This window comes from Streptomyces sp. NPDC056486 (genome assembly GCF_042795295.1).
Classification (GTDB): Bacteria; Actinomycetota; Actinomycetes; order Streptomycetales; family Streptomycetaceae; genus Streptomyces.
In genome coordinates this window covers 173,137-220,137 of sequence record NZ_JBHTSF010000003.1, presented here as the reverse complement: position 1 = coordinate 220,137, position 47,001 = coordinate 173,137, and the positions used below count along the sequence as shown (strand labels likewise).

Annotated in this window: 35 protein-coding genes and 2 pseudogenes (1 of these 37 only partly in view); 25 read left to right on the top strand and 12 right to left on the bottom strand. The window is 71.0% G+C overall.

Features of this window, described 5'->3' with window-relative positions; genetic code table 11:
- Positions 1–40: 40 nt before the first annotated feature.
- Together ACFQ7F_RS03395 and ACFQ7F_RS03390 are read right to left on the bottom strand one after the other, a co-directional pair.
- Positions 41–1,486, bottom strand: a complete 1,446-nt coding sequence (locus ACFQ7F_RS03395) for a glyceraldehyde-3-phosphate dehydrogenase (RefSeq protein WP_383265323.1) — start codon at positions 1,484–1,486, stop codon at positions 41–43.
- Positions 1,487–1,579: 93 nt separating this feature from the next.
- Positions 1,580–2,548 carry an SMP-30/gluconolactonase/LRE family protein gene (locus ACFQ7F_RS03390; RefSeq protein WP_383265321.1) on the bottom strand — a complete coding sequence of 323 codons (969 nt, stop codon included), beginning with the start codon at positions 2,546–2,548 and terminating at the stop codon, positions 1,580–1,582.
- 314 nt (positions 2,549–2,862) lie between these two features.
- On the opposite strand from ACFQ7F_RS03390, the gene ACFQ7F_RS03385 reads away from it, so the two are divergent.
- The 9 genes and pseudogenes from ACFQ7F_RS03385 (at position 2,863) to ACFQ7F_RS03345 (ending at position 12,810) form a co-directional block, all read left to right on the top strand.
- Positions 2,863–4,227 (top strand): FAD-dependent oxidoreductase, encoded by a 1,365-nt coding sequence (locus ACFQ7F_RS03385; RefSeq protein ID WP_383265318.1) that lies wholly within the window; start codon positions 2,863–2,865, stop codon positions 4,225–4,227.
- An 83-nt stretch (positions 4,228–4,310) separates the two neighbouring features.
- Positions 4,311–5,183 (top strand): annotated as a pseudogene (locus tag ACFQ7F_RS03380) (LysR family transcriptional regulator); the annotation flags it as partial.
- 300 nt (positions 5,184–5,483) lie between these two features.
- Entirely contained in the window at positions 5,484–6,227 is a 744-nt protein-coding gene (locus ACFQ7F_RS03375; RefSeq protein ID WP_383265315.1) for a class I SAM-dependent methyltransferase, read from the top strand.
- 119 nt (positions 6,228–6,346) lie between these two features.
- Positions 6,347–7,450 (top strand): FecCD family ABC transporter permease, encoded by a 1,104-nt coding sequence (locus tag ACFQ7F_RS03370; protein ID WP_383265312.1) that lies wholly within the window; start codon positions 6,347–6,349, stop codon positions 7,448–7,450.
- Positions 7,451–8,266, top strand: coding sequence for an ABC transporter ATP-binding protein (locus ACFQ7F_RS03365; protein WP_383265309.1), 816 nt, complete (start codon positions 7,451–7,453; stop codon positions 8,264–8,266). It begins immediately after the preceding gene.
- Positions 8,263–9,270 carry an ABC transporter substrate-binding protein gene (locus ACFQ7F_RS03360; protein ID WP_383265306.1) on the top strand — a complete coding sequence of 336 codons (1,008 nt, stop codon included), beginning with the start codon at positions 8,263–8,265 and terminating at the stop codon, positions 9,268–9,270. The genes ACFQ7F_RS03365 and ACFQ7F_RS03360 overlap by 4 nt, the downstream gene beginning before the upstream one ends.
- Before the next feature lie 59 nt (positions 9,271–9,329).
- Positions 9,330–10,340, top strand: coding sequence for a pyridoxal-phosphate dependent enzyme (locus tag ACFQ7F_RS03355; RefSeq protein WP_383265352.1), 1,011 nt, complete (start codon positions 9,330–9,332; stop codon positions 10,338–10,340).
- A complete protein-coding gene (locus ACFQ7F_RS03350; RefSeq protein WP_383265304.1) occupies positions 10,337–11,563 on the top strand; it encodes an ATP-grasp domain-containing protein in 1,227 nt (408 codons plus the stop codon). The genes ACFQ7F_RS03355 and ACFQ7F_RS03350 overlap by 4 nt, the downstream gene beginning before the upstream one ends.
- Positions 11,564–11,565: 2 nt before the next feature.
- Positions 11,566–12,810, top strand: a complete 1,245-nt coding sequence (locus tag ACFQ7F_RS03345) for an MFS transporter (RefSeq protein ID WP_383265349.1) — start codon at positions 11,566–11,568, stop codon at positions 12,808–12,810.
- Here the strand turns inward: ACFQ7F_RS03345 and ACFQ7F_RS03340 are convergent.
- Positions 12,791–13,258 carry a DUF1348 family protein gene (locus ACFQ7F_RS03340; RefSeq protein WP_383265301.1) on the bottom strand — a complete coding sequence of 156 codons (468 nt, stop codon included), beginning with the start codon at positions 13,256–13,258 and terminating at the stop codon, positions 12,791–12,793. The two genes, ACFQ7F_RS03345 and ACFQ7F_RS03340, sit on opposite strands and share 20 nt — an antisense overlap.
- A 182-nt stretch (positions 13,259–13,440) precedes the next feature.
- Between ACFQ7F_RS03340 and ACFQ7F_RS03335 the strand changes: the two genes are divergently transcribed.
- Positions 13,441–13,998: a TetR/AcrR family transcriptional regulator gene (locus ACFQ7F_RS03335; protein WP_383265299.1), complete on the top strand. Its 558-nt coding sequence runs from the start codon at positions 13,441–13,443 to the stop codon at positions 13,996–13,998.
- A gap of 29 nt (positions 13,999–14,027) precedes the next feature.
- Positions 14,028–14,456 carry a nitroreductase/quinone reductase family protein gene (locus ACFQ7F_RS03330; protein WP_383265296.1) on the top strand — a complete coding sequence of 143 codons (429 nt, stop codon included), beginning with the start codon at positions 14,028–14,030 and terminating at the stop codon, positions 14,454–14,456.
- A 6-nt stretch (positions 14,457–14,462) separates the two neighbouring features.
- Here the strand turns inward: ACFQ7F_RS03330 and ACFQ7F_RS03325 are convergent, their stop codons facing one another.
- On the bottom strand, positions 14,463–15,842 hold the full coding sequence (locus ACFQ7F_RS03325; RefSeq protein ID WP_383265293.1) for an alpha-amylase family protein: 1,380 nt from the start codon (positions 15,840–15,842) through the stop codon (positions 14,463–14,465).
- Positions 15,843–16,172: 330 nt separating this feature from the next.
- Between ACFQ7F_RS03325 and ACFQ7F_RS03320 the strand changes: the two genes are divergently transcribed.
- From ACFQ7F_RS03320 to ACFQ7F_RS03310, 3 genes are all read left to right on the top strand, one after another.
- Entirely contained in the window at positions 16,173–17,099 is a 927-nt protein-coding gene (locus ACFQ7F_RS03320; RefSeq protein WP_383265290.1) for a diiron oxygenase, read from the top strand.
- Between the two features lie 33 nt (positions 17,100–17,132).
- Positions 17,133–18,689 (top strand): FAD-dependent oxidoreductase, encoded by a 1,557-nt coding sequence (locus ACFQ7F_RS03315; protein WP_383265288.1) that lies wholly within the window; start codon positions 17,133–17,135, stop codon positions 18,687–18,689.
- A gap of 309 nt (positions 18,690–18,998) precedes the next feature.
- Positions 18,999–22,061 (top strand): BTAD domain-containing putative transcriptional regulator, encoded by a 3,063-nt coding sequence (locus ACFQ7F_RS03310; protein ID WP_383265286.1) that lies wholly within the window; start codon positions 18,999–19,001, stop codon positions 22,059–22,061.
- 30 nt (positions 22,062–22,091) lie between these two features.
- Here ACFQ7F_RS03310 and ACFQ7F_RS03305 read toward each other — a convergent pair whose 3' ends face one another.
- The 3 genes from ACFQ7F_RS03305 to ACFQ7F_RS03295 all read right to left on the bottom strand — a co-directional run bounded on the left by ACFQ7F_RS03305 (position 22,092) and on the right by ACFQ7F_RS03295 (position 29,738).
- Complete coding sequence (locus ACFQ7F_RS03305; protein WP_383265283.1) at positions 22,092–22,838, bottom strand: thioesterase II family protein; 747 nt, start codon at positions 22,836–22,838, stop codon at positions 22,092–22,094.
- Positions 22,835–29,074 (bottom strand): type I polyketide synthase, encoded by a 6,240-nt coding sequence (locus tag ACFQ7F_RS03300; RefSeq protein ID WP_383265281.1) that lies wholly within the window; start codon positions 29,072–29,074, stop codon positions 22,835–22,837. The genes ACFQ7F_RS03305 and ACFQ7F_RS03300 overlap by 4 nt, the downstream gene beginning before the upstream one ends.
- A gap of 115 nt (positions 29,075–29,189) precedes the next feature.
- A complete protein-coding gene (locus ACFQ7F_RS03295; protein ID WP_383265278.1) occupies positions 29,190–29,738 on the bottom strand; it encodes an EF-hand domain-containing protein in 549 nt (182 codons plus the stop codon).
- A gap of 484 nt (positions 29,739–30,222) precedes the next feature.
- Between ACFQ7F_RS03295 and ACFQ7F_RS03290 the strand changes: the two genes are divergently transcribed.
- From ACFQ7F_RS03290 to ACFQ7F_RS03255, 8 genes are all read left to right on the top strand, one after another.
- Positions 30,223–30,888, top strand: a complete 666-nt coding sequence (locus ACFQ7F_RS03290; RefSeq protein ID WP_383265276.1) for a M15 family metallopeptidase — start codon at positions 30,223–30,225, stop codon at positions 30,886–30,888.
- A gap of 18 nt (positions 30,889–30,906) precedes the next feature.
- Positions 30,907–31,077: a putative leader peptide gene (locus ACFQ7F_RS03285; RefSeq protein WP_383265274.1), complete on the top strand. Its 171-nt coding sequence runs from the start codon at positions 30,907–30,909 to the stop codon at positions 31,075–31,077.
- A 138-nt stretch (positions 31,078–31,215) separates the two neighbouring features.
- Positions 31,216–32,391, top strand: a complete 1,176-nt coding sequence (locus ACFQ7F_RS03280; protein ID WP_383265271.1) for an acyl-CoA dehydrogenase family protein — start codon at positions 31,216–31,218, stop codon at positions 32,389–32,391.
- 82 nt (positions 32,392–32,473) lie between these two features.
- A complete protein-coding gene (locus ACFQ7F_RS03275) occupies positions 32,474–34,156 on the top strand; it encodes an ABC transporter substrate-binding protein (RefSeq protein ID WP_383265268.1) in 1,683 nt (560 codons plus the stop codon).
- Complete coding sequence (locus ACFQ7F_RS03270) at positions 34,153–35,109, top strand: ABC transporter permease (RefSeq protein ID WP_383265264.1); 957 nt, start codon at positions 34,153–34,155, stop codon at positions 35,107–35,109. Before ACFQ7F_RS03275 ends, ACFQ7F_RS03270 begins: the two co-directional genes overlap by 4 nt.
- Before the next feature lie 2 nt (positions 35,110–35,111).
- Positions 35,112–35,969, top strand: a complete 858-nt coding sequence (locus tag ACFQ7F_RS03265; RefSeq protein ID WP_383265260.1) for an ABC transporter permease — start codon at positions 35,112–35,114, stop codon at positions 35,967–35,969.
- Positions 35,969–37,609 (top strand): dipeptide ABC transporter ATP-binding protein, encoded by a 1,641-nt coding sequence (locus ACFQ7F_RS03260; RefSeq protein ID WP_383265257.1) that lies wholly within the window; start codon positions 35,969–35,971, stop codon positions 37,607–37,609. Before ACFQ7F_RS03265 ends, ACFQ7F_RS03260 begins: the two co-directional genes overlap by 1 nt.
- The gene (locus ACFQ7F_RS03255; protein ID WP_383265254.1) at positions 37,606–38,964 is read left to right on the top strand and encodes an LLM class flavin-dependent oxidoreductase; all 1,359 of its coding nucleotides are present in this window, start codon (positions 37,606–37,608) and stop codon (positions 38,962–38,964) included. Before ACFQ7F_RS03260 ends, ACFQ7F_RS03255 begins: the two co-directional genes overlap by 4 nt.
- A 117-nt stretch (positions 38,965–39,081) precedes the next feature.
- Here the strand turns inward: ACFQ7F_RS03255 and ACFQ7F_RS03250 are convergent, their stop codons facing one another.
- The 3 genes from ACFQ7F_RS03250 to ssuE form a co-directional block, all read right to left on the bottom strand.
- Positions 39,082–40,227 carry an LLM class flavin-dependent oxidoreductase gene (locus ACFQ7F_RS03250; RefSeq protein WP_383265251.1) on the bottom strand — a complete coding sequence of 382 codons (1,146 nt, stop codon included), beginning with the start codon at positions 40,225–40,227 and terminating at the stop codon, positions 39,082–39,084.
- A gap of 47 nt (positions 40,228–40,274) precedes the next feature.
- Entirely contained in the window at positions 40,275–41,456 is a 1,182-nt protein-coding gene (locus ACFQ7F_RS03245) for an SfnB family sulfur acquisition oxidoreductase (RefSeq protein ID WP_383265249.1), read from the bottom strand.
- Between the two features lie 81 nt (positions 41,457–41,537).
- Complete coding sequence (gene ssuE, locus ACFQ7F_RS03240) at positions 41,538–42,092, bottom strand: NADPH-dependent FMN reductase (RefSeq protein ID WP_383265246.1); 555 nt, start codon at positions 42,090–42,092, stop codon at positions 41,538–41,540.
- Between the two features lie 440 nt (positions 42,093–42,532).
- Between ssuE and ACFQ7F_RS03235 the strand changes: the two genes are divergently transcribed.
- Positions 42,533–43,441, top strand: coding sequence for a LysR family transcriptional regulator (locus tag ACFQ7F_RS03235; protein WP_383265244.1), 909 nt, complete (start codon positions 42,533–42,535; stop codon positions 43,439–43,441).
- A gap of 32 nt (positions 43,442–43,473) precedes the next feature.
- Here the strand turns inward: ACFQ7F_RS03235 and ACFQ7F_RS03230 are convergent, their stop codons facing one another.
- Positions 43,474–43,851 (bottom strand): STAS domain-containing protein, encoded by a 378-nt coding sequence (locus ACFQ7F_RS03230; RefSeq protein ID WP_383265241.1) that lies wholly within the window; start codon positions 43,849–43,851, stop codon positions 43,474–43,476.
- A 458-nt stretch (positions 43,852–44,309) separates the two neighbouring features.
- Between ACFQ7F_RS03230 and ACFQ7F_RS03225 the strand changes: the two are divergent.
- Positions 44,310–45,002: pseudogene (locus tag ACFQ7F_RS03225) on the top strand (ribonuclease BN); the annotation flags it as partial.
- 101 nt (positions 45,003–45,103) lie between these two features.
- Here ACFQ7F_RS03225 and ACFQ7F_RS03220 read toward each other — a convergent pair.
- On the bottom strand, positions 45,104–46,510 hold the full coding sequence (locus ACFQ7F_RS03220) for a DUF2252 domain-containing protein (RefSeq protein ID WP_383265239.1): 1,407 nt from the start codon (positions 46,508–46,510) through the stop codon (positions 45,104–45,106).
- A 124-nt stretch (positions 46,511–46,634) separates the two neighbouring features.
- Here ACFQ7F_RS03220 and ACFQ7F_RS03215 point away from each other — a divergent pair, with 124 nt between their 5' ends.
- On the top strand, positions 46,635–47,001 hold the 5' end (the start) of the coding sequence (locus ACFQ7F_RS03215; RefSeq protein ID WP_383265236.1) for a diacylglycerol/lipid kinase family protein. It continues 938 nt past the right edge of the window; 367 of the gene's 1,305 nt are visible here — the first part of the coding sequence; its start codon is at positions 46,635–46,637; its stop codon lies beyond the right edge, outside the window.

Genomic DNA, 47,001 nt, shown 5'->3' with positions numbered 1-47,001 from the left:
GCCGATCGGCATCGGACCGCCCCCGCCCTCCTTGCCGAGGTCAGACCACCGGCACCGGGTACGTCGGGTACTCCACCCCGGAGACGTGCTGGACGACGCGGATGACCTGGCACGAGTAGCCGAACTCGTTGTCGTACCAGAGGTAGAGGATCGCGTTGTCGCCGTCGACCCTGGTGGGACCCGCGTCGATGATCGAGGCGTGGCGCGAGCCGATGAAGTCGCTCGACACCGCGTCGGGGGCGGTGGTGAAGTCGATCTGCCGCTTGAGCGGCGAGGTCAGCGACACGTCGCGGAGGTGGTCGAGGACTTCCTCGCGGTTGGTCTCGCGGCCGAGCCGCAGGCTGAGGATCGCGATCGAGACGTCCGGCACCGGGACGCGGATCGAGCTGCCGGTGATGGTCGCATCGAGGTCGGGCAGCGCCTTGGCGACGGCGGAGGCGGCACCGGTCTCGGTGATGACCATGTTGAGCGGCGCCGAGCGGCCGCGGCGGTCGGCCTTGTGGAAGTTGTCCAGGAGGTTCTGGTCGTTGGTGAACGAGTGGACGGTCTCCACGTGCCCGCGTACAACGCCGTACTCGTCGGCCATCGCCTTGAGCGGCGGCACGATCGCGTTGGTGGTGCAGGAGGCGCAGGACAGGATCTGCTCGTCCGGCTTGATCATGTCGTGGTTGACGCCGTGCACGATGTTCGGGACGTCGCCCTTGCCCGGCGCGGTCAGGACGACCTTGTCGACACCGGGGCGCAGGTGCTTGGAGAGCCCCTCGCGGTCGCGCCACTTGCCGGTATTGTCGATGAGGATGGCGTCCTTGATGCCGTACGCCGTGTAGTCGACCTCGGAGGGGTCGTTGGCGTAGATCACCTTGATCACGTTGCCGTTGGCGATGATCGTGCTGTTCGCCTCGTCGACGGTGATCGTGCCCTGGAACTGGCCGTGGATGGAGTCACGGCGAAGGAGCGAGGCGCGCTTCACGATGTCCTGCTCGCCGCCCTGACGGACGACGACGGCGCGCAGGCGAAGGCCGTTGCCGGAGCCCGCCTTCTCGATGAGCAGGCGGGCGACGAGGCGGCCGATGCGGCCGAAGCCGTAGAGGACGACGTCGCGTCCCTCGCGGCACTCGATCTTGTTGTCGCCGGTGGCACCGGAGACGGCCTCGGCGGTGAACTCCGCCACCGACAGACCGCGGTCGTCGGACTTGTACGTCGCGGCGAGCATGCCGATGTCGATCTGCGAAGGGCCGAGATCGAGCGTCGTGAGGGCCTGCAGGAACGGCAGCGTCTCGGTGACGGAGAGCTCCGCGCCGGCTATCTGGCGGGCGAATCGGTGGGTCTTGAGGAGGCTGACCACCGACTTGTTCACCAAGGAGCGGCTGTGGAGCAGGACGGTGACGTCCCGCTCCCGGTGCAGCTTCCCGATGATGGGGATCATCGACTCCGCGATCTCCTCGCGGTTCTTCCAGTTGGTGAACGAGTCGTCATTGACAGTCACAGGTTTATCTTTCGAGCTAGGCGGCGCTCATATGCTAACCCGGTGCCACTTTGATCTTTCAATCGGTGCCGCCAGGCCCGCGTCAGGGAGGAATCAAAGACGAACGGCGACGGCGTTGAACGTCGTCCCGGGCTCCTGCGGGCTGCTGAATCGGGCGTTGACGAGGTAGAGACGATCGCCCCAGCGGGCCGCGGTGGTGGGGATGTCGAAGCGGGGGTCGGTGATCGTGCGGCGCAGGGTCGCAGTGCCCGCATCGGCGTCCAGGTGGAACACGCTGATGAGGTTCAGCCGGTTCTGTACGACGTACAGGGTGCGGCCGATGCGGAAGAGGCCGTCGCCGTTGGCCACGTCGTCCGCGCCGACCAGCCTGACCTCGGTGGCGTGTCCGGTCCCGCGATGCACGCGGTAGAGCTTGCCCGGTGAGCTGCTCACCACGATGAGCCCCCGGCCGTCGGGGGTGTCCACGATTCCGTTGGCGTTGTTCACGCCGGGCGTCTGGACCCAGTCCCCGCCGAGCGGCAGCGCGCGCACCTTGCCTCTGCGGCCGTTGCGGCCGCGCGGCACGCTGTACAGCGTGCTGTCGCGCGAGTCGGTGAACCAGGCGCGGTCGCCGAGCAGAAAGACGTCGTTGATGAAGTGGCCGGTGGCTTCCGTCAGTCGGTACTCGGTCACGAGCTTGCCGGTGCGGGTGTCGAGGACCCGCGCGACTCCGGTGTTCCCTGCGATGTACAGCAGACCGTCGTCGTCGACCTTCAGGCCGACCGCCACCAGTCCGGTGGCGCCCTCGTGGAAGATCTCGCCCCGGCCGGTGCGCAGGTCGGTGCGGTAGACGGCGCCGTTGGCGCGCGAGCCCATGTAGGCGTACGGCTTGTCCCCGATGGCGATTCCCTCGGGGAGGAAACCGTCGGGGAGCGGAAACTCGGTCGGCCAGGTGGCACCCTGCGAGGCGGTGGCGGCGTTGGCCGCGCCGGTGCCGGTCGCCACCGCGACGGCTGCGACGGCGGCGCCACCGAGGAGGGTGCGCCGGGACGGCTGGGAGTGATTTCCGTTACTACGGGTCATGGTTCCGGGCCTCCGTGAAGAGCGGCGGAAGGGGAGTCGACGGACTCGGTGACGCTGGGTGAGCTCTGCCTCAACTCGGTGACGAGCTCGGTGAGTTGACAACGCGGTGCCACCTGTCCGAGTTCCCTCGCGCCCCGCCCGCATCTCCACGCGACGGGGATCACGGCGATGTCTGACGCGACTCAAACCCTGCCTACGTGATCCCATAAGCTGGACTTATGAGGTCATAGGTCAAGGCCGGGTACTAACTTAGGATTGCCTTAGTTTAGGCTTCCCCACGAGCCCCATGTCTTCGCTCGAAGGGAAACCTGATCATGTCTCGCCCTCTGCGGGTAGCTGTTGTCGGAGCCGGTCCGGCCGGCATCTACGCCGCCGACGCGCTGCTGAAATCCGCAGTGGCGGTCGAGCCCGGTGTGTCGATCGACCTCTTCGAGCGGATGCCCGCGCCGTTCGGTCTCATCCGTTACGGCGTCGCCCCCGACCACCCCCGGATCAAGGGCATCGTCACGGCCCTGCACCAGGTCCTCGACAAGCCGCAGATCCGCTTCTTCGGCAACGTCGACTACCCCCGGGACATCGACCTCGACGACCTGCGCTCCTTCTACGACGCGGTGATCTTCTCCACCGGCGCGACGGCCGACCGGGCCCTCGACATCCCCGGCATCGACCTCGACGGTTCGTACGGCGCGGCGGACTTCGTCTCCTGGTACGACGGGCACCCGGACGTGCCGCGCACCTGGCCGCTGGATGCGGAGAAGGTCGCCGTCCTCGGCGTCGGCAACGTGGCGCTCGACGTGGCGCGCATCCTGGCCAAGACGGCGGAGGAGCTCCTGCCGACGGAGATACCGGCCAACGTCCACGAGGGGCTCAAGGCCAACAAGGCCCTTGAGGTCCACGTCTTCGGGCGCCGCGGCCCCGCGCAGGCCAAGTTCAGCCCGCTGGAGCTGCGGGAGCTCGACCACTCCCCGAACATCGAGGTCATCGTCGACCCCGAGGACATCGACTACGACGACGGCTCGATCGCGACCCGGCGCGGCAACAAGCAGGCCGACATGGTCGCCAAGACGCTTGAGAACTGGGCCATCCGCGATGTCGGTGACCGTCAGCACAAGCTGTTCCTGCACTTCTTCGAGTCGCCGACCGAGATCCTCGGCGAGGACGGCCAGGTCGTCGGCCTGCGCACCGAGCGCACCGCCCTCGACGGCACCGGCAACGTCAAGGGCACCGGCGAGTTCAAGGACTGGGACCTCGGCGCCGTCTACCGCGCCGTGGGCTACCTCTCCGACGAGCTGCCCAAGCTGCCCTGGGACGTCGCGTCGGGCACGGTGCCGGACAAGGGCGGACGGGTCATCGAGGAGACCGGCGAGCACCTGCAGTCGACGTACGTCACCGGCTGGATCCGCCGTGGACCCGTGGGCCTGATCGGTCACACCAAGGGCGACGCCAACGAGACGGTCGCCAGCCTCCTCGACGACCACGCGAACGCCCGTCTGCACACGCCCACCGCGCCCGAGCCGGAGGCCGTGAACGCCTACCTCGCCGAGCAGAACGTCCGCTTCACCACGTGGGAGGGCTGGTACCGCCTCGACGCCGCGGAGAAGGCCCTCGGCAAGACGGCGGAGCGCGAGCGCGTGAAGATCGTCGAGCGCGAGGACATGCTCAACGCGAGCGGCGCCTAACCCCGGCCGACGCCGGTCATCGTGACCGGCGTCCCAGCGGTCACGCGGAGTCCCAGCGGCCACGCAGACGTGAAGATGTGCGCATGGATGTTCGTCAGCTGGAGTACTTCCTCGCGATCGTGGATCACGGGGGTTTCAACCGGGCGGCGTCGGCCCTCTACCTCTCCCAGCCTTCGCTGTCCCAGGCGGTGCAGGCGCTGGAGCGGGATCTCGGAAGCAGCCTGTTCCACCGGATCGGCCGCCGGGCTCTGCTGACCGAGGCCGGTACGGCGTTGATCGAACCTGCTCGGGCGGCCGTACGCAGCCTGGAGACGGCCCGCGCCAGCGTCGCCGCGGTCCACGAACTCCGTGCGGGGCGCCTTGACATCGCCGCCATGCCGTCCCAGGCGGTGGAGCCGCTGACCACGATGATCAGTGCGTTCAGCGGCCGGTATCCCGGGGTGTCGGTGAACATCCGGGCCGCCTTCACCTCGCGCGACGTCGTCGACATGGTGCGTACCGGTGCCGCGGAGCTGGGGCTCCTCGCGACGTCGGGTCCGCTCACCGACAAAGAGGTGATCTCGCATGCCGCCGGGGAGCAGCGTTTCGTCCTTGTCACCCCTCCCGACGGGCCGTTCCCGGCCGGTCGGCCGGTCGCGTGCGAGGAACTGGCCGGGCAGCGGCTGATCGTCGGGCAGCGGGGCACCGGGATGCGCGCGTACGTCGACGGCCTTCACGAGCAGGGGATCGACTTCGCGATCGCGGCGGAGACCGAGCACCGGGTGGCGATCCTGCCGCTGGTGCTCGCGGGCGTGGGGCTCGCGGTGGTCACCGAGTCCTGGCGCACGATGGCCGAGCGCGCCGGCGCGCTGGTCCTCGACATCGAGCCGAGGACGACGCTGCAGGTGGCTCTGGTCAGCCGTCGAGCCGAGCAGGCTCCGGCGGCTCAGGCCTTCCTGACCTGCGCACTCGCTGCCGCCGATCGTCTTCCTGACGATCGCGTGGGGCGGTCGGAGGGCGGCAGTTCGTGGCGGAGGCCGTCGCCACCACTATTGCGAGCGGCGTCCCCGACGGCTACCCCCGGCGCCTCCGCTTCCCGGCCGCGCCCTACATATCGGTACACACCTGAACGCCCCTGTCTGAACCACGAGCCCGCCCCGCCCGGGAACCAGCAGCGATCCGCAACCGACCACTGGTGCGCAAGTCCCGTGCGCACGCGGCCCATGTAGCCGAGTGTGTGCGGGCCGGAACGCCCACTGGATCGAGGCCGCGGCAGCATGCACTGGTACGAGGACGACGGATTCTGGTCCGACTTCTCCGAGGCGATGTTCTCCGAGCGGCGGCGTGCGGAGACGGCTGACATCGTCGCGCACTCCCCGCTGCTCGGGTTCCCGGCGGGCAGCCGCGTTCTCGACCTGTGCTGCGGGCCCGGTCTGTACCTGGAGCCGCTCGTGCGCCGCGGCTACACGGTCACGGGCGTGGACCTCAGCGCGGAGCTCCTGAAGCGTGCCAGGGCCGGGTGCGAGGACGCCGGGCTCGACGTCCGCCTGATCCGGGCGGACATGCTCATCCACGTCGAGCCTGACGCGTACGACGTGGTGCTCAACGTCTTCACCTCCTTCGGGTACTTCGACGACCCGCGGGACAACTTCCAGGTGCTGCGCAACGCCCATGACTCACTGACGCCCGGCGGACAGCTGCTGATCGACGTCATGGGCAAAGAGGTGCTCGCGGGCTGGATCGGCCGTCCCCAGATCGTCGAACTCGACGGCGCCTACGTGGTGCAGCGCGACACCGTCCTGGACAGCTGGACGCGACTGCGGACCGACTGGACGCTCGTGCGCGACGGGGTCGTGCGCGAAGCCTCGATCTCCTCCTTCCTCTACAGCGCGGCCGAGTTGCGCGCGCTCTTCGAGGACGCCGGATTCACCGACGTGGAGTGCTTCGGCGGTTTCGAGGGCGAGCCCTACGACCACCGCTCCCGGCGCCTGATCGTGCGAGGGACCAAGCCGGGCCGGTGACCGGGACAGTTCGTGAATCTCCGGGAACTCCGCGGCGGTGCCGGCCGACTACTGGACCGTGCCGCACCGCGCAGGTGCGGTCGCACCGTTCCGAACTGCTCGATGGGCGAAGGGACTTCATGACCGAGGCCACAACCCGGACCGCCTCCCCGGAGGCAGCCCGCCACGAGCCGACGGCGGGAAAGGCAGGTCGCGGACGGCTCGTGACCACGTTGGCGGTCCTCTCCGTGACGCTGGTCGTCTCCGTCCTCGCCGGGATCGCCCTGGGGCCGACCGTCGTTCCGCTCGGTGACGTCGTGCGCTTCCTGACCGCCGCCCTCACCGGAGGCAGCATCGGCGCGGACGAGGTGAGCGGATACTCCATCGTCTGGCACGTGCGCACCCCACGAGTGCTGCTGGCCGCCGTGGTCGGGGCGGGGCTCGCGGTCGTGGGCGTCGCCATCCAGGCGCTGGTGCGCAACGCCCTCGCCGACCCGTTCGTCCTCGGCATCTCATCCGGCGCCTCGGTCGGGGCCACCGCGGTCGTGGTGTTCGGGGTCTTCGCCGGGCTCGGTGTCTACGCCCTGTCCGCCGCCGCGTTCCTCGGGGCGCTCGGTGCCACCGTCCTCGTGTATCTGGCCGCGCGCGGGCCGCTCGGCCTGACGCCGTTGCGTCTCGTGCTCACCGGCGTCGCGCTCGCGTACGGGTTCCAGGCGCTGATGAGCGTGCTCGTCTTCCTCTCCCCGAACGGCCAGGCCGCGCGCACGGTGCTGTTCTGGCTGCTCGGCAGTCTCGGCTCGGCGTCCTGGGAGTCGCTGCCGCTGGCGGCCGGTGCCGTCCTGGTGACGGTCGTGGTGCTGTTGCGCCAGAGCCGGTCCCTGGACGTGCTGTCGCTGGGGGACGAGACCGCGGCGAGCCTGGGCGTGGACGCGGAGTCGCTGCGGCGCGGGCTGTTCCTCCTCACGGCGGCGGTCACCGGCCTGATCGTCGCGGTCAGCGGCGCGATCGGCTTCGTCGGACTCGTCCTGCCGCATGTCGTGCGCATCGTCGTCGGCTCGACGCACCGCCGGGTCCTTGCCGTCGCACCGCTCGCCGGGGCCTGCTTCATGGTCTGGGTCGATCTCGTCGCCCGTACCGCGTTCGCCCCCGAGGAACTGCCGCTCGGGGTCATCACCGCACTCATCGGCGTACCGGTGTTCATCGTGCTGATGCGCCGCCGCGGCTATCTGTTCGGAGGGCGGTAGATGACCCTCGTACTGCGGGATCTCTCGGTCGAGGCGGCCGGGCGTGCTCTGGTGGACCGGCTGAACATCGAGGTGGAGGCGGGGCGGATCGTCGGGCTCGTCGGCCCGAACGGCAGCGGCAAGTCCACCGCCCTGCGCTGCGTCTACCGGGCGCTGAGACCGACATCGGGCGCCGTGCTCCTGGACGGCTCCGACCTGACGTCGCTCAAGCTGCGCGACAGCGCCCGGTCGATCGCCGCGCTCACCCAGGAGAGCCACACCGAACTCGACTTCACCGTCGAGGAGGTCGTGGCCCTCGGGCGCGCCCCGCACGCACGCGGCAACCAGCCCCTCACCGCACGCGAACGCGACCTGTGCGGAGAGGCGATGGACCGCCTCGACGTCACCCATCTCGCGGATCGCAGCGTGCTCACCCTCTCCGGCGGCGAGCGGCAGCGCGTGCTCGTGGCGCGGGCCCTCGTCCAGGAACCCCGCGTCCTGGTACTCGACGAGCCGACCAACCACCTGGACATCCGCCACCAGGTGGAGCTCCTCTCCTTCTTGCGCGGCTCCGGCCTCACCGTGCTCACGGCCCTGCACGACCTCAATCTGGCGGCCGCCGCCTGCGACAGCATCGCCGTCCTCAGCTCCGGCTCCCTGGTCACGACGGGGACCCCGGAGGAAGTCCTGAACCCCGAGCTGATCCGCAAGGTGTTCGGCGTCGACGCCACCGTCGTGCACCACCCGCGCACCGGGACGCCCCAACTCGTCTACGACCTCGCCCCCACCGGCACCCCGGCACCCGCCGACGCCCTGGCAGAAGGACCGCACTCATGATCCGACCACCGCAGCCCCGCGCCCTGGCAGCCGCCGTGCTCCTGACGACCGGGCTCCTGACCACCGGCTGCGGCGCCGAGGTCGAGCCGACGGCCAAGAACAAGGCGAAGACGGTCACCGTCTCCAACTGCGGCAAGGACGTCACGTACACACGTCCCGAGCGTCCGGTGGCCTACGACGTCAGCGGCGCCGAGAAGATGTTCTCCCTCGGCCTCGCCGACCGGATGCGCGGCTACGTCATGAACAAGCTCGGCGACCCCTCCATCAAGGGCTCGCCCTGGCGCGACGACTACGCCGACGTGGAGCGCCTCGGCACCGAACGCATCACCCGGGAGATCGTGGTCGACGCCAAGGCCGACTTCGTCTTCGCCGGATGGAACTCCGGCTTCAGTGAGGAGCGCGGCATCACGCCCGCCCTCCTGAAGAAGGTCGGATCCGCCAGCTATCTGCACACCGAGACGTGCTGGGACTACGGCGACAAGAGCGTCGACGTCACGCCCCTGGAGGCGCTCTACACGGACCTGGACAACCTGGGCCGGATCTTCGGCGTGGAGAAGCGGGCCGGGAAGGTCGTCTCCGACCTCAAGGGGCGCGTCACCGCCCTGAAGAAGACCTGGCCCGAGAAGGGCGACCCGGCCAAGGTCTTCGTCTACGACTCGGGAACCGACCAGCCCTTCACGGCCGGACGCCACGCGGCGCCGAACGACATCATCAGGGCCGCAGGCGGCACCAACGTCTTCGACGGCCTGGACAAGGGATGGACGACGGTGGGCTGGGAGCCCGTGATCAAAGCCAAGCCTGAGGTCATCGTCATCATCGACTACGCCGACCAGCCGGCGAAGGAGAAGATCGCCTACCTCAAGTCGCTCTCCAGCCTGAAGTCGGTCCCGGCCGTGAAGGAGAGCCGCTTCTTCGTCATGTCCTACGGCGACGCCGTCAGCGGCCCGCGCAACGTCAAGGGCGCGGAGCGCCTGGGCGGCTACCTCCGGTCGGTCGGACGGTGACCCCCCTGCGTACGGAAACAGCCCCCGCGGCCACCGTCCACGGACACATCACCGACGCGATGAAAGCCCCCGACCTGCTGCGGCTCACCGACAACGTCGTGCTCGCGCGCTTCGAGACGATGAAGGTGTATGCGGCGCTCGGCGCGGTCCGCACCCTCCTCGAACGCGGCACCGTACGGCCCGGCCAGACCCTCGTCGACAGCTCCAGCGGCATCTACGCCCTTGCCCTCGCCATGGCCTGCCACCGCTACGGCCTCGGGTGCCACATCGTCGCCTCCACGACCGTCGACGCGGCGATGCGCGCCCAGCTGGAGATCCTCGGCGCCACGGTGGACCAGATGCCGTCCTCCGACAGCCTGCGCCTGGACCAGGAGCGGCGGGTTCGGCGCGTGCGGCAACTGCTGGTGGAGCGGACCGACGTGCACTGGATGCGGCAGTACCACGACAACGTCCACTACACCGGCTACGAGGAGTTCGCGGACCTGGTGGAGGCCGCGTTGCCCGACGCCCCGCTCACCGTGGTCGGCGCCGTCGGCACCGGCGCCTCCACCGGCGGCCTTGTCCAGCCGCTGCGCCAACGCGGCCGTGATGTGCGGTTGTTGGGGCTGCAGCCCTTCGGCAGCGTCACGTTCGGCAGCGAGGACTTCAGCGACCCCGAGGCGATCATCGCCGGGATCGGCAGCTCGATCCCCTTCGACAATGTCCGCCACGACCTCTACGACACCCTTCACTGGGTCGACTTCCGGCACGCCATGGCGGGAGCCGTGGATCTGTTGCGCGCCCACGCGGTGTTCGCAGGTCTATCCACCGGAGCGGCCCACCTCGTCACGGCCTGGGAGGCGGCCCGCAACCCGGACCGCACGCACCTGGTGATCGGCGCCGACACGGGACACCGCTACACCGAACGGGTCTTCTCCCGTCACCAGGAGGCGCTCGACCCGCGCACCCTCAAGCCGCACCAGATCACGGACCTCGCCGACCTCGCCCTGCCGTGGTCGGCGATGGAGTGGAACCGCCGCAGTTACGACGTACGCACGAAGAAGCACGAGAAGGAGGGGAAGGCATCGTGACCATCGCCGCCCTGGAAGCACTCACCTTCGGCCTCGGGCGCCTGGTGGAGGCGGCCGGTGCCGCCGGACACCGGGTCTGCCTGCTCACCGGCAACCGAGCCGTCTACCGGCATGAACTGGACCGCCTGGAACCGGGGGCGCTCGACATCGTCGACGTCGACACCCGCGACGCGGCCGTGTCCGCCGAGGCCCTGGCCGCCGTGCCCGGCCTGAAGGGGCTCATCAACTCGACCGACACCTGGAGCGTGCCGGGCGCGGATCTCGCCGCCGAACTCGGACTGCCGGGACCCGACCCGGCCGCTGTCCGGCTCCTGCGGGACAAGTCCCGGGTGCGCAACCTCCTCCACGAACAGAACCTGAGCCGCGGCCCCGCCCTCACGATTCCGGCCGGCCCCGCGGCGGCCGACGAGGTGCTCCAGCAGATCGGTCTGCCGGTGGTCCTCAAGGACTCCGCGGGCACCTCCTCGCGCAACGTCTGGCTGATCCGCGACGAGCGGCAGCTGCACGCAGCTCTCCGCGAAGCCGCCCAACGCCCCCTCTCCGGGCGGCTGTTCGCGGAGCCCTTCTTCGCCGGGCCCGTCTACAGTGCGGAGACGCTCAGCTGGGCGGGTGAGACGAAACTCCTGGGTGTCCTCAGCCGTCAGATGTCTCACGAGCCGTCCGTCCGCGAGGAGGCCGCCGCCTTCCCCGTCGGACTGCCGGAGGCGGAATTCGCCCTGATCCAGGACTGGGTGGGGCGCGTCCTGAAGACGGCGGGTCACGACGCGGGCTTCGCGCACGTCGAGTTCGTCCTCACCGCCGAAGGGCCGGAACTCGTCGAGATCAACCGCCGCATCGGCGGCGCACTCGTCGGCGAGGCACTGTGCCGCGCCCTGCGCACCAACGTGTACGACGCGATGGTCGCCGTGGCGCTGGGAGTGCGCCCCGTCCTGCTCGACGCACCCGCTGCCACGGGCTCCGCCACGGGATTCGTCCTCGTCTACCCCGACCGCCCCGGCACCCTCACGGGATGGACCGGCGTGGACGGCCTCGCCGCCTTCCCCGGCTCGCCCGAGTGGTACCCAACCGCGGCCCCCGGTGACCGTCTGGAGCACATGAGCGATCAGCGAGGCTGCACCGGCATCGTCCTGGCCGAGGGCGCGACGGCGGAACTCGCCCTGCACCGCGCGCTGAGTGCGGCCGGAAGCATACGGCCGCTCGTTGCCGCCCACGCCCCGAAGTGACGCTGCCCGGGAAGCCGCGCGGGCGCCTGCGATCCGGCCTCGCGCGGCTCACCGGGCCGCAACGCTTCCTGCTCGCCGGATCGTTCCTGATCCCGCTCGGCAGCTTCGCCGTCCTGCCCTTCATGTCGGTGCTGCTCCACGAACGGCTCGGCATGGGCCTTGGCGCGGTCGGCGTCGTGCTCGCCGTCGCCTCGCTGGTGCAGTTCTCGGGCGGCGTGGTGGGCGGCGCGATCGCCGAGCGCATCGGGCTGCGGCGCACGATGCTGCTCGCTCTGGTGATCCGCACGGCGGGGTTCGCCTGCTTCCTGCCAGGTCTGAGTCACCCGGCTGCCGCCGTCTTCGCGCTCTTCCTGGTCTCCGCCGGCGCCGCGCTCTATCTACCCGCGAACAAGGCCTACTTGATACACGAGACACACGGGATGGACGCGGCCGATGAGGAGCAGCGACCCCTGCTGTTGTCCGCGAGCAGCTCCGCGCTGAACGCGGGCATCGCCCTGGGACCGCTGGCGGCGGCCCCCTTCGTCCTCAGCGCATCGGCCGGACTCTTCACCGCGGTCACCGCGCTGTTCGCGGGGATCACCGTGGGCCATGCGCTCCTGCCGAGGGAGAGCCCGGGCCACGGACAGGCCATCGGGGCCGGACAAGAACAAGCGGCACCGCGCCGCCGCGAAAGGGCGTTCGCCGGTCTTGCCGTACTGCCCTTCGCGACCACCGTGCTGAGCCTGTACGTCTTCATGTTCTTCCAGCACTACCTCGCGCTGTACGCGGTGCCGCGCACCTCGACGACGTACTACGGCCTGGTCCTCGCGCTCTACGCCCTTCTGCTCGTCGTCGCGCAGCCCCTCCTCTCGGACTGGATCGCGCGCCTGCCCTACGTCCGCGCCCTGTGGCTCGGCTTCGGCGCGATGGCCGCAGGCATGGCCACGCTCGCCGTCGGGAACCACGCCGCGATCCTGGGCGGATCCCTGCTCGTCTGCCTCGGTGAGATCGTCCTCTTCCTCAAGAACGACCTCGAAGCCTTGGCCCGGTCGCCCCGCGCACCCGCCGTCGTGTTCGGCCGCCAGCGGCTCGCGGCCGGAATCGGCGCCTTTGCCAGCGGAGTCGCCGGAGGCGAGGGCTACCAGCTGGCCGAACGCGCCGACAGCGCCGGACTGTTCTGGCTCGCGGTCGCCGGACAGTGCGTGCTGCTGCCGCTGTTCCTGAGGCGCCGCTCTCGCCGGCTCGCGGTCACAGGCCGAGGTCGCTGAGGCCGGGGTGGTCGTCCGGGCGGCGGCCGAGCGGCCAGTGGTACTTGCGGTCGGACTCCTGGATGGGGAGGTCGTTGATGCAGGCGTGCCGGACGCGCATCAGGCCGTCGTCGTCGAACTCCCAGTTCTCGTTTCCGTACGAGCGGTACCAGTGGCCGGAGTCGTCGTGCCATTCGTAGGCGAAGCGCACCGCGATGCGGTTGCCGTCGTACGCCCACAGTTCCTTGATGAGGCGGTAGTCGAGTTCGCGGTCCCACTTGCGGGACAGGAAAGCGGCGATGGCGTCGCGTCCTGTCACGAACTCCGCGCGGTTTCGCCAGCGGGAGTCCTTGCTGTAGGCGAGTGCCACCTTCTCGGGATCGCGGGTGTTCCAGCCGTCCTCGGCCAGGCGGACCTTCTCGGCCGCGGTCTCGCGGGTGAAGGGCGGAACGGGGGGTCGTGCGGACATGGCTCACTCCTGAACGCGGCGGCGATACGGAGTCACGACCGTGAGAACGACCGTTCTCCGCCGGGGTGCTCACGATAGGAGAACGTGCGTTCTCGCGCAAGGATGCGGGCTCACCCCGCCCGGTAGTAGGGTTAGAGAACGCCCGTTCTCTAACCCTGTCCCGCCTCTCGACCGGAGCTCTCGTGGATCGCCCCGCAGCGGAAGTCAGGCTCCTTGACGCCGCCGAGGAGCTCTTCTACGAGCGCGGCATCCAGGCCGTGGGCATGGACCAGGTGCGTGCGGCATCGGGCGTCTCGCTCAAGCGGCTGTACCAGCTCTACCCGTCGAAATCGGAACTGGTCCTGGCCTGTCTCGAGCGCCGCGACCTCCGCTGGCGGACCCGGCTCGCCGAGTACGCGGAGAGCCGGCCGGACGGGGTGGAGCGCGTCCTCGCCGTCTACGACTGGCTGTACGAGTGGTTCTGTGAGCCGGACTTCCGGGGCTGCGCCTTCATCAACTCGTTCGGTGAACTCGGGGCCGTCGACCCGGCGGTGGCCGACACCGTCCGCGCGCACAAGAGCGCCTTCCATGACTACATGGCCGGACTTGTGGCCGCCGCGGGCGAATCGGGGCAGACTGTCGGCGCGTTGGTCCTGCTCGCGGAGGGGGCCATGACCACGGCCGCGATATCAGGTTCACCCGAACCGGCGCGCCAAGCACGCCTGGGCGCCGCCCGGTTGCTGGCCGTGCGGCAACAGTGATCGCCGGTCGCTCGACAGGAAGAAGGCTGATGGCGAAGACGTATCGCATCGGTTTCGGCACGCGCCTCATCAACGGTGTGTTCCGGACGATGACCCGGTTCGGGATCGGCAAGAGCTACCGGTACATCCTGACCGTGCGCGGCAGGAAGTCGGGCCGTCTGTTCTCCACCCCGGTCGACGTGATGTCAGCCGGGGGCGAGCGCTGGGTCGTCGGCGCCTACGGGGTGAGCAACTGGGTGCGCAACGCCCGTGCGGCCGGGCAGATCGACCTCAGCAGGGGAGGCAAGTCCGAGACCGTGCGCGTGATCGAGCTCGGTCCCGAAGAGAGCGTCCCCGTCCTTCGTCAGTACTGGCGGGAAGTGCCCGTCACCCGCGCGTACTTCGACGTGACGGGCGACTCGACGGACGAGGAGTTCGCCGCGGAGTCGCCACGTCACCCGGTGTTCCGGCTGGCGTAAGCCGAGTCAGCCCGCCTCTGCCCCGGTGTGCAGTGCCAGGGCACCGCGTGCGGGAAGGGTCGTCTCGATCTTCCCGTCGTCGCCGACGGTGACCGTGTTGCCGTCACAGCTGTCCGGGGATGCCTTGGCGACATTGCAGTACGTGCCGCCGGGCAGTGACGTCGTGAACGTCTGGGTCAGCTCGCCGTCGCCGTTGTTGAGGGCGACGAACCCCTTGTCGCCGCGGCCGAAGGCGAGGGCGCTGCCGCCGTTGTCCCACCAGTCGGTCAGCTCGGCGGCGCCCACCTCGTTGCGGAACCCGACCAGGCCGGTGATCGCCTGCTGGGTGTGCGTGTTCGTCCAGCCGTCCGCGCCGCTCGGCGGGCCCGCGTCCTTCTCGGACCACTCGTAGCCGGAGTACACGTTCGGTGAGCCGTAGGGGGACGCCAGCATGAAGACGTTGGCCAGGGAGTAGGCCGCGCCGTCCTTGTAGGTGAGCGTCGAGCCATTGCGTTCGGTGTCCCAGTTGTCGACGAACGTACGGGCCGAACCGCTGCCCAGCTTGCCGTCCGCGACCGACTTCAACTGCGCGATGTCGCCGCCCTGGAAGGCGCTCTTGAGGTGCCCGCCGTAGCGGAACTCGTCGACGTCCCCGACGCCGGTGTACTCGTCGGGCTGGACTGCCTCCCCGCCTCCGTGGATGACTTCCGAGACCCAGAATCCGGGGTCGCTCATCTTGCCCTTGATGGCGGCGACGTCGTCGGCCGCCATGTGCTTGGCGGCATCGATGCGGAAGCCGTCCACGCCGAGGGACCGCAGGTCGTCGAGGTAGGCGGCGATGGTGCCGCGCACGGCGTCGCTGCCGGTGTCGAGGTCCGCGAGGCCCACCAGTTCGCAGTTCTGGACGTTGTCGCGGTTGGTGTAGTCGTTGATGCTCGTGCGGCAGGTGTGGAAGTCCGCGTCCTGGAAGTAGCCGGGGTAGTCGTACTTGCCGTACTTCGTGCCACCGGTACCTGTTCCGGCTCCGGCCGCCATGTGGTTGACGACGGCGTCCGCGATGACCTTGACGCCCGCCTGGTGACAGGCGTCGACCATGCTCTTGAAGGCGGCGCGGTCGCCGAGGCGGCCCGCGATCTTGTAACTGACGGGCTGGTACGAGGTCCACCACTGGTCGCCCTGGATGTGTTCGGAGGCGGGTGACACCTGGACGTATCCGTAGCCCGCCGGGCCGAGTTGCTCGCTGCAGGCCTTGCCCACGTCCGCGAACTGCCGCTCGAACATGGTGGCGGTGACGGTCTTGTCGCCGGGCGGTGTCGCCTGTGACTGCGAGGGTGCGAACGTCGCGAGGCCGGCCGCGGCCAGGACCCCGGCCGACGTCGCGCCGAGGAGGCGGGAACGGTGCTGCATCGTGCGGCTCCTTCGGGAGCGGGCACAGGTGTGCCCTGAGAAGGGCAGTTGCTCGTGGGGGAGGCTGCCGTGGGGGGATTCCGATTCGGAGCCTGCCGTTCACGCATGTACGCGTCAATACTTTCTGCAAGAATTTTCAACTAAGCGGCTACGCGTGCAAGAAGTTGCAGATGGGTGCGCGGATTCAGTTCTTACTCGGGGGTAGGCTCGCCGCTTTCCTTGTTATACGGTCTGTCTAACAAGCGGGCCGCGGCGCGTTGTGGGACGGCGCCCCGGTCCGTTGCCTGAGCGAACACGAGAACGTACGCATCAGAGTCAAGGAGCCGCAGCATGGCAAGCAGCACTGTTCGGCCGACATCGCAGGGCCACCCCGCGGATCATCCCCAAGAGGACGACGTGGCCCGGCGGTTGCTCGATTCGGCCGCCGAGCTGGCCTACGACCCGGCCACCGAGGTGGACTGGGACACTCCCCTCGACCGGGACTTCCACGGGGCGAGCCCGGAGTGGTGCTCCCTGTACGGCACGGCGTACTGGCAGGAGCTCACCGACGCGCAGCGCAAGGAGCTGACGCGGCAGGAGGCCGCCTCGGTGGCCAGCACGGGCATCTGGTTCGAGATGATCCTCCAGCAGATGGTGCTCCGCGACGTGTACATGAAGAACCCGGCCAGCGACGAAGTGCAGTGGGCGCTCACGGAGATAGCCGAGGAGTGCCGGCACTCGATCATGTTCGCCCGCGGCGCCCAGAAGCTGGGCGCGCCCGCCTACCGGCCCAAGCGGTTCGCGATGGAACTCGGCCGGGCGTTCAAGACGGTGGCCTTCGGAGAGGCCGCGTACGCCGCGATCCTCGTGGCCGAAGAGGTGCTCGACGTCATGCAGCGCGACTGGATGCGCGACGAGCGCGTCGTGCCGTTCGTCCGCACGATCAACAACATCCATGTCGTCGAGGAGTCGCGGCACATGAAGTTCGCCCGCGACCAGACGACCAAGCGGCTCTCCGGGGCGGGTCCGCTGCGCCGCCGGATCAACGCGTTCGTCGTCGCGATCGCCTCGTACTACATCGTCACCAGCATGGTGAACCCCAAGGTCTACGCGAACGCCGGGCTCGACGAGAAGCGCGCCCTCGCCGAGGCGAAGGACAACGAGCACCACAAGTCCATGATGCGATCCAGCTGTTCGGGCCTCATGGAGTTCCTGGCCTCATCGCGCCTGCTCACCAAGCCGGCCCTGGCCTTCTACAAGCGCGCCCACCTCATCTGAGCCGTTCCGAGCCGAGCGAGTCGAGCCGACGACATGACCTCCTACGCCATCACCCAGACCTGCTGCAACGACGCCACGTGCGTCGCCGTGTGCCCGGTCAACTGCATCCACCCGACGCCGCAGGAGCGGGCGTTCGGCAGCACCGAGATGCTGCACATCGACCCCGCGACCTGCATAGGCTGCGGCGCCTGCGCCGACGCCTGCCCGGTCGAGGCGATCTTTCCGGTGGACAGCCTGCCCGTCGCGCAGCGGGAGTACGCGACGATCAACGCGGCGTACTTCGCGGACCAGGAACCCGAACCGGCCCCGGACGGGCCGAACTTCCACGCCTGGGACGAGCCGTCCTTCCCGCGCGTCCTGCCATCGGACTTCGCGCCGCTGAAGGTCGCCGTCGTCGGCACAGGACCTGCCGGGATGTACGCGGTCCAGGATCTGCTCCTGCACACCAGCGCCGAAGTGACGCTGATCGACCGGCTGCCGGTGACCGGCGGACTCGTACGCTTCGGCGTGGCACCGGACCATCCCGCCACCAGGAAGGTCGGCGACACCTTCGCGCGGTTCCACACGCATCCCAGGGTGCGGATGCATCTGGGGCTCGACGTGGGCGCCGACGTCACCGCGCAGGAGCTTGCCGCACACCATGACGCGGTCATCTACGCCGTGGGCGCGTCGGCCGACCGCACGCTGGCGGTGCCGGGCGAGGAGCTGCCCGGCAGCATCTCCGCGAGGGCCTTCGTCGCCTGGTACAACGGCCACCCGGACGCCGCGCCGGGCGCGATCGACCTTTCCGCCGAGCGCGTGGTCGTCGTCGGCAACGGCAACGTCGCTCTCGACGTCGCCCGGATCCTGCTCGCCGACCCCGACAGCCTCGCCCGCACCGACATCGCCGACCACGCGCTGGCGGCGCTGAAGTCCTGCAAGGTGCGCGAAGTGGTCCTGCTCGGACGGCGAGGCCCCGAGGACGCCGCGTACACCAGGTCCGAACTGCTCGCCCTGAAGCAGATTCCGGGCCTGGACCTGGTCGTCGACGATCACGATCCCCGGACCGGTCCGGCCATCGACGCGTCCGGTCCGAAGTCCGACCCCAAGTCCGACCCGAAGGGCAGGGCAGCTCTCCTGCGAGGCGTCACGCGCGCCCGCGTCGACTGGGCTCAGGCCCCCGCTCCGGGCCGTCGCTTCGTGCTCCGATTCCACTCCGCTCCGATGGAGATGCTCGGCGAGGAAGCCGTCCAGGGCATGCGCGTCGTGGAGGCGTCGGGGGAGCGGACGATACGGACAGACATGGTACTGCGCGCCATCGGCTACCGCGGAGTGCCGGTCGAGGGCCTGCCCTTCGACGAGACCACCGGCACCGTGCCGCACGAGGGCGGCAGGGTGACCGGACAGCCGGGGGCCTACGTCGTGGGCTGGATCAAGCGTGGGCCGAGCGGCGGCATCGGCGCCAACCGCACCTGCGCCGCCGAGACGATCACCACGCTCCTCGCCGACGCGGTCTCCGGCGCCCTGCCCGCGCCGCGGCGTGCGCCGAAGGCCTTCCACCGGCTCGCCCGGCGCCGCAGCCGCGGAGGGAGCGCCGCGCCGATCCGCTAGCGGTGGCTCAGGTGGCACGGGTTTCGGCCAGGGTGTGCGCGGCCAGGGCGCCCAGGTGTCCGTGCCCAGGCCGTGCTCGGACGTGAGCCGGCCGACGAGCGGTCGTCCGGAGTGCCCTGGGTCACGTGCTCCGACCCGCAGGGTGAGCAGCCCCGGCTGCAGCCGCTCGGTGCCCGGACGGCGGATGGCGGATGGCCTGATTCCCTTGGTGTACACGTGAGTTGATAGTGGGCAGACGTAGTATGACCAGCCGATCGGGGGACCGAGGGCGGTGGGGGCTGCGCGGGGCAAGGACCCATGGAGACGGGCGTGAACACGGACACCGACTACCGTTTGCTGGGCCCGGTCGAAGCGTGGCGTGCGGGCCGTCGGCTCGCCCTTGGCGGGCCCAAGCCCCGGGCGCTGCTCGCCGCGCTCCTCCTGGAGCCGGGCCGCGTGGTGTCCGTCGACGCGCTGATCGACGCCATCTGGGGCGACCGGCCGCCGGACACGGCGCGCTCCCTGATCCAGTCGTACGTCTCCGCGCTGCGCCGCGCGCTGTCCGCCGATGCCATCGAGACGCGGCCGCCGGGCTATCTGGTCCACGCGGACGCCGACCTCGTCGACCGCGCCGAGTTCGACCGCCTTGCCGCACAGGGCAGGCAGTCCGCGGCCGACGGCGATCACGCCGTGGCCGCACGGCTGTTGGGGGATGCCCTCGCCCTGTGGCGCGGCCCCGCACTCGGCGGGATCGGTGAAACGCTGCGGGCCATGGCCGACCAGCTGGACGAGGAGCGGCAAGCGGCTTTGGAGGAGCGGATCGCCGCGGAGCTGACACAGACGGGCCGCGAGCGGGAACTGGTCGCCGAACTCACCGCGCTGGTCGCCACGCACCCCACACGGGAGCGACTGCGTGGCCAACTGATGCTCTCCCTCTATCGGTTGGGACGTCAGGCCGACGCACTCGCGGTGTACGTGGAAGGCCGCGACGTACTCGCCGACGAGCTCGGAATCGATCCCGGCCCCGACCTCAGACGGATGTACGAGGCGATCCTGAGGGCGGACGAAGCGCTGCTGCCGGTCGCGGGGGACAGCCCCGACCTCGCCGCCTCCAGAGATGCCTTCACCGTCCCGGTGGCGGCCCTCCTGCCGCCCGACATCGGCGACTTCACCGGCCGTGACACCCAGCTCGCCGAGATACGGGCCGCGTTGTCGGGACCCCACGAGGCCATGCCGGTCGTCGTGCTTTCCGGGCCCGGTGGCGTCGGCAAGTCCACCCTGGGCGTCAGGGTGGCGCACCAGGTCGCCGAGGCGTACCCGGACGGCCAGCTGTACGCCGAATTGCGGGGCGCCACCGACCCCGTGGCACCCGGCGAAGTGCTCGGGCGTCTGCTCTACGCCCTGGGAGCCGTTCCGCCCGACGGGGACGCCGAGCGCCGTGATCTCTTCCGCAGTCTGGTCGCGGGGCGCCGCGTCCTGCTCGTGCTCGACGACGCGGGCAGCGAGTCCCAGGTGCGCCCGCTGCTTCCGGGGAGCGCCACCTGCGGGGTGCTCATCACCGGGCGGGCGCGCCTGGGCGCCCTGCCCTGCACCCACCGCGCCGATCTCGACGTACTCGACACGGAGCCCGGGGCCGACCTCCTCGGCCGCGTCGCCGGGGAGCGGCGTGTCAGGGAGGAGCCGGACGCCGCCCGGCGCATCGTCGAGCTGTGCGGCGGTCTCCCGCTCGCCATCCGGATCGCCGGTGCCCGCCTCGCCACCCGCCGGCACTGGACGGCACGCATGCTCGCCGACCGGCTCGCCGACGAACACCACCGCCTGGACGAACTCGCCGTCGGTGACCTCGAAGTACGGGCCGGACTCGGCATGAGCTACCGGGCCCTCGACGCCCCCGCCCGCACCGCCCTGCGCCGCCTCGGCCTGCTCGCCGCGCCCGACGTGGCCGCGTGGGTGGTGACCGCGCTGCTCGACGTGCCGGAGGCCGAGGCGGACCGCGTCGTGGAACAGCTCATCGACGCCCAGCTCCTGCACTGCACCGGCGTCGACCGCGCGGGTCAGCCCCGCTACCGCCCCCACGACCTGGTGCGGGTGTACGCCGCCGAACGCGCCGACGCCGAGGACCCGCCCGCCGAACGGGCCGCCGCCGTCGGCCGCGCACTGGGCGCCTGGCTCTGGCTCACCGGCCGCGCCGCGTCCGCGACACCGTCCGGCGCCGTCGAACTGCACCGCGGGCTCCTCGACTCCAGCGGCTCGGGCGGACCCGCCGCGATCGCCCTGCGCCGGCTCGTCAGACCCGTCGGCCCTGAAGCCACCCAGCGGGCCCTCGCCGACCCGGCCGCCTGGTTCGAGGCCGAGGCCGACGCGATAGCCGCCGCCGTCGAACGCGCCGCATCCCTCGACCTGCACACCCTCTCCTGCGAGGCGGCGGCCGCCCTGTGCTCCTCCGCCTACACCGTCGGCAACCGCTTCGAAGCCTGGTGGCGCACCCACGACGCGGCGCTGGCCGCGGCCCGCCGCGCCGAGGACAGAGCGGGAGAGGCGCTGCTGCTCATCGGCCTGGGTCAACTCCGCTACGAACAGGACCGGTTCACCGACTCCCAGCGCTACTTCACGCAGGCGGCCGGACTCTGTGCCGAACTCGGCGACGTACGCGGCCGGGCCGCCGCCTTCGCCGGGCTCGGCAGCGCCCGGCGGGAAGCGGGGCGGCTGCGCGACGCGCAGGAGACGCTCGTCCGCGCCGTCGAGGGATTCCGTCAGCTGGGCGACGACCCGGGCATCGGCCTCTCCTGCAGGTACGCCGGATCCGTCCAGCTCGAACTCGGCGACTTCGAGGCCTCCCGCGCCTTCCTCGACGAATCGCTGCGGGCCTACCGCAGGCTCGGCAGCCGCCGCGGCGAGTCCCTCACGCTGCGCTCGATCGGCCTGGTGCACCGCGCGCTCGGCGAGTACGCGGCGGCGGAGGAACTCTCCGGCCGTGCGGTGGACCTCCTGAGCACCCTGGGGGACCCGCTCATGCTCGCCTACGCGATGCAGGCGCGTGCCAAGTCCCGTATCAGGCTGGGCCGTTCGGCCGAAGCGGCGGCCGATATCCGCAGCGTCCTCGACGTCTGCCGCGGCCAGCGCGACCGCTTCGGCGAGGCGCTCGGCCTGCGCACCTTAGGCGAGTGCGAGCTGGCCGCGGGCCGCCTCGACACCGCCGAGCAGCACCTGACCGCGGCCGCCGCCCTCTGGAACGACCTGGAGCTCCCGCTGCCCCGCGCCCGTACCCTGCGCGATCTCGCCGCGGCGCGGGAAGCCGCCGGGGACCGGGCGGGGGCAGGTGCGTTGCGCGCCGAGGCGCGGGAGGTCTTCACGGCGTACGAGGCACGCGAACGGAACGAGCCGGGGCTCTGAGTCCGCTCGCAGTCCCCGGGCGGACGAGCGCTACGAGGTGTGTTCGAGGTCGTCGACGAGGTCGTCGACAACGGTGTGGAGCTGTTCGCTGATGTAGAAGTGATCGCCGTCGTAGCGGTGCGCGGTGCAGGTGGCCGCTGTCCAGTTCCGCCACCCCTGCATTTCCTCCGGCGGGGCGATGAGGTCGGCCGTGGCGGCGAAGGCGGAGACCGGCTGGGCCAGTTCTTCGGGTGGGCGTCGGCCGAGTCCCTGGTAGAGCCGGGCGTCGGCGCGGATGAGGCGGGTGAAGGCCGCCATGGCCTCCTGGTCGTGGTCGAGTTCGCCGGGAATGGCTCCGGCGCCGAGTCGGCGGTACGCCTCGTCGGGGTCGGCGAGCAACGCGGGGAGCGTGTCCTGCCAGTAGGCGTGGTCGGGTGCGGGGATGGCGGAGACCCCGAGGCGGTGGGGCGGCCGGCCCGCCCGGGTGAGGGCCCGGGCGGCCTCGAAGGCGTAGACGCCGCCGCTGGAATGGCCGAGGAAGGCGGTCGGCCGGTCGTCACGGGTGGCGGCGAGTTCGCGGGCCGTCATCCTGGTGAGCCGGATGAGGTCGCTGACAGGCTGCTCGTGCGTACGGGAGCCTCGGCCGGGCGGCTGAACCACCCAGACGTCTGCCCTGGGCCGGTCCGGGGTGCCGAGCGCGCGGGCGTAGAAGCTCGCCTGACCGCCCGCGTGCGGGAAGACGACCACACGGAACGGCGCCTGAGGGGCGGGCGCGATGTTCACCAGCCAGTCGGTCATCGGGCGTGCTCCTTGGGCAGTGCGGCAAGCAGCCGGTTCGACAGGTCGGTGATGCCCCGGCTCGAGATGATCTCAAGGACCGGGAGGTGGACGCCCAGCGCCTGGTGGAGCCGGACCGACAACTCGGTGGCCAGCAGGGAGTCGATGCCGAGCCGGTCGAGGGGGATGCCGGGATCGAGCCGGTCAGGTGGGGTCTTCGTGATGGCGGTGATCATCGATGTGATGGTCCCGGTGGCGAGCGTATGTGCCTGCTCGGGGGTGGCCGCCGCGAACTTCTGCGCCAGGGGGGCGTCCTGGGCCAGGCCGGGCTCCGCGCCGGGCTGTGTGAACCGGGCGGACGCGCAGCCGGGGAACATCGCCGCCAAGCGGGCCCAGTCGGCGCGGGCGATGACGAGGTGCGCGGTGTCGTGGCCGATGACCAAGGCGTGGCCGAGGGCGTGCAGCGCCTCCTGAGGGTCGATCGGTTCGAGTCCGAGCCCGGTCAGGGAATCGGTGAGGCCGTCGCGGGCGACGACGCCCAGGTCGGCGACGGGGCCCCAGCCGACGGCCAGGGCGGGCAGTCCGAGGCGCCGTCGGCGGGCGGCCACTGCTTCGAGGCAGAGGTTTGCGGCCCCGTAAGCGCTCTGGAGCCGGTTGCCGATCAGCGCGGCGATGGACGAGTAGAGGACAAAGTGGTCGAGGTCCAGGTGCCGGGTGAGACGGTCGAGCAGCACCGCGCCCTGGACCTTGGGGGCGAGCACGGCGGCGAACCGTTCAGGGGTGAGGTCCCGCAACGGTGCGTCGTCGTAGTGCGCTGCGCAGTGGAAGACCCCCTTGAGCCCGTTCGGTGCCTGCGAAGCGCGGTGTACGGCGGCCGTCATCGCGGCCGGGTCCGTGGCGTCCGCGGCGAGGACCGCGGTGTCGGCGGGCAGCGGGTCCTTGGCGGTTCCGGTGCGGCCCGTGACCACGATGTGCCCCGCTCCCCGTTCGTGGAGCCAGCGCGCGGTCGCAGCTCCGAACCCTCCGGTGCCGCCGGTGACGAGGTAGCCGCCCTCGGGATCGAAGCCCGGCTCAGCCGCCGTGGGCCGAGGCGTTGCCGTGAGGTCGACGACGAGCTTGCCGGTGTGGGCGGACCGCTTGAGGAGGGTGAACGCCGCGTCCAGCTCACCAGACGGAAATACCTGGTGGGGGAGGGGAGGGACGGAACCGTCGGCTGCCAGAGTGGCGACCTGCGCCAGCACCTCCCGGGCCGTGTCGGGGTGACGTTCGACGAGTTGGGCGAGGTCCACGGAGAAGTACGACAGGGTGTTCAGGAAAGGGCGTAGCCGCAAGTGCCTGTCCGCGTACAGATCCCGCTTGCCCAGTTCGACGAACCTCCCGTCGGGGGCCAGGAGTTCCAGGGCAGCGGCGGCGGCCTCACCGGTGAGCGAGTTGAGGACCACGTCCACACCGCGGCCACCGGTGACCGCCCGGACCTGGTCGGCGAAGGCCGGTGAACGGGAGTCGAAGGCGTGCCACGCGCCGAGGGACCGTACAAGATCCCGCTTCTTCTCGCTCCCGGCCAGGGCGATCACCCGGGCCCCGGCACGCCGGGCCAGAGCCATGGCGGCCTGTCCGACACCACCGGCCGCGGCGGGGAGCAGCAGCGTCTCTCCCGGTGCCAGCCGTGCCAGCACGTCGAGACCGTAGTGCGCGGTGGCGTACGCCAGGGGCAGGGCGGCCGCCTCGGTGAACGTCATGCCCTCGGAGATCGCTGCCGTGGCCGACGCCTGTGCCACGGTGTGGGTGGCCATCGAGCCCGGTGCGATGGCGAGCACCCGCTCACCGGGTGCGAACTCCCGCACCCCGGCGCCGACCGCGGCGACGAACCCGGCACATTCCTGGCCGAACAGCGGCGTGCCGTCCGTGTCCCCGCCACGCCGGTCGATCTGGCCGTGCTCCGCACGCATCAGGCCGGTGGCGAGCATGACGTCCTTGTAGTTCAGACCGGCGGCCCGTACGTCGATGAGTACCTGACCCGGGCCGGGCACGGGCCGCGTGATCGGTTCCCAGGCAAGTGTGGGCGTCATGGCGGTCTCGGTCACCCGCAGGACCGTCGCCTGTTCGGCCGCGCGGGGGCGGGGCACCGGCCTGCTCCGCAGGGCCGGTGCCGGCACAGCGGTGAGCCTTGCCACGGTGACCTGCCCGTTCTCCACCAGAAACTCGTCCTCTCCGCCGGGCGGTGCGGCGAGCAGGCGGACGACGAGCCCGGCGGTCTCCGGGCCGTCCGTGGCCGAGATCCGGCGCACGGTGTGCGGTTCCTCGTTGGCGACGGTCCGTGCGGTACCCCAGGCCGCCGCACCGACGGTGGGCCCTGTGGTGATCAGCCAGATGTCGAGAGTGCGCCCCTGCACCGAGAGCACCAGGTCGCGGACGAGCTGTCCGGCCCGGGTCGCCTCGTCGAGCGGGGCGCCCGCCGGGTCGTCGCCAAGGACGAGGGCCACGGCCGTCGCGTCGGGGTCCGTGAGGTGCCAGCCCCGTCGTGCGGGAACGAGCGGCCCGGCGTGCAACGCGTCGGCGATCGGGCCGGCAAGGGCGGCGCCCGCGGTGTCGGCGGCGACGGCCCAGCGCCGGTCGGCCGGTACCGGAGCCGCGGTGAGTGGCTGCTCCGAGATCCGCCACAGTCCGGTCCGGGGCCGCGGGGTTCCCTCGATGAGCTGGACCCGTAGGCCGTCCATCGTGCAGAAGACCTCTCCGCAGGGGGAGGCCAGGGTGACGTCCCACACCGCTTCCCGGCGTCCTGCCGAGCGGGTCCGCACATGGATCACCCCGGTGCTCGGTGGGGGCGCCCATACGGTGACCGCGCCGAACATGACCGGCACGAACAGCATGTCGCCGCTGCGGACGCGCGCCAGCAAAGGGGAGCCCGCGTGCACCATCGCGTCGAGCAGAGCGGGATGCGCCACGTATCCGCAGGACCTGCGGGCGGCCTCGGCCGCCACCGTCGCGGGCAGCTCGTAGCGGCCGAGCAGCTCGCCCTCGTGCAGCCGCGCCGTGGTCAGCGACCGGAAGGCCGGTCCGTAGTCGGTGCCGGCCCGGGTGGTCATCGCGTAGAAATCCGCCCCGGTCAGCTCCTCGCCGGGCACGAGCCGCGCTGAGATGTCCTGAAGATCCAGCGGCTGAGGGCGGTCACCCGACAGGGCACGGACCCTCGCCCGGGCGTGCTCCTGCCAGGGCCTCAGCTCCTCGGCCCGAGGTTGCTCGGTCCGCGGCCGGGAGGAGATCGTGACAAGGCCGTCCCGCAGCTCCGTCACCAGAGCGGTCAGGCTCTGTTCCGTCGCGTCGAAGGTCAGTGCCGCCGTGACGGCCATCCCGGCGACCGACAGGGGGCCGTCCTGCCCTGTCCTGGCCAGGGCGGCCAGAGCGAGTTCCAGATAGGCCGCACCGGGCATCGTCACCGCGCCGCCGACCCGGTGATCGAGCAGCCACGGCACCCGGGAGGGTTCGACCACTCCGGACCACTGGGGCGCAGGCCCCGGGACCCGCTCGCCGAGGAGCGGGTGGGAGAGCATGCCGTCGCCCGGCCCCCGACCCCACCACGAGGGCTCCCCAATCCAGTGCCGCTCCCGCTGCCAGGGATACGCCGGCAGGTCGACGATCTGTCCGGGTACGGGGAACCAGGAGTCCGGCACAAGGCCCCCGTCGGCGATGACCGCCGCGGCCACCCCGTCGAGGTCCGCGGGTCCCTCACGGGCGAGTGTGGTCAGGGGCGCTACGGCGGAGATCTGCCGGAGGTAGCCCTTGAGGACGGGGTGCGGACCGATCTCCACCAGGATCCCGGCACCCGCCTCGCACATCGAATCGACAGCCGGAGCGAACAGGACGGGGTGACGGATGTTCCGCCACCAGTAACCGGCGTCCACCGGAGCATCAAGCCGGTCGCCGGTCACGGTGGACCAGAACGGGATCGCACCCTTACGGTCCTCGATCCTGGCGAGACCGGCCATGATCTCGTCGTGTACGGGGTCCATCGCCGCGCTGTGGAAGGCGTAGTCGAGCGGCAGGGAGCGGAAGAACACCTTCTCCGCTGTCAGCTTTTCGCCGATCCGACGCAGGGCCTCGGTGTCCCCGGCGAACGTGACATCGGCGTGGGAGTTCACCGCGGCCAGCTCGACCCTCCCGTCGGCCTCGGCGAGCAGGCGGCGCGCGGTGCTCTCGTCAACCGCGGCGGCGGCCATCGCGCCGGCACCCGCGGTCCGCCCCTGCGCGGCGCTGCGGACGGCCACGACCCGACAGGCCGTTTCGAGATCGAGCCTCCCGGCGACACACGCGGCCGCGATCTCCCCGACACTGTGCCCCACGACCATGCCGGGCCGGATCCCGCGCGCGGACAGCGCGGCGCAGATCCCCAACTGGACGGCGAACAGCAGCGGCTGCGCCACCTCGGTACGGGCCAGGTCGTACTCCCCGGAGGCCAGCGCACCGGAGACCTCCCAGCCCAGCGTCGGCGACAGCACCCGGCATACCTCGCGCACCTTCGCCGCGAAGGCGTCGTCACCACCGGGCCCCATCAGCTCGCGGGCCATGCCCTGCCACTGCGAACCGTTGCCGGAGAACACGAAGGCGACGCCAGTACGGGGAGTGGAGGCACGACCGGCCGCCGCTCCCAGCACCGCGTCCCCCGAGGCGATCCGGTAGAGCTTGTCCGCGGCCTCGGCCGCGCTACGGGCCACCACCGCACAGCCATGCTCGTGGCGCCTGCGTCTCACCGAGGAGTAGGCCACGTCGTGGAAGTCGTGAAAGGAGCCGTGGTCCTCCGCAAGGAGCCGGTCGGCCATCGCCCAGCATGCCTCGGCCAGTGCCTCCGGCGTCCGGCCGGACACCAGCACCGGCAGCTTCCGCCCGCCCTCGGGCACCGGACCCCGCCGTGACCGTTCCTGACCCCACTGGCCGTCGAGCCGCCGGGCCAGGATCACGTGCGCGTTCGCTCCGCCGATCCCGAAAGAGTTGACCCCCGCCGCGACGAGCGGACTGTCGTGCTCGATGGGCGTGATGGTGTCGACCGGCGAGAGGCCGAGACCGTCGAAGTCGATCGCCGGATTGAGCGGCCGGGTGTGCAGCGACGGTGGAATCCGCTGCTCCTGGAGCACGAGCAGAGCCTTGAGCAGGCCGGCCATGCCCGAGGCGCACTCCAGATGGCCCACGTTCGTCTTCACCGACCCGATCGGCAGCTTGCGGCCCTCACGGCGCCGCGTCCCGAGGGCCTCTCCGATCGCCCGGCACTCGACCGGGTCCCCGACCGGTGTGCCGGTGCCGTGGCACTCCAGGTAGACCAGCTCGTCGGGGCCGATGCCGGCGGAGGCATAGACCCGTTGCAGCAGTTCGCGCTGGGCGGTGACGGACGGCTGGGTGAGTCCGCCGGGCGATGACCTGCCGTCGGTGTTCACCCCCGACCCGGCGATCACCGCGAGAACCCGGTCGCCGTCGGCCAGCGCGTCGCCAAGGCGCTTGAGCAGGACCACCCCGCCGCCCTCGGCCCGTACGAACCCGTCCGCCCGGGCGGAGAATGCGCGGCACCGGCCCGTCCGGGAGAGCAGACCGGCCTTGGAGAACCCCAGGTAGTCGGCCGGATTCAGCAGCATCCCGACGCCCGCGGCCAACGCGATCGGCACCTCGCCGCGAGAGATCGCGCCGGCCGCCTCGTGTACCGCCACCAGGGCAGAGGAGCAGGCGGTGTCGATCGCCTGCGACGGGCCGCGCCAGTCAAGCAGGAACGAGATCCTGTTCGCGATGTGCGCGCTGATGGTCCCCAGCATCGAGTGTGCGTCCACGACTGCGGGGCGCGCCGAAAGCAACTCCCAATAGCCGCGCGTCGACACCCCGGCGTATACGGCGCCGGCGGCACCGGCCAGCTGCGCCGGGTCGACAGCGGCATGGTCGAACGCCTCCACCGTCAGCTCCAGGAGCAGCCGCTGCTGAGGGTCCAACTGAGCGGCCTCGCGTGGTGAGATGCCGAAGAACGCGGCGTCGAAACCGCCGATGTCGTCCAGGAACCCGCCGGCCGCCGTATAACTCAGGCCGGGCCGGGACGGGTCGTCGCCGGCCCACAGCGCCGGGTCGAACCTGTCCACGGGCACCCGGGTGACCAGGTCACGGCCCGCGAACAGCGCGTCGGACAGCGCCGCCGGGCTGTCGGTTCCCCCGGGCAGGCGGCACGCGACACCGATGATCGCGGCGGACTCGGGACCGTACTCGCTCTGTGACCGGACACCGGACAAACAGATCACCGCCGAAGGCCGAGGAGAAAGGTTGGGGGAAGCCGTCCGCCAAAGGGTCCGGCCGATCGACGGCACGTCCCCGTACCGACCGGAGCGGGGACGTGCGGCGGGAGGTTCAGAGGCGGCCGAAGATGTGGTTCGCCGGTGAGTCGGGTTCCTCGTCGTAGAAGAAGGACAGGAGCATCTGGTGCCAGCTGTCGCGTGTCATCCCGTCGTGCGCCGGGGGCACGAGCGTGCGGTAGGTGGCGGCGGCCTCCTCCGCGGGGATACCGCATGCGGCGCCCATGAGACGGACGTACTCCTGCTCGTCCACCTCGCCGCTGCTGTCGGCGTCGCAGAGTTCGAAGTAGGCGTTGGCGGACGGCCGGATCGATTCGGCGTAGGCCGCGCGGTCCGTCGCGAGCGACTGCCGCAGAGCGTCGACGAACTCCTCCGGGGAGACTTCGCCGTCGCCGTTGGCGTCCATCGGGGCGATCAAGTCGTCCCAGATCTTCAGGGTTGCCGTCCTGGTCTTCTCCGCCTGCTGTGAGTCGGGCGCCAGGTTGAGCGCGTCGACGTATCGGCGCGCGACGAGTTCGAAATCCCCGCGGGTGAGCGCACCGCTGCCGTCCGCGTCGATCGCGGTGAAATAGCGATTGAGCTTCCGCTCCCGGATGTTCTCCATCAGGTCCTCCTCGTTGATCAGGACGTTGCCACGGGTGATAACAGGGACGCCAAGACTTGGACACGGTCGGGTTGTCACCTGAAGGGTCGAATTACCGGCCACGGAGTTGAAATCTGCGCCTCGCGGTCGCAACTGCGTGCGAGTGCCGACGAGGCGAGTACCGACGGGGAGCCAGAGCTGCAATCCGCTTGATGCGGACTTGCAGAGAAATTGCAGCGGAGTGCGCCACGCTCTGTGTGTCGGCGGGTGAACACGCCGACGGCAGCGGGGGATTGCAGGAAACAACGGGGGACTCAGCGGAATTCATCGGGGGAAGCACGGGGGAAGGCCACTGATGCCTCGTACGGCCCACACCACCGACACCGTCGGTCGTGTGGGCCGCTCGTCGCGTAGAGCCCCTGCCAGGGCACGGAGGGGACTCCGGGGGCGGGCCGCAGCCCGTCCCCGGAGCTGTGCCCGCCACCGTCGCCACGAAGGGGCAAGCATGTCGTCGATCATCCTCATGAACGATCCCAGAGTCGTCGGCATACCGGTCCAGGAGTGTGGCGAGGCCCTCGTCGACCTGCGCCAGCTGCCGTTCGTGGAGGTCGACGACCGCCTCGCCGACCCGGCCGGGGCCTACGCCCGGCTCAGGGAGGGCGTCGCCTGGCGCCTGGGCCGCGCCGCCCGGCTGCTGCCCGAGGGCCTGCGCCTCCTTGCGACCGAGGGATACCGCCCGCTGGCCCTCCAGATCCAGTACTTCGAGGAGTACGCCGCCGAGCTCAGGAAGGCCAACCCCGACTGGCCGGACGATTACCTCCGTCGGCAGACGAGCCGCTCCCTCTCACCGCCCGAGGTGGGTCCGCACGTCGCGGGCGCCGCGGTCGACCTCACCCTGTGCACCACGTCCGGCACCGAACTCGACCTCGGCACACCGGTGAACGCGAGCCCGGAGGAGAGCGAGGGCGCCTGTTACATGGACTGTGACCGCATCTCCCCGACCGCCCGCCGCAACCGCCGCACCCTCACCGCGGCCCTCGCCACGGCCGGCCTGGTCAACTACCCCACGGAGTGGTGGCACTGGTCCTACGGCGACCGCTACTGGGCCCTCGCGACCGAGACCCCCGCCGCGCAGTACGGACCGGTGACGCTCGACGCCTCGGTGACCTGAGACCCGCCCCGGGAACGTATGCAAGGAAAACCCTATAGCCGCCTCGCCAAAGCCGTCTCGACCTGCGGCGCCGATCCTGCTTCAATCACCGCCATGACCGACGATCGGCAGGAACTCACGCGGCGACGCCATGTCGACCTCTCGCGTGTCTCCAGCGCCGTCTGTCCGTCGGCGACTCTTCGGGCCTGAGCGCACCTCGCACCGCCTTCGCACCCGGTAGCTTCCGCGCCGCCCGCCTCCCACCCCCTTTCGTGTACGTACCCCGTGCGCGCGCCCGCGGCCGGTGCTGCCCGCGTGCCCGCTCACCGCCCCTCCGGAGGCCCCCGCATGCCCTCATCCGCCATACCCCCGGACCTCTACGCACAGCTGCGCGCCGACGCCGCCGAGCTCGAAGAACGCCGTGAACTCCCCTACAAGAGCGTCGAGTTGGTGCGATCGAGCGGGCTCGGGGCGTTCCGTGTCCCGCAGGCGCACGGTGGGCAGGGCGGCTCGCTGGCCGAGTTGTTCCGTGTCGTCGTCGACCTCGCCGAGGCCGACTCCAACGTGGCGCAGGCCCTGCGTCCGCACTTCGGATTCGTGGAGCTGCTCCTCAGCCAGGGCACCGAAGCCGAGCGGGAGCGCTGGTTCCCGGTCGTCGAGGGCGGCGCGCTGTTCGGCAACGCCGCATCCGAGCGGGGCACAGGGCGCCCGGGCGAGATCCGGACCCGCATCACGCCGGACGAGGGCGACTTCCGGGTGGACGGCACCAAGTTCTACTCGACCGGATCTCTCTTCGCCGACTACGTCGTCGTGATCGCCCTGGACGACGAGGAGCGGCGGGTCCGCGTGGTACTGCCGCGCACCCGCAAGGGCCTTGAGCTGTACGACGACTGGGACGCCCTCGGCCAGCGGACCACCGCGAGCGGCACCACCCGGCTGCGCGGGGTGCGGGCCTTCGCGGACGAGGTGGCCGTCGACGCCACCGGGCAGCAGCGCCGTACGCATCTCGGGCCGTACTACCAGCTCTATCTGGCGGCCGTGCACACCGGCATCGCCAAGGCCGCCGTTGCCGACGCCGTGACCTACGCCCGTGACAAGGCGCGTCCCGTGCAGCATGCCGGAGTCGACCGCGCCGTCGACGACCCGCTGATCCAGCACACGGTCGGCGAGATCGCCGCCCTCACCTATGCGGCCGAGGCCGCCGTACTCCGCGCGGCACAGGACATCGACGCGGCGCTGACGGAGCGCGGCGACGACGGAACAGCGGGACTCGAAGCGCCCCTGCACGCCGCCGCCGTGCAGGTGTCGCAGACCCAAGTCATCGCCGCGCGCGCCGCGTTGGACGCGAGCGAGCGGCTGTACGACGTGGGCGGTGCGTCGGCGACGCTGCGCGAGCACCGGCTCGACCGGCACTGGCGCAACGCCCGCACCCTCGCCTCGCACAACCCGATCGCGCACAAGGCACGCGTGACCGGCGACTGGCTCCTCAACGGCACACCGCCCCCGCTGAACGGCTTCTTCTGAGCCTGAGGGGCCCGTACCCGGCCGTCTTCCACCTCTCGTTCCTCATGCTCGCCAACCCCTGCCCCTCGTCACGGAGTTGTACGTGAAGCCGCCCTCCCGCAGGCCCGATCCCAGTCCGAAACTCATCAGGCCCAGAAGAGCCGCCGCACCGCTCGCCGTCCTCGCCCTCACCGTTCTCGCCACCGGGTGCACCGCCTCCGGCGCGCCGACCGCCGCGCTCGGCGCACGGCCCGCCCCCGGCGGCACCCTCACCTACGCCACCGACCGCGAACCGACCTGCCTCGACCCCCATGTGGCGGGCGACATGCCGCAGGCGTACGTGGCGCAGCAGTACCTCGAATCGCTCGTCGCCCTGGACGCCCACGGCAAGGCCCGACCGTGGCTCGCCACCTCGTGGGACATCGCGAAGGGCGGCCGCACCTACACCTTCCATCTGCGCCGCGACGTCCGCTTCACCGACGGCACCCGCTTCGACGCGGCAGCCGTCAAAGCCAATTTCGAGCACATGGTGGACCCCGACACCCAGTCCGGCACGGCGGGCGGCTACCTTGCCCCGTACGAGAAGACCGAGGTCGTCGACGCGTACACGGTCCGCGTCCATCTGGACCGCCCCTACTCGCCCTTCCTGAACATGCTCGCGCAGGCCTTCCTCGGCATGGAGTCGCCGAAGGCGCTGAAGCGCGGCAAGGAGGCGAACTGCGCGACCCCCGTCGGCACCGGACCGTTCATCGTCAAGGAGTGGAACCGGCAGTCGGACGTCGTCCTCGTCCGCAATCCGAAGTACAACTCCCCGCCCCCGTACGCCCGGCACACCGGCCCCGCACACGTGGCCAAGGTGGTGTGGCGGTTCATCCCGGAACCGGCGACACGGTTCGCCGCCGTGCAGTCCGGGCAGGTCGACGTCATCGACGCGCTGCCGCCGGAGGACCAGGCGTCCGCCGAGGGCGACAACCGGCTCGAGGTCGTCTCGCGCGACCGGCCGGGAAACCCGACGAACCTCGCCCTCAACACCGCCCGGGGCCCCTTCGACGACCTGCGCGTACGCAAGGCGTTCCTGTACTCGGCGGACATCGCCAACGGCCTCAAGAGCGTCTTCTTCGGCCAGTACCAGAGGGCGGGCGGCCCCCTCAGCTACGTCACCCCGCACTACTCGGACGCATACGAGAGCGCCTGGCCCTACGACCCGAAGAAGGCCGACACCCTGCTCGAGAAGGCGGGATGGAGCCACCGCGACGGTGACGGGTACCGCACGAAGGGCGGCAAGCGGCTGTCCGCGGACGTCCTGTTGAAGTCGGACATCAGCCCCAACCAGCTGGCCCTGATGGAGCAGATCCAGGCCACCGCAAAAGACGTCGGATTCCAGCTGAAGCTGCTGCGACTCGACGCCGCCACCGTCAACACCCGCTATCTCGCGGGCAAGTACGACCTGCGCGACGGCTACTGGAACACCAACACCCCCGACGTGCTGCACACCGTCTTCGGCAGCGAGTACGCCGTGAAGAACGGCATCCACTCCAACGCCGCGTACGTCAAGGACCCCGCCCTCGACGCCCTCTTCCGCAAGGCGCAGGCGACCACCGACGCGGACAAGCAGCAGGAGCTGTACGGCGACGCGCAGAAGCTGCTCTCCGCCGGTGCCTATCAGCTGACCCTCTACCCGCAGACCACCCGACTCGCCGCCCACCGCGCGAGCGCCCGCGGCGCGAGCCTCGAACCGGCCCTGTCCCTGCCCTACCTCTACGACGCGTGGGTGAACGCCCGATGACTCCAACTGCCCTGCGTCTGCGCCGAGTCGGCGCCCGTGCCGCCGGAGCCGCCCTCGTCCTGTGGGCAGCGGCGACCGTGACCTTCCTCGCCCTCCACCTGGTGCCGGGCGACCCCGTGCTCGTCCTGCTCGGCGGCGGCTCCGGAGCCAACCCCACACCCGAGACCATCGCCGCCACCCGGCACGCCTACGGCCTCGACCAGCCGCTGTACGTGCAGTACGCGCAGCACCTGGGCCGGCTGCTCACCGGAGACCTCGGCATCTCCACCTCCCTGAAGGAGTCCGTCGGCACCGTCATCGCCGAGCAGGTGCCCTCCACCCTGCGGCTGACGGGGCTCGCCCTGCTGTTCGCGTGGATCCTGAGCGGGGTCGTGGTCATCCTGTCCACCGGCAAGGGTGCCATCGGCCGATCGCTCGGCTCGGGCCTGGAGACGGTGGCCGCGGGACTTCCGCACTTCTGGCTCGGCGTGGTGCTCCTGTACGTGTTCGCCTTCCGCCTCGGCTGGTTCCCCGTCGCGGGCGGCACCGGCCTCGCCGCCCTCGTCCTGCCCGCCCTCACCCTGGCCGTGCCGCTCGCCGGCTACCTCGGCCAGGTCACCCGCGGCGCCCTGCTCACCGCGCTCGACCAGCCGTTCATCACCTCGGCACGCCTTCGCGGCATGAGCACCGGAGCGGTACGCGCACGCCGTGCCCTGCGGCACGCGCTGCTGCCCCCGCTGACGCTGTCGGGCTGGGCCATCGGCGCACTGTTCTCCAGCGAGGTCGTCGTGGAAGCCGTGTTCGCACGCCAGGGCGTCGGCCGCGCCCTGCTCAACGCCGTGATCGCCCGCGACCTGCCCCTCGTCACCGGGACCGTGCTCCTGATCGCCGCCGTGTACGTCCTCGTCAACCTCGCCGTCGACCTGCTGTACGCGGTGGTCGATCCCCGCATCCGTGCGCCCAAGGAGCTGTGACCGTGACCACCACCGCCCCTGCAGGCTTCGCGCCGTCCTCCGTGCGGGCGCGCCGCCGGATACGGCCCGGCCTCATCGCCGCCGGGACCTTCCTGGTCCTGATCGTCCTTGCCGCGCTCGTGCCGGGACTGCTCACCACGTACGCCCCTGACGCCATCAAGCCCGCCGACTTCTTCCAGGCCCCGTCCGCCACACACTGGTTCGGCACCGATCAGAACGGCCGCGACGTGTACACGCGCCTCGTGCACGGTGCGGGCCAGTCGCTGCTCATCGGGCTCGGCGCCACCGCCATCTCCCTCAGCCTCGGCATCGTCCTCGGCCTGACGGCGGCGCTCGGCGGGCGGCGCGCGGACTTCTCGGTCGGCCGCGTCCTCGAGGTGCTCTTCGCCTTCCCCGGACTGCTCCTCGCGCTGCTCTTCATCGCCGTGTTCGGGACCGGCGCCACCACCGCGGCCATCGCGGTCGGCATCGGCGAAGCCGCGGGCTATGCCCGCCTCATCCGCTCCCAGGCCACCACCGTGGTCCGCTCCGGCTACGTCGAGGCCGCCCGGGGCCTGGGCCATCCGCCCCTGCGCGTGGTGCGGCGCACCGTCCTGCCGAACGTGCTCCGCCCGCTCGCCGCCCTCGCCACGCTCGGCATCGGCCAGTCCGTGGTGTGGGCCTCGTCCTTGTCGTTCCTGGGCCTCGGCGCCCAGCCGCCCGCCGCCGAGTGGGGAGCGATGCTCGCCGACGGCCGCACCTTCCTGCAGTACGCCTGGTGGACCTCGTTCTTCCCCGGCCTGTTCATCGTTCTCACCACCCTGTCCACCACCGTCCTCGGCCGGCGCCTGCAGGCGTGGCTGGACGAGAGGAGCAGCTGATGTCCACGCCCTTGAAGTCCACGCCTCTGATACGCGCCGAGAACCTGACCGTCGGATTCGGCGGACGTGCTGTCGTACGCGGCATCTCCCTGACCGTGCACCGCGGCGAAACCCTGGCCCTGGTCGGCGAGTCCGGATCCGGCAAGAGCGTCACCGCCCGCACGCTGGTCGGCCTGACCGGCGCGGGAGCCCGGGTGCGCGCCGACCGCCTGGAATGGGAGGGCGAGGACGTACGCGCCTGGAGCGAGCGGCGCTGGCGGCGGGTGCGCGGCCGGGGCATCGGCTTCGTCCTGCAGGACGCCCTGGTCTCCCTCGACCCGCTGCGGCCGGTCGGCAAAGAGATCGAGGACGCGCTGAAGCTGCACGCCTACGGAGACCGTGCCGCACGGCAGGCACGGGTGCGGGAGGTGATGGAGCAGGTCGGCATCCCCGACGCCGAGCTGCGGGCGGCCCAGTATCCGCACGAGCTCTCCGGCGGTCTGCGGCAGCGGGCTCTGATCGCCTCCGCCCTCGCCCTCGACCCGCCCCTGCTGATCGCCGACGAGCCGACGACCGCCCTTGACGCCACGGTGCAGGCACAGATCCTCGACCTGTTCGCCGCCGCGCGCAGCCGGGAGCGCGGACTGCTGTTCATCACCCACGACCTGGCGGTGGTGCGACGTCTCGCGGACCGGGTCGCGGTGATGCGGGGAGGCGAGATCGTGGAGGAGGGCCCGGTCACGGACGTACTCCAGGACCCTCAACACGCTTATACCAAAGACCTGTTGGCGGCCGACCCGTCCCTGCACCCCAGAGGCGCCCGGCTCTCCCTCGGACCACGCCCCACCTTGCCCGAGCCGGAGGGTGAGCTCCCGCACGGCGTGGTGCTCGCGGCCGACGCGCTGCACAAGAGCTTCGGGGACCGCGCCGCCGTGGCGGACGTGTCCTTCGTCCTCGCCGCCGGGCGCACCCTGGGCATCGTCGGCGAGTCGGGCTCAGGCAAGTCCACCACCGCCCGCATCGCCCTCGGCCTGACCCGCCCCGACAGCGGCACCGTCACGCTGCGCGGCGAGGCGTGGAGCGCGCTGCCGGAGAAGGCCCGCCGACCCCGCCGCCACGGCATCCAACTCGTCCACCAGGACGCCCTGTCGGCGTTCGACCCGCGCTGGACGGTTCGCCGCACACTGATCGACGCGGTCCGTCTGACCCACCCGGAGCGCCCGGCGCCGAGCACCGCGGACGCGGCGGCCCGGGCGGAGGAGCTCGCGGGACAGGTCGGCCTGCCGCTCGACTCCCTGGACCGCCACCCCCTCCATCTGTCCGGCGGCCAGCGCCAGCGCGCGGCCCTGGCGAGGGCATTGGCGCCCCGTCCGTCAGTGCTCGTCCTCGACGAACCGGTCTCCGCGCTCGACGTCTCCGTACAGGCCCAGGTGCTCGACCTCCTGGCCGAGCTCCAGGAGGCATTCGGCCTCGCCTATCTGTTCATCTCGCACGACCTGGGCGTCGTGCAGCACGTCAGTGACGACGTCCTGGTGATGAAGGACGGCCGGATCGTCGAAGCGGGCGCGGCCGCAAGTGTGTTCGCCGCCCCGTCCCACCCGTACACCCGCACGCTCCTCGACGCAGTGCGCCCGCTCACCCCCACAGGAGCCACCCGATGACCTCACCCCCGCCCTTGCGCTTCAACGCCTTCGCGATGAACTGCGTCTCGCACATCAACCACGGCCAATGGGTGCGCGACGACACGAGTCAGACCTCCTACACCGACCTCGACACCTGGGTGGACCTCGCCCGCACGCTGGAACGGGGCTACTTCGACGCGCTGTTCCTCGCCGATGTGATCGGCACGTACGACACGTTCCGCGGGGGCCGCGAGACAGCGGTGCGCGAAGGCCTGCAGATCCCGGTCAACGACCCCTCGCTCCTTGTCGCCGCGCTCGCCCACGCCACCGAACACCTGGGCCTGGCCTTCACGCAGTCGGTACTCCAGGAACCGCCGTACAACTTCGCCCGTCGCCTCTCCACGCTCGATCACCTCACCAAGGGCCGCGTCGCATGGAACGTCGTCACGTCCTACCTGGAGTCGGCCGCCAAGGGGCTCGGTCTGGACGGCCTGCCCCTGCACGACGAGCGGTACGACCGGGCCGAGGAGTACACGGACGTCCTCTACAAGCTCCTGGAAGGGAGCTGGGAGGAGAACGCGGTCGTACGCGACCGGGAACGCCGCGTCTACGCGGACCCCGCCCGCATCCACGACGTCCACCACGAAGGTCGCTTCTACCGGGTCAACGGCCCTCACCTCTCCGAACCGTCCCCGCAGCGCACCCCGTTCCTCTTCCAGGCAGGCTCCTCCGAGCGGGGCAGGGAGTTCGCGGCCCGCAACGCCGAGGCCGTCTTCCTCGGCGCGATCTCCCCGCAGGGCGCGAGGACGCAGGTGGAGGACGTGCGCGCGCGGGCGATCGCGCACGGCCGCGACGGCGGCGACATCCTCTTCTTCCAGGGCCTGACACTGATCATCGGCAGCACCGAGGAGGAGGCCGAGCGCAAGCTGGCCGACTACCGCGACCACACCAGCCTCGACGGATTCGCCGCCCACCTGTCCGGCTCCCTCCAACTCGACCTTTCCGAGGTCGACTTCGACGCCCCGGTCGGCGAGATCGACACCAACGGCGTGCAGGGCTTCGTCCGCTCCCTCGTGGAGGGGGCTCCGGACAAGACGTGGACGTTCGGCGAGGCGCTGCGGGCGAGGGCCTGGACGCGGCCGGTGGCCGGCGTCCCGGAACGGATCGCCGACGAGCTGGAGGAGTGGCGAGAGGCGGGCATCGACGGCATCAACCTCTCCTACGTCACCACCCCCGGCTCCTTCGAGGACTTCGCGGACCACCTGGCGCCGGTCCTGCAGAAGCGAGGTCTGCTCAAGACGGAGTACGCGGAGGGAACGCTGAGGCAGAAACTGTTCGGCCGCGGCGACCGGCTGCCTGCCGGCCATCCGGCGGCACTGCACCGGCGCGGCTGAGTCCGGCGACGGGCTCTCCGCGCGGCTGCCCTCCAGGCGCTACCGTGGTGGTGGAGGAGCGTGGGCTGCTCCCGGTCGCCAAACAAAGCCGGCGTTCGGTCTCGGACACACCTGTGGCTATGAGGCGAACGGCACCGCCGCCGGTGTCGCGTCGAGCGACGCGGCGGCAGGGTGGCGCCAGAGCCCCCGCGCGGCGAGCTGCGGAAGGACGCCCTCGCCGAACCAGTACGCCTCCTCCACGTGCGGGTAGCCGGAGAGCACGAACTCGTCGATGCCCAGGGCGTGGTACTCCGCGATGCGGTCGGCTATCTCGGTGTGTGAGCCGACGAGCGCCGTGCCCGCGCCGCCGCGCAGCAGCCCGATGCCGGCCCAGAGGTTCGGGTAGATCTCCAGACGCTCGGTGGAGCCGCCGTGCAGGGCCAGCATGCGCTTCTGGCCCTCGGATCCTGAGCGGGCCAGGCCCTGCTGCACCTCGCTGATCACTGCCGGGTCGGTCCCGGAAAGCAGCCGGTTCGCCTGCGTCCAGGCCTCTTCCGCGGTGTCGCGGGCGATGACGTGCAGCCGGATGCCGAAGCGGACCTCGCGGCCCTCGGCCTTGGCCAGTGCGCGGATCCAGCCGATCTTCTCGGCGACCTGGGCGGGCGGCTCGCCCCAGGTGAGGTAGACGTCGCTGTGCCGGGCCGCCACCGGGCCCGCCGCCTTCGACGAGCCGCCGAAGTAGACGGGCGGCACCGGGTCGGGGAGGCGGGCGAGGCGTGCCTGTTCGACGCGTTCGTGTGCTCCGTGGAAGTCGACGGTCTCGCCGCGCCACAGCGAGCGGATGATGTGCAGGAACTCGTCGCAGCGGGCGTAGCGGTCGTCCTTGCCGAGGAAGTCCCCGTACGCGCGCTGCTCGTGGTCCTCGCCACCCGTGACGATGTTGAGGAGCAGGCGCCCGGCCGAGTGCCGCTGATAGGTCGCGGCCATCTGGGCGGCGAGGGTCGGCGTGACGAGGCCGGGCCGGAAGGCCACCAGGAACTTCAGTCGCTCGGTCGACTCGACCAGCATCGCGGTGGTCAGCCAGGCGTCCTCGCACCAGGCACCGGTGGGGGTGAGTGCTCCCTCGAAGCCCAACTGCTCCGCGGTACGCGCTACTTGAGTGAGGTAGGCGAGCGTGGCGGGGCGGTCGCCCCCGGCGGCACCGGTGGGTACACCGTGTCCGCCACCGACGATGTGGCGGCTGTCGCCGTTGGTGGGCAGGAACCAGTGGAAGGTCAGGGTCATGGGAGGGGGTGTCCTCTGCGGTGGTGAACGTGAACGCGGGGCCGGTCTCAGACCAGGCCGTTGCGGGGCGGCGGGGTGTCGTTGAGCTCCCAGCCGCCCAGGTAGCGGAGCTTGAGACGGCGTGGGTCGTGCAGGGTGTGGGTGCGGGCGTTGCGCCAGTGCCGGTGCAGATTGAGGTCGCGGTCGGCGGCGCGGGTGCCGATGAGCTCGAAGATCCCGCTGGACACGGCCAGAGCCACCGCGTCGGACTGCGCGCGGGCGGCGGCCACCGCGGCCGACGCCTCGGCGGCTCTCTGCTCGGTCAGGTCGGAGCGGGCGGCGTCCAGGGCGTCACCGGCATCGCGCAGGAGGGCGCGCGCGGAGCGCACCTTCAGGGCGAGTTCGCCGAAGCCGTCGATGACGGCGCCCTCGTCGGCGGCACGCTCCACGCCCGCCTCCAGGCGGGGGCGGGCCAGCGTGTGGATGAGCCGCTTGCCCTCGCGCAGGGCGCCGACGGCGATCCCGGTGTCGATGGCCGCGTGCAGATACTGGCCGAAGGCGCCGAACACCTCGTCCTTCTCGAAGATCGAGTACACGGGCACGATGTGCTCGGCGGGCACCCGCACCTGATCGAAGCGGACGGTGCCGCTGCCGGTGGTGCGCTGGCCCATGCCGTTCCAGTCGTCCTCGATGTGCACGCCGGGATGGTCGGCGGGCACCCAGGCGGCGTGCGTCCGGCCCTCCTCGTCGTTGGCGTATACGGGGATCCAGTGTGCGAACAGCGAACCGGTCGCGTAGAACTTGGTGCCGTTCAGGACCCGGCCGCCATCGGGGTGCGGCTCGAAGCCGATGGCGAACTCACGGGCCGTGCGGGTGCCCCGTTCGGAGAGCGCGTTGCCGAAGTGCCGCCCCGCGAGCACCTCGCGGTAGAAGAAGGCGCGCTGCTCCTCGGTGCCCGCGTGGGCCAGCACATTGACGAAGAAATAGTGGTTCTGCGGGATCTGGCCGATGCTCGCGTCCCCGGCCGTCAGCTCGGTGAACACCTCGCCGAGGCTGCGGGCGCCGAGCTCGGGCCCGCCGTGCGAGCGGGGGACCGAGAGCGTGAAGAGACCGGCCTCGGTGAGGTCGCGCACCTCCTCGTACGGAAGATCGCGCTCGGCGTCGCGGCGCGCGTCGTCGGCGGTCAGACGCTCGGCCACCCGGCGGGCGACGGCGATCGCCTCCGCGTCGGATGCGGGGATGCGGGGCATGGGGCGGGCCTTTCGGGTGCGGTCGGGTGCGGGGGAGGGCCGTGGGTCGGACCACCGCGGAAGGGAAAGCCGATTACCCCTTCACGCCACCGCGAGCCGCGTCGGCTCCGCGAGCACCTCGTGGAAGCGGTCGACGACGGGGGTGAGCCCGGCATCCGCGTCGGGCGTGAGAATGACCGTCCCGTCGTCGGCGGCCGTGATGTGGCGGTCCAGGACGAACCAGCCCTGGGCGACCTCGGCGCCGAGCGAGGTGAGGACGGGCCGCAGCGCGTAGTCGACGGCGAGGACATGGGCGGGGGAGCCGCCGGTGGCCAGCGGCAGGACGGGCTTGCCGCGCAGCGCGTACTGCGGAAGGAGGTCGAGGAAGGTCTTGAGGACACCTGAGTACGCCGCCTTGTAGACCGGTGTGCCGACCACGAGCGCGTCGGCGTTCTCGACGAGGGCGACGGCGTCGGCGACAGCGGGGTGCGAGGTGTCGGCGGACAGGAGCGCGTCGGCGGGCAGCGTGCGGACGTCCAGTGTCTGCACCCGGTGGCCTTGTGCGGACAGGTCGCGGCCCAGGTGCTGGACGAGACGCGCGGTGCGGGATGAGCCGGGGGCGGAGGCGCTGCCGGTGAGCAGGAGAACGGTGGTCATGGCGGAAGTCCTTCGGGTACGCGGCCACGGGGGCCGGTGGAGCGAGGCGGGGGAGAGGCAGGGGAGGGTGGGGGAGAGGGGAGGAGGGCAGGCCGGAGGCCCGCGGATGCGCGCGATCGCGGAGGGCGCGGTGTGTCCGATACGTGCGGTGTGACCCGTCGGGGAATCACGCGGGCCGTCAACGGGCCCGGCGCTACGAGGGGTTCACGAGTTCACGCGTACGAGACGCGGTTCAGTGCCCGGCGGATGCTCAGCGGCCGCGGCGACAGCAGGCACTGCACACCAGCGCGAGGTCGACGTACCGTCGCCGCGTGAGGTGGGGCCGCACTGCATTCATGTCCTCGATTCAAGCAGCTGCCCCGACAGGCGTCGAGTCGGTAATCACTAAGCCCTGATAGGGTTTCCCTCCCACGGTAGGTGTTCGGTGAGGGGCGCGCGGGATGCGGACAGAGCAGCTGGAGTACATCGAGGCTGTCACCCGGCTCGGCTCTCTGCGCCGCGCCGCGGGCGAACTGCACCTCTCCCAGCCCGCGTTGAGCGAGACCGTGCGGAACCTGGAGAAGGAGCTCGGTGTCTCGCTCCTTGACCGCCACCGCTCCGGGGCGAAGGTCAGCGACGAGGGCCGTGAGCTCCTGCCGCACATCATCGGCGTACTGGAATCGGTGGACCGGCTGCGCAGGGCCGCGCACGACCAGCACCAGTCCAGCCGTGTCGTGCGGGTCGGCACGGTGAACGCGGCCACGGCCCCGCTCCTGGTCCCCGCCGTGCGCGCCTTCCGGGAGACCCACCCGGCGACGCAGGTGGAGATGGTCGGCTCGCAGCAGGACGACATCCACAGGGGACTGCGCGAGGGCCGCTTCGACCTGGGCCTCGTCAACTATCTGGACGGCGACGACACCCCGCCCGACTTCGACACCACCGAGCTGCTGCGCGGCAGGCCCGTCGTCTGCCTGCATCCGGACAGCCCGCTGGCCCGCCTGAACGTCGTCTCGCCCGCAGACCTGGAGACGGAGCCGTTCATCGCGATGCGCGCCGGCTATGTGATGCACCGCTACGCCCATCGCCTCCTCGGCGGCTCCCCGCCGTCCTTCGCGTACTCCACGGACGGCGCGGAACTGGGCAAGCTCATGGTGGCCGAAGGCCTCGGGGCCGCGCTCCTGCCCGATTTCAGTGTCGTGGGCGACCCTCTGGAGCGGGCCGGAATGATCACGCACCGACCGCTCACCGACGAGACCACCCGCGTTCTGGTGGTCCTTCAGCGTCGCCGCAGCGAGTCCTTCCCGAGGGCGGTACGGGAGTTGCACGCGGCGTTCGTGACCAGGGCGACGGAGCTCAGGGAGCGCCCGTGAGCCCTCCCTGCCGCCGAGTCCGGCCGAAGTGGTCAGCCGGCTTCTTCGATGTCGTCCTTGCTCAGCGCTTCCTTGAGGCTCGGCACGGGGTCGAAGGACGGGAAGAGGCCGGTCACCCGCAGGATGCGCAGGGTCATTGGATGGGCGCAGACCAGTTGCAGCTCTCCGCTGTGCTCCAAGATGCGTCGCCGGGCACGGCACATCAGGCGTAACCCCGAGCAGTCGAGGAACACGACATGGCTGAGATCGATGATCGCCGCGAGGGCGGGCTGTGCCGTGTGGGCGTCCAGCGCCGGAGCCATGTCGATGGCGGCGCTGACATCGATCTCGCCGTGAAACTCCAGGACCAGATAGCCCTGAGTGCTGTAGGTGTGCAGATGCCCGGTAGCGGGCAAGGCGCCGTCGATCATGATGGCATCCCCGGTGTGGACGAGGCCTGACATGTGTGGAGAAGGAGATGGGTCGGGCTCGCTCACCGGGGTCCAGGGTGATCGTACGCGGCGAACCGGAGGGCGAGCCGGGCACATGTGCGTGCCCGGCCCGTGGCAGCGGTCCGCGCACCCCGCATCCGCCCTGGTGGGGCAGGGAAGCGAGGGGGTTCCATAATGGACCCATCGGGCCGTGTTGGCACTTGTCTGTGGCATCTCGGTTTTATTGCCGTGGGATTGGCGAAACGTGGGTATTGGCGCTGAGCGGCCCGGACCGTGCGGTTGAGGCGCCGTAGCGTCGAAGCGACTACGACGGGAAGAGTCCGGGACTGCCTCGCGCGGGCACCGGCGTACGTCACCCGGAGCGGGCGACGTGCCGCGAGGCGCCGGGCCTGAGGGTGTCCGGCAGGAGCGAGCTCCTGCTATGAGAGGACACCGTCATGCCGATCCTTGCGGCCCTGCCGCTGGCGGGACGCGTCGTCCAGCAGCTCGTGCGCGTCACCATCCTCGACATGTCGACCCGTCTCGCGGCGCAGGCGTTTCTGGCCGCGCTGCCGATGCTCATCGCAGTGGCCTCGTTCAGCCCCCAGGCTGTCCGGCAGGAACTGCTGCGCTCGCTGCGCACCATGATCGGTTCGGGCGGGCCCGTGGTGGCGCGGGCCGAAACGGTGTCCGCGGCCGGAGACACCGCGCTGCACAACTGGGGCGTGGCGGGCGTCCTGGTCGCGCTGCTGTCCGCGACGGCCTTCACCCGCGCCCTGCAGCGCATGTGCGAACGCTCCTGGGACCTGCCCCGCTCCGCCGTGCGGCTCGTGGCCTGGCGCTGGGCCGTGTGGCTTCTCGTGTGGATCGCGATGCTCATCGTGCAGGGCACGCTGCACCGGGCGTTCGGCGCAGGACCTGTCCTGGGAGTCCTCCTGCAGTCGCTGGCCGCGGTCCTGATGTGGTGGTGGACCCAGCACCTGCTGCTCGCAGGCCGAGTGCCCTGGCTGCCCCTGCTGCCGGGGGCCCTCCTCGCGGGCACGGGAGGGGCCGCGTTCAGCGCCGCATCGGGGCTGTGGCTGCCGCGCGCGCTACGGATGAGCGAGCAGCGCTACGCGGCACTCGGCTCGGTGTTCACCGTGCTGTCCTGGCTGATCCTGTACTTCACCACCATCGTGTTCGGCATCGCCGTCGGCCGGATACTCGCCCAGGAGGAGTTCCTGCGCCACTGGCTCGGCGATCCGGCGGAGCCTCACTCCGACGCCGCCGTCACCCGGCCCTCCCGCACCGCGGCGGCCAGCGCCCGGTGGTCGCGCTCGTTCTGGTCGGCGTACGACTCCGCGAACCGCGCCAAGGCCCGGTCGAAGGAATCGGAGCCGCCCAGATAGGCGGCGATGGCGATCCGGTCGCCGGAACGCGCGTGCGCGCGGGCGAGGGTCGCTCCGCACATCCGGCCGAAAAGGCGCATGACGTCCGGGGTCATCAGCTCGGCCTGGGGTATGGCCTTCCAGTCCCTCAACTGACGTATGTAGAAGTCGCGTTGACGGCCGTCGAGACCTCCTTCGACCCGCTCCCAGCCCAGGAACATATCGCTGGTCGCCTGCATCAGACGCTGACCGGCGACGACGCGTTCGCCCTGGTTGAGGTGGCTGCTCGCGCCCGCGAACTCCGCGAGCACCGAGGCCGACGCTTCCTTCGCCTGCAGCAGGAGCGGGTCGCTGTCGTCACGGCCGAGCAGCAGGATGATCCAGCAGCGGGTCCCCACGCTGCCCACCCCGACCACCTTGCGGGCCATGTCGACCACCCGGTACTGGGAAAGCAGCGCCCGGCGGTCGGCGGACAGCGTCAGCGCGTACCGGTCGACCAGTTCCCGCAGTTGCTGTTCCAGCTGCTTGCGCTCGACCCCGGGCAGGAGGCCGTCGAGGGGCATGATCAGCGGTGGGTCGGACGCGATCCGCAGCTCGCCGTCGACCACCCCTGCCAGCTTCTCCAGGGCCTGGAGGTGGTCACGGGTGCGGGCCTTGCTGAGCGTGCGGGACACCCTTCGCCGCGCCCGCGTGTCCAGCCTGGAGGACATCGCGGCGTACAGGTCCTCCGCGTCGATCCGCGAGTACCACACATCGATCGTCCGCATCCGGGCGAACTTGCCCATCGACTCCCGGTACGAGCGCACTGTCGCACGCACCACACGAGCCCGTTCCGACGTGCTGAAGCCGTTGTCGCGCCCGGCGATGACGAGGCTGACCACGAGGCGTTTGACGTCCCACTCCCACGGTCCGGGAAGCGTCTCGTCGAAGTCGTTGACGTCGAACATCAGGTGCCGCTCGGGTGAGGCGAGCAGCCGGAAGTTCAACATGTGGGCGTCTCCGCACAGTTGGGCCCTCAACCCGCTGGCCGGGGTGTCGGCCAGGTCGGTGGCCATGATGGCCGCCGCTCCGCGGAAGAACCGGAACGGCGACTCGAGCATGCGGCCGTAGCGGATCGGCACGAGCTCCGGGAGCCTGTCCGCCGACTGCCGCTCGATCACGTCGATCGGGTCGGGCCGGGCCGGCGCGGGCGCGAACTCGGCGTGGTCGGACCTGCGGGCACGGGAGCGACCGGCCCTTCCCAGGGCCGCCCGCTGCTGCGGGGTGAGATGACGGTGCATGGTCTCGGTCATGGCGTGCTCCCTCCGGGCGTTGAGGACTCTGGACGAGGAGGGGCCGCGCGGCGTCACCCCGTCGGTGTGAAGTCGCCTACCAGGGGTGAGGCCCGGCGCGCTCCGCGGCCGGAGACTGCGAGGCATGGAACCGACGATGCGAGGACAGCGATGGCTGGCCCGTGCGTCCCTGGCGTCCGCCGTCGCCGCGGTGCTTGTGCTCGCGGTGTTCGCGGGGTTCAAAACCTTCGCGCTGCTCGGCGTGGGGCTCGCGGGCCTGGCGATCACGGCCGCCGCGGTCTGGTGGATCCTCAGCAGGCGGGGTCTGCCGCGGGTCCTTGCGGTGCTGCTCGCGCTCACCGCTCCGGTCTGGGTGCTCGTGGAGTTCACCCGGGCCCGGCTCACCTGGGTGGTCGTGGCGTCCGGCGCGCTGTGGCTCCTCGCGGCGGGCATGGGCCGCGCGGCCCTCGCCCGGCACGCGGCCCCGGAGTCGATGCCGGAGCGGCCGGCCG

Excerpts from the sequence above, each read along its gene's own strand:
- ACFQ7F_RS03370 (WP_383265312.1), top strand. The coding sequence starts at position 6,347 with ATGACCGAGGCCACAACCCGGACCGCCTCCCCGGAGGCAGCCCGCCAC.
- ACFQ7F_RS03390 (WP_383265321.1), bottom strand. The coding sequence starts at position 2,548 with ATGACCCGTAGTAACGGAAATCACTCCCAGCCGTCCCGGCGCACCCTC.
- ACFQ7F_RS03360 (WP_383265306.1), top strand. The coding sequence starts at position 8,263 with ATGATCCGACCACCGCAGCCCCGCGCCCTGGCAGCCGCCGTGCTCCTG.
- ACFQ7F_RS03385 (WP_383265318.1), top strand. The coding sequence starts at position 2,863 with ATGTCTCGCCCTCTGCGGGTAGCTGTTGTCGGAGCCGGTCCGGCCGGC.
- ACFQ7F_RS03330 (WP_383265296.1), top strand. The coding sequence starts at position 14,028 with ATGGCGAAGACGTATCGCATCGGTTTCGGCACGCGCCTCATCAACGGT.
- ACFQ7F_RS03250 (WP_383265251.1), bottom strand. The coding sequence starts at position 40,227 with ATGACCCTGACCTTCCACTGGTTCCTGCCCACCAACGGCGACAGCCGC.
- ACFQ7F_RS03220 (WP_383265239.1), bottom strand. The coding sequence starts at position 46,510 with ATGACCGAGACCATGCACCGTCATCTCACCCCGCAGCAGCGGGCGGCC.
- ssuE (WP_383265246.1), bottom strand. The coding sequence starts at position 42,092 with ATGACCACCGTTCTCCTGCTCACCGGCAGCGCCTCCGCCCCCGGCTCA.
- ACFQ7F_RS03375 (WP_383265315.1), top strand. The coding sequence starts at position 5,484 with ATGCACTGGTACGAGGACGACGGATTCTGGTCCGACTTCTCCGAGGCG.
- ACFQ7F_RS03270 (WP_383265264.1), top strand. The coding sequence starts at position 34,153 with ATGACTCCAACTGCCCTGCGTCTGCGCCGAGTCGGCGCCCGTGCCGCC.
- ACFQ7F_RS03340 (WP_383265301.1), bottom strand. The coding sequence starts at position 13,258 with ATGTCCGCACGACCCCCCGTTCCGCCCTTCACCCGCGAGACCGCGGCC.
- ACFQ7F_RS03295 (WP_383265278.1), bottom strand. The coding sequence starts at position 29,738 with ATGGAGAACATCCGGGAGCGGAAGCTCAATCGCTATTTCACCGCGATC.
- ACFQ7F_RS03260 (WP_383265257.1), top strand. The coding sequence starts at position 35,969 with ATGTCCACGCCCTTGAAGTCCACGCCTCTGATACGCGCCGAGAACCTG.
- ACFQ7F_RS03320 (WP_383265290.1), top strand. The coding sequence starts at position 16,173 with ATGGCAAGCAGCACTGTTCGGCCGACATCGCAGGGCCACCCCGCGGAT.
- ACFQ7F_RS03255 (WP_383265254.1), top strand. The coding sequence starts at position 37,606 with ATGACCTCACCCCCGCCCTTGCGCTTCAACGCCTTCGCGATGAACTGC.
- ACFQ7F_RS03315 (WP_383265288.1), top strand. The coding sequence starts at position 17,133 with ATGACCTCCTACGCCATCACCCAGACCTGCTGCAACGACGCCACGTGC.
- ACFQ7F_RS03365 (WP_383265309.1), top strand. The coding sequence starts at position 7,451 with ATGACCCTCGTACTGCGGGATCTCTCGGTCGAGGCGGCCGGGCGTGCT.
- ACFQ7F_RS03325 (WP_383265293.1), bottom strand. The coding sequence starts at position 15,842 with ATGCAGCACCGTTCCCGCCTCCTCGGCGCGACGTCGGCCGGGGTCCTG.
- ACFQ7F_RS03305 (WP_383265283.1), bottom strand. The coding sequence starts at position 22,838 with ATGACCGACTGGCTGGTGAACATCGCGCCCGCCCCTCAGGCGCCGTTC.
- ACFQ7F_RS03235 (WP_383265244.1), top strand. The coding sequence starts at position 42,533 with ATGCGGACAGAGCAGCTGGAGTACATCGAGGCTGTCACCCGGCTCGGC.
- ACFQ7F_RS03230 (WP_383265241.1), bottom strand. The coding sequence starts at position 43,851 with ATGATCGACGGCGCCTTGCCCGCTACCGGGCATCTGCACACCTACAGC.
- ACFQ7F_RS03290 (WP_383265276.1), top strand. The coding sequence starts at position 30,223 with ATGTCGTCGATCATCCTCATGAACGATCCCAGAGTCGTCGGCATACCG.
- ACFQ7F_RS03245 (WP_383265249.1), bottom strand. The coding sequence starts at position 41,456 with ATGCCCCGCATCCCCGCATCCGACGCGGAGGCGATCGCCGTCGCCCGC.
- ACFQ7F_RS03280 (WP_383265271.1), top strand. The coding sequence starts at position 31,216 with ATGCCCTCATCCGCCATACCCCCGGACCTCTACGCACAGCTGCGCGCC.
- ACFQ7F_RS03355 (WP_383265352.1), top strand. The coding sequence starts at position 9,330 with ATGAAAGCCCCCGACCTGCTGCGGCTCACCGACAACGTCGTGCTCGCG.
- ACFQ7F_RS03285 (WP_383265274.1), top strand. The coding sequence starts at position 30,907 with ATGCAAGGAAAACCCTATAGCCGCCTCGCCAAAGCCGTCTCGACCTGC.